The 56,415-nt window shown below is 74.6% G+C and carries 49 protein-coding genes and 6 pseudogenes (2 of these 55 running past the window's edge); 17 read left to right on the top strand and 38 right to left on the bottom strand.

What is annotated here, in order from left to right; translation table 11 throughout:
• The 5 genes from GEV43_RS36565 to GEV43_RS36545 form a co-directional block, all read right to left on the bottom strand.
• Positions 1-88 carry the start of an LLM class flavin-dependent oxidoreductase gene (locus GEV43_RS36565; RefSeq protein WP_160825317.1) on the bottom strand. The gene continues 1,058 nt to the left of window position 1, outside the view, so 88 of the gene's 1,146 nt are visible here — the first part of the coding sequence; its start codon is at positions 86-88; its stop codon lies off the left edge, out of view.
• The gene (locus GEV43_RS36560; RefSeq protein ID WP_160825316.1) at positions 85-1,098 is read right to left on the bottom strand and encodes an ABC transporter substrate-binding protein; all 1,014 of its coding nucleotides are present in this window, start codon (positions 1,096-1,098) and stop codon (positions 85-87) included. Before GEV43_RS36560 ends, GEV43_RS36565 begins: the two co-directional genes overlap by 4 nt.
• Positions 1,095-1,955: an ABC transporter ATP-binding protein gene (locus GEV43_RS36555; RefSeq protein ID WP_160825315.1), complete on the bottom strand. Its 861-nt coding sequence runs from the start codon at positions 1,953-1,955 to the stop codon at positions 1,095-1,097. Before GEV43_RS36555 ends, GEV43_RS36560 begins: the two co-directional genes overlap by 4 nt.
• Complete coding sequence (locus GEV43_RS36550; RefSeq protein ID WP_160825314.1) at positions 1,931-2,761, bottom strand: ABC transporter permease; 831 nt, start codon at positions 2,759-2,761, stop codon at positions 1,931-1,933. The genes GEV43_RS36555 and GEV43_RS36550 overlap by 25 nt, the downstream gene beginning before the upstream one ends.
• Before the next feature lie 97 nt (positions 2,762-2,858).
• On the bottom strand, positions 2,859-3,509 hold the full coding sequence (locus tag GEV43_RS36545) for a cysteine dioxygenase family protein (protein ID WP_160825313.1): 651 nt from the start codon (positions 3,507-3,509) through the stop codon (positions 2,859-2,861).
• 306 nt (positions 3,510-3,815) lie between these two features.
• Between GEV43_RS36545 and GEV43_RS36540 the strand changes: the two genes are divergently transcribed.
• Positions 3,816-5,087: a sensor histidine kinase gene (locus GEV43_RS36540; RefSeq protein WP_175250976.1), complete on the top strand. Its 1,272-nt coding sequence runs from the start codon at positions 3,816-3,818 to the stop codon at positions 5,085-5,087.
• A gap of 34 nt (positions 5,088-5,121) precedes the next feature.
• Complete coding sequence (locus tag GEV43_RS36535; protein WP_160825312.1) at positions 5,122-5,808, top strand: response regulator transcription factor; 687 nt, start codon at positions 5,122-5,124, stop codon at positions 5,806-5,808.
• Positions 5,809-5,862: 54 nt separating this feature from the next.
• Here GEV43_RS36535 and GEV43_RS36530 read toward each other — a convergent pair whose 3' ends face one another.
• The gene (locus GEV43_RS36530; RefSeq protein ID WP_160825311.1) at positions 5,863-6,819 is read right to left on the bottom strand and encodes an NADPH:quinone oxidoreductase family protein; all 957 of its coding nucleotides are present in this window, start codon (positions 6,817-6,819) and stop codon (positions 5,863-5,865) included.
• Positions 6,820-6,845: 26 nt separating this feature from the next.
• On the bottom strand, positions 6,846-7,592 hold the full coding sequence (locus GEV43_RS36525) for an SDR family oxidoreductase (RefSeq protein WP_160825310.1): 747 nt from the start codon (positions 7,590-7,592) through the stop codon (positions 6,846-6,848).
• A gap of 56 nt (positions 7,593-7,648) precedes the next feature.
• On the opposite strand from GEV43_RS36525, the gene GEV43_RS36520 reads away from it, so the two are divergent.
• From GEV43_RS36520 to GEV43_RS36505, 4 genes are all read left to right on the top strand, one after another.
• Positions 7,649-8,872, top strand: coding sequence for an acyl-CoA dehydrogenase family protein (locus tag GEV43_RS36520; RefSeq protein ID WP_160825309.1), 1,224 nt, complete (start codon positions 7,649-7,651; stop codon positions 8,870-8,872).
• Positions 8,869-9,621: a TetR/AcrR family transcriptional regulator gene (locus GEV43_RS36515; protein WP_160825308.1), complete on the top strand. Its 753-nt coding sequence runs from the start codon at positions 8,869-8,871 to the stop codon at positions 9,619-9,621. Before GEV43_RS36520 ends, GEV43_RS36515 begins: the two co-directional genes overlap by 4 nt.
• 106 nt (positions 9,622-9,727) lie before the next feature.
• Positions 9,728-11,125 carry a threonine/serine exporter family protein gene (locus GEV43_RS36510; protein WP_309240126.1) on the top strand — a complete coding sequence of 466 codons (1,398 nt, stop codon included), beginning with the start codon at positions 9,728-9,730 and terminating at the stop codon, positions 11,123-11,125.
• A gap of 80 nt (positions 11,126-11,205) precedes the next feature.
• Positions 11,206-11,625 (top strand): luciferase family protein, encoded by a 420-nt coding sequence (locus tag GEV43_RS36505; protein ID WP_160825307.1) that lies wholly within the window; start codon positions 11,206-11,208, stop codon positions 11,623-11,625.
• 548 nt (positions 11,626-12,173) lie between these two features.
• On the opposite strand, the gene GEV43_RS36500 is transcribed toward GEV43_RS36505, so the two are convergent.
• From GEV43_RS36500 to GEV43_RS36455, 10 genes are all read right to left on the bottom strand, one after another.
• Positions 12,174-12,377, bottom strand: a complete 204-nt coding sequence (locus tag GEV43_RS36500; protein WP_131889351.1) for a cold-shock protein — start codon at positions 12,375-12,377, stop codon at positions 12,174-12,176.
• 232 nt (positions 12,378-12,609) lie between these two features.
• Positions 12,610-13,941 (bottom strand): kynureninase, encoded by a 1,332-nt coding sequence (gene kynU, locus GEV43_RS36495; RefSeq protein WP_160825306.1) that lies wholly within the window; start codon positions 13,939-13,941, stop codon positions 12,610-12,612.
• Entirely contained in the window at positions 13,938-14,972 is a 1,035-nt protein-coding gene (dmpG, locus tag GEV43_RS36490) for a 4-hydroxy-2-oxovalerate aldolase (protein WP_160825305.1), read from the bottom strand. The genes kynU and dmpG overlap by 4 nt, the downstream gene beginning before the upstream one ends.
• Positions 14,969-15,883 carry an acetaldehyde dehydrogenase (acetylating) gene (locus GEV43_RS36485; protein WP_160825304.1) on the bottom strand — a complete coding sequence of 305 codons (915 nt, stop codon included), beginning with the start codon at positions 15,881-15,883 and terminating at the stop codon, positions 14,969-14,971. Before GEV43_RS36485 ends, dmpG begins: the two co-directional genes overlap by 4 nt.
• 40 nt (positions 15,884-15,923) lie before the next feature.
• Positions 15,924-16,988, bottom strand: coding sequence for an amidohydrolase family protein (locus GEV43_RS36480; RefSeq protein ID WP_160825303.1), 1,065 nt, complete (start codon positions 16,986-16,988; stop codon positions 15,924-15,926).
• Between the two features lie 153 nt (positions 16,989-17,141).
• Positions 17,142-17,717 (bottom strand): 3-hydroxyanthranilate 3,4-dioxygenase, encoded by a 576-nt coding sequence (locus GEV43_RS36475; protein ID WP_160825302.1) that lies wholly within the window; start codon positions 17,715-17,717, stop codon positions 17,142-17,144.
• Positions 17,714-18,157 carry a RidA family protein gene (locus GEV43_RS36470; RefSeq protein WP_160825301.1) on the bottom strand — a complete coding sequence of 148 codons (444 nt, stop codon included), beginning with the start codon at positions 18,155-18,157 and terminating at the stop codon, positions 17,714-17,716. Before GEV43_RS36470 ends, GEV43_RS36475 begins: the two co-directional genes overlap by 4 nt.
• The gene (locus GEV43_RS36465; RefSeq protein WP_160825300.1) at positions 18,154-18,900 is read right to left on the bottom strand and encodes a 2-keto-4-pentenoate hydratase; all 747 of its coding nucleotides are present in this window, start codon (positions 18,898-18,900) and stop codon (positions 18,154-18,156) included. Before GEV43_RS36465 ends, GEV43_RS36470 begins: the two co-directional genes overlap by 4 nt.
• Positions 18,900-19,697: a fumarylacetoacetate hydrolase family protein gene (locus GEV43_RS36460; RefSeq protein WP_309240125.1), complete on the bottom strand. Its 798-nt coding sequence runs from the start codon at positions 19,695-19,697 to the stop codon at positions 18,900-18,902. Before GEV43_RS36460 ends, GEV43_RS36465 begins: the two co-directional genes overlap by 1 nt.
• Positions 19,698-19,706: 9 nt before the next feature.
• Positions 19,707-21,143, bottom strand: coding sequence for a 2-hydroxymuconic semialdehyde dehydrogenase (locus GEV43_RS36455; RefSeq protein ID WP_160825299.1), 1,437 nt, complete (start codon positions 21,141-21,143; stop codon positions 19,707-19,709).
• Between the two features lie 186 nt (positions 21,144-21,329).
• On the opposite strand from GEV43_RS36455, the gene GEV43_RS36450 reads away from it, so the two are divergent.
• Positions 21,330-22,280, top strand: a complete 951-nt coding sequence (locus tag GEV43_RS36450) for a LysR substrate-binding domain-containing protein (RefSeq protein WP_160825298.1) — start codon at positions 21,330-21,332, stop codon at positions 22,278-22,280.
• A 67-nt stretch (positions 22,281-22,347) separates the two neighbouring features.
• Here GEV43_RS36450 and GEV43_RS36445 read toward each other — a convergent pair whose 3' ends face one another.
• The gene (locus GEV43_RS36445; RefSeq protein WP_206681560.1) at positions 22,348-23,016 is read right to left on the bottom strand and encodes an alpha/beta hydrolase; all 669 of its coding nucleotides are present in this window, start codon (positions 23,014-23,016) and stop codon (positions 22,348-22,350) included.
• Between the two features lie 238 nt (positions 23,017-23,254).
• Complete coding sequence (locus tag GEV43_RS36440) at positions 23,255-24,067, bottom strand: alpha/beta fold hydrolase (protein WP_160825297.1); 813 nt, start codon at positions 24,065-24,067, stop codon at positions 23,255-23,257.
• Here GEV43_RS36440 and GEV43_RS36435 point away from each other — a divergent pair.
• Positions 24,036-25,745 (top strand): amidohydrolase family protein, encoded by a 1,710-nt coding sequence (locus GEV43_RS36435; protein ID WP_309240124.1) that lies wholly within the window; start codon positions 24,036-24,038, stop codon positions 25,743-25,745. The two genes, GEV43_RS36440 and GEV43_RS36435, sit on opposite strands and share 32 nt — an antisense overlap.
• A gap of 11 nt (positions 25,746-25,756) precedes the next feature.
• Here GEV43_RS36435 and GEV43_RS36430 read toward each other — a convergent pair.
• Positions 25,757-27,347, bottom strand: a pseudogene (locus GEV43_RS36430) (ABC-F family ATP-binding cassette domain-containing protein).
• Here GEV43_RS36430 and GEV43_RS55465 point away from each other — a divergent pair.
• A pseudogene (locus tag GEV43_RS55465) lies at positions 27,339-27,566 on the top strand (hypothetical protein); the annotation flags it as partial. The pseudogenes GEV43_RS36430 and GEV43_RS55465 sit on opposite strands and share 9 nt — an antisense overlap.
• A 23-nt stretch (positions 27,567-27,589) precedes the next feature.
• Here the strand turns inward: GEV43_RS55465 and GEV43_RS55460 are convergent.
• The gene (locus tag GEV43_RS55460; protein WP_309240123.1) at positions 27,590-27,793 is read right to left on the bottom strand and encodes a hypothetical protein; all 204 of its coding nucleotides are present in this window, start codon (positions 27,791-27,793) and stop codon (positions 27,590-27,592) included.
• Between GEV43_RS55460 and GEV43_RS55455 the strand changes: the two are divergent.
• A pseudogene (locus tag GEV43_RS55455) lies at positions 27,723-28,007 on the top strand (TetR/AcrR family transcriptional regulator C-terminal domain-containing protein); the annotation flags it as partial. The gene GEV43_RS55460 and the pseudogene GEV43_RS55455 overlap by 71 nt on opposite strands.
• A 156-nt stretch (positions 28,008-28,163) precedes the next feature.
• Here GEV43_RS55455 and GEV43_RS36420 read toward each other — a convergent pair.
• Both GEV43_RS36420 and GEV43_RS36415 read right to left on the bottom strand, forming a co-directional pair.
• Positions 28,164-28,801 (bottom strand): annotated as a pseudogene (locus GEV43_RS36420) (LuxR C-terminal-related transcriptional regulator).
• Positions 28,789-30,021 carry a sensor histidine kinase gene (locus GEV43_RS36415; RefSeq protein WP_160825295.1) on the bottom strand — a complete coding sequence of 411 codons (1,233 nt, stop codon included), beginning with the start codon at positions 30,019-30,021 and terminating at the stop codon, positions 28,789-28,791. The pseudogene GEV43_RS36420 and the gene GEV43_RS36415 overlap by 13 nt, the downstream one beginning before the upstream one ends.
• Positions 30,022-30,188: 167 nt before the next feature.
• On the opposite strand from GEV43_RS36415, the gene GEV43_RS36410 reads away from it, so the two are divergent.
• From GEV43_RS36410 to GEV43_RS55450, 3 genes and pseudogenes are all read left to right on the top strand, one after another.
• Positions 30,189-30,920 carry an ABC transporter ATP-binding protein gene (locus GEV43_RS36410; protein ID WP_206681559.1) on the top strand — a complete coding sequence of 244 codons (732 nt, stop codon included), beginning with the start codon at positions 30,189-30,191 and terminating at the stop codon, positions 30,918-30,920.
• Positions 30,917-33,490: an ABC transporter permease gene (locus tag GEV43_RS36405; RefSeq protein WP_160825294.1), complete on the top strand. Its 2,574-nt coding sequence runs from the start codon at positions 30,917-30,919 to the stop codon at positions 33,488-33,490. The genes GEV43_RS36410 and GEV43_RS36405 overlap by 4 nt, the downstream gene beginning before the upstream one ends.
• Before the next feature lie 217 nt (positions 33,491-33,707).
• Positions 33,708-34,537, top strand: a pseudogene (locus tag GEV43_RS55450) (DUF4253 domain-containing protein).
• 40 nt (positions 34,538-34,577) lie between these two features.
• Here GEV43_RS55450 and GEV43_RS36395 read toward each other — a convergent pair.
• On the bottom strand, positions 34,578-35,192 hold the full coding sequence (locus tag GEV43_RS36395; RefSeq protein WP_309240233.1) for a TetR/AcrR family transcriptional regulator: 615 nt from the start codon (positions 35,190-35,192) through the stop codon (positions 34,578-34,580).
• Positions 35,193-35,258: 66 nt separating this feature from the next.
• Between GEV43_RS36395 and GEV43_RS36390 the strand changes: the two genes are divergently transcribed.
• Both GEV43_RS36390 and GEV43_RS36385 read left to right on the top strand, forming a co-directional pair.
• Positions 35,259-36,404, top strand: coding sequence for an acyl-CoA dehydrogenase family protein (locus tag GEV43_RS36390; RefSeq protein ID WP_160826037.1), 1,146 nt, complete (start codon positions 35,259-35,261; stop codon positions 36,402-36,404).
• A gap of 131 nt (positions 36,405-36,535) precedes the next feature.
• Entirely contained in the window at positions 36,536-37,750 is a 1,215-nt protein-coding gene (locus tag GEV43_RS36385) for a hypothetical protein (RefSeq protein ID WP_309240122.1), read from the top strand.
• Positions 37,751-37,762: 12 nt separating this feature from the next.
• Here the strand turns inward: GEV43_RS36385 and GEV43_RS52065 are convergent, their stop codons facing one another.
• The 8 genes and pseudogenes from GEV43_RS52065 to GEV43_RS36345 form a co-directional block, all read right to left on the bottom strand.
• A complete protein-coding gene (locus tag GEV43_RS52065) occupies positions 37,763-38,074 on the bottom strand; it encodes a metalloregulator ArsR/SmtB family transcription factor (RefSeq protein ID WP_309240232.1) in 312 nt (103 codons plus the stop codon).
• Positions 38,075-38,110: 36 nt separating this feature from the next.
• Positions 38,111-38,847 (bottom strand): annotated as a pseudogene (locus tag GEV43_RS36375) (DUF5937 family protein); the annotation flags it as partial.
• 9 nt (positions 38,848-38,856) lie between these two features.
• Positions 38,857-40,854, bottom strand: a complete 1,998-nt coding sequence (locus GEV43_RS36370; RefSeq protein ID WP_206681558.1) for a CocE/NonD family hydrolase — start codon at positions 40,852-40,854, stop codon at positions 38,857-38,859.
• Between the two features lie 9 nt (positions 40,855-40,863).
• Positions 40,864-41,703, bottom strand: coding sequence for an ABC transporter substrate-binding protein (locus GEV43_RS36365; protein ID WP_160825291.1), 840 nt, complete (start codon positions 41,701-41,703; stop codon positions 40,864-40,866).
• A 61-nt stretch (positions 41,704-41,764) separates the two neighbouring features.
• Positions 41,765-42,502 (bottom strand): amino acid ABC transporter ATP-binding protein, encoded by a 738-nt coding sequence (locus GEV43_RS36360; RefSeq protein WP_160825290.1) that lies wholly within the window; start codon positions 42,500-42,502, stop codon positions 41,765-41,767.
• Positions 42,499-43,341, bottom strand: a complete 843-nt coding sequence (locus GEV43_RS36355; protein ID WP_160825289.1) for an amino acid ABC transporter permease — start codon at positions 43,339-43,341, stop codon at positions 42,499-42,501. Before GEV43_RS36355 ends, GEV43_RS36360 begins: the two co-directional genes overlap by 4 nt.
• 266 nt (positions 43,342-43,607) lie before the next feature.
• Positions 43,608-45,662 carry an ATP-binding SpoIIE family protein phosphatase gene (locus tag GEV43_RS36350; protein WP_241684171.1) on the bottom strand — a complete coding sequence of 685 codons (2,055 nt, stop codon included), beginning with the start codon at positions 45,660-45,662 and terminating at the stop codon, positions 43,608-43,610.
• A gap of 91 nt (positions 45,663-45,753) precedes the next feature.
• Positions 45,754-46,620: a spermidine synthase gene (locus GEV43_RS36345; RefSeq protein ID WP_160825288.1), complete on the bottom strand. Its 867-nt coding sequence runs from the start codon at positions 46,618-46,620 to the stop codon at positions 45,754-45,756.
• A gap of 98 nt (positions 46,621-46,718) precedes the next feature.
• Between GEV43_RS36345 and GEV43_RS36340 the strand changes: the two genes are divergently transcribed.
• Complete coding sequence (locus GEV43_RS36340; protein ID WP_160825287.1) at positions 46,719-48,287, top strand: phosphodiester glycosidase family protein; 1,569 nt, start codon at positions 46,719-46,721, stop codon at positions 48,285-48,287.
• A 48-nt stretch (positions 48,288-48,335) separates the two neighbouring features.
• Here GEV43_RS36340 and GEV43_RS36335 read toward each other — a convergent pair whose 3' ends face one another.
• The 5 genes from GEV43_RS36335 to GEV43_RS36315 are packed head-to-tail and all read right to left on the bottom strand — an operon-like array spanning position 48,336 to position 54,077.
• A complete protein-coding gene (locus tag GEV43_RS36335) occupies positions 48,336-49,385 on the bottom strand; it encodes a dipeptide ABC transporter ATP-binding protein (RefSeq protein WP_160826033.1) in 1,050 nt (349 codons plus the stop codon).
• A gap of 28 nt (positions 49,386-49,413) precedes the next feature.
• The gene (locus GEV43_RS36330) at positions 49,414-50,451 is read right to left on the bottom strand and encodes an ABC transporter ATP-binding protein (RefSeq protein ID WP_309240121.1); all 1,038 of its coding nucleotides are present in this window, start codon (positions 50,449-50,451) and stop codon (positions 49,414-49,416) included.
• 9 nt (positions 50,452-50,460) lie between these two features.
• Positions 50,461-51,453: an ABC transporter permease gene (locus GEV43_RS36325; RefSeq protein WP_160825285.1), complete on the bottom strand. Its 993-nt coding sequence runs from the start codon at positions 51,451-51,453 to the stop codon at positions 50,461-50,463.
• Complete coding sequence (locus GEV43_RS36320; RefSeq protein WP_160825284.1) at positions 51,453-52,379, bottom strand: ABC transporter permease; 927 nt, start codon at positions 52,377-52,379, stop codon at positions 51,453-51,455. Before GEV43_RS36320 ends, GEV43_RS36325 begins: the two co-directional genes overlap by 1 nt.
• 6 nt (positions 52,380-52,385) lie before the next feature.
• The gene (locus tag GEV43_RS36315; RefSeq protein WP_241684170.1) at positions 52,386-54,077 is read right to left on the bottom strand and encodes an ABC transporter substrate-binding protein; all 1,692 of its coding nucleotides are present in this window, start codon (positions 54,075-54,077) and stop codon (positions 52,386-52,388) included.
• 105 nt (positions 54,078-54,182) lie between these two features.
• On the opposite strand from GEV43_RS36315, the gene GEV43_RS36310 reads away from it, so the two are divergent.
• On the top strand, positions 54,183-55,511 hold the full coding sequence (locus tag GEV43_RS36310; RefSeq protein ID WP_309240120.1) for a M20/M25/M40 family metallo-hydrolase: 1,329 nt from the start codon (positions 54,183-54,185) through the stop codon (positions 55,509-55,511).
• Positions 55,512-55,637: 126 nt separating this feature from the next.
• Here the strand turns inward: GEV43_RS36310 and GEV43_RS47710 are convergent, their stop codons facing one another.
• Positions 55,638-56,415: the 3' portion of a DUF5988 family protein gene (locus GEV43_RS47710; RefSeq protein WP_160825281.1), read on the bottom strand. It continues 203 nt past the right edge of the window; 778 of the gene's 981 nt are visible here — the last part of the coding sequence; its start codon lies beyond the right edge, outside the window; its stop codon occupies positions 55,638-55,640.

Below are 56,415 nucleotides of genomic sequence, written 5' to 3'. Positions count from 1 at the left end.
CGACCCCGGCGGGGACGCTGTGGCCGCCGCCGATCAGGGCGCGGCTGTCGCCGGTGGTGGGCAGGAACCAGTGGAAGCGCAGGGTCATGCGGGGTCCTCGATGTCGTTGAACCGGCGGTCGGTGAACGCGGCCATGTCGACCTTGCCGGGGATCAGCCGCTGCTCCCGGAACGCGTCGGCGACGAGCTGCTCGTTCCGCACGAGCGTGTCGTCGATCTTGATGAGGGCGGCCGTGCGGCGGCGCGCGGCCAGCTCGGCGACCTCCGGCGGGAGGCCGGTGTCCTTCGCCCAGACCTCGGCCCAGCGCCCGCTGTGGCGGGCCGACCAGACGAGCGCGCGGCGCTGCCGGGTGACGAAGTCGCGCAGCGCGGTCTCCCGCGCCCGGTCCTTGAGCGTCTTCCCGGACGCGACGATCAGGTTGTAGCCGGTGGTGTAGCCGGTGCCGTTCACCAGGGCGCGGCCTCCGGCCTGCCGCTCGCCCTGCGCGGTGTACGGGTCCCAGATCGCCCAGGCGTCGAGCTTGCCGGAGCTGAACGCGGCGAGGGCGTCGGGCGGCGCGAGGTACTGCGGGCTGATGTCCTCGAACGCCAGCCCGGCCCTCTTCAGGACGGTCAGCAGGTGGTAGTGCGCGGAGCTGCCCTTGGCCACGCCGATCCGCTTGCCCTTCAGGTCGGCGGGCGCGCGGATCGCGGAGTCCTTCGGGACGAGGACGGCCTGGCCGGTGAGGCCGAGGTCGGCCCCCGCGACGATCTTGATCTTGGATCCGGCGGCGGCGGCGAAGACCGGCGGGGTGTTGCCGACCGCGCCGAAGTCCACGGCGCCCGCGTTCACCGCCTCCAGCAGCGGCGGCCCGGAGGTGAACTGCTTCCACTCGATCCGGTACGCGGCGCCGGCGAGGTCGCCCGACGCGCCGAGCAGCGCGCGCAGGCCGCCCTTCTGGTCGCCGACGCGCAGGGTGACCTTGGCGAGGTCGACCTTGCCGTCCGGGCCGATCGCGGCGTTCGCCCCGCCGTCGCCGCCGCCGCAGGCCGCCGCGCCCGCCGCCGCGAGGCCGAGGGCGAGCACGGCCGCGGCGAGCGTCCGTTTCGTTCGTGTCATGGCGTTTCTCCTGGGACGTCGGCGCGCGGGCCGCCCGGAACGTCCTGCGGGGCGTCCTGCGGGGCGTCTTCGGGGGTGACGCCGAGGCGGGCGAGCAGGGTCGCGCGCAGGCCGGACAGGTCGGGGTGGTCGCGCGGGCGCGGGCGGGGCAGCCGGACGCGGGTCTCGTGCGCGATGCGGCCCCCGTCCAGGACGAGCACGCGGTCGGCGAGCAGCAGCGCCTCGTCCACGTCGTGGGTGACGAGCAGGACGCCGGGGCGGTGCCGTTCCCACAGGTCCAGCACCAGCCGGTGCATGGTGATGCGGGTGAGGGCGTCGAGCGCGCTGAACGGCTCGTCCAGCAGGAGCAGCCCGGGCTCGCGCACGAGGGCGCGGGCGAGCGAGGCGCGCTGGGCCTCGCCGCCGGACAGGGTGAGCGGCCAGGCGTCGCCGCGTTCGGCGAGCCCGACCTCGGCGAGGGCCTTGTCTGCGGCGGCGCGCGGGCCGCCGCCGCTCGTGCCGCTCGCGCCTCCGCCGCTCGTGCGCAGTCCGAGCGCGACGTTCGCGCGGACCTTCTTCCACGGGACGAGGCGCGGCTCCTGGAACGCGACCGCGACCGTCCCGTCCACGGCGAGGTCGCCGCCGGTCTCGCGGTCGAGCCCCGCGAGCGCGCGCAGCAGCGTGGACTTGCCCGAGCCGCTGCGGCCGAGCAGCGCGACGAACTCGCCGCGCTCGATGGTGAGGTCCGCGCCGTCCAGGACGGTCCGTTCGCCGAAACGCCGGGTCAGCCCGCGCACGCGCGCGACGGCGCGGGACTCCGCCCGGTCGTCGGCTCCGGCGGCGCGTTCGCCGGTCAGGCCAGGAAACCCTTGCGCCATGCGAGGGCCCTCCTCTCCAGCAGCCGGACGAGCGCGTCGGTCAGCAGGCCGAGCGCCGCGTACACCGCGAGGCCGAGCACGACCACGTCGGTGCGCAGGAACTCGCGGGCGTTGTTGATCATGAAGCCGAGCCCGGCGTCGGTGTTGACCTGCTCGGCCACGATCAGCGCGAGCCAGGCGACGCCGAGGCTCTGCCGCAGCCCGACCAGGGCCTGCGGCAGCGCGCCGGGCAGCACGATGTGCCGCAGCAGCCCGAGCCGGCTCAGGTCCAGCACCCGGGCGACCTCGGCGAGGCGGCCGTCCACCCCGCGGATGCCCGCGAACGTGTTGAGGTAGAGCGGGAACGCGACGCCGAGCGCGACCAGCGCGACCTTCGGCGTCTCGCCGATGCCGAACCACAGGATGAACAGCGGGATCAGCCCGAACAGCGGCAGCGCCCGCAGCATCTGCATCAGCGGATCGACGGCGTGCTCGCCGATCCGGCTGAGCCCGGCGACGACCGCGAGGCCGATCCCGGCGGCCGCTCCGGCGAGGAAGCCGAGGGCCGCCCGCCGCACGGACGTGGCGACCGCGTCGGTCAGCGTGCCGTCCCGCAGCAGGTCGAGCCCGGTGGACGCGACCGTGGACGGGGCGGAGAGGAGTCGTTCGGGCAGCAGGCCGGTGCCGGACGCGAGCTGCCACAGCGCCAGCGCGACGAGCGGGCTGACCAGCCGGGCGAGCGTGGCGGGCGACGGGCGCGCGCGGGCGGCGGCCCGGGGCTCGGCGCGGGTCTGCGGACGGGCGAGGTCCAGGGACGAGGTCGACACTGGGGACGTCCTTCGGGGGGTCGGTACGACGGCCCGGTGCGGGCGGGCCGGGCGGAGGTGCGGGCGGGCCGGGCGGCAGGGGGGTCGGCGGGGCCGGTCACCAGTCGTCGGTGGACTCGGCGGCGAGCTCGACCAGCTCGCCCTGCGCGTCCACGTCGTACCGCCGCATCGAGCTCAGCGGCGGCGCGTAGACGTGCACGCTCACCGCCGGGGCGGCGGAGGTGTTGCGCACGTCGTGCACGTAGTCGGGCCCGAACGAGCGGGACTGCCCCGCGCCGAGGCCGCGCCCCGCGTGCACGCGGTGCTCCTCCAGCGCGCCGAGCGCGACGGCGAACGCGCCGGACGAGCCGCCGTGGTCGTGGAAGCCGGTCGACTGGCCGGGCAGCCAGCTGATGACCCAGACCTCGTGGTCGGCGTCCTGGTGGAGCCGCTCGTACCAGCGGCCGTCCGGGCTCAGCCGGACCCGGTGCAGCCAGTCCTCGGGACGCGCGGCGAGGGCGCGGGCCCGTTCCTCCAGGCGGGGCGGCGCGAACGCGCGGTCGCCGGCGGAACGTCCGCGCGACCGAGTGCGGGAGCGGGAGCGGGTGCGGGTGCTCGCGCCGGACCGCGGGCCGGAACGGGCGCCGGCGGCGTCAGGGCCTTCCGTGCCGTCGGGGCGGTTCGCGTCGTCAGGACGGTTCGGACCGTGCGGGCTGTTCGGGCCGTTCGGGTCGGGCGCGGGCAGGGTGGAGCCGGTGGTGACGGGCATCGCGGGCGTGCTCTCCTCGTGGTCGTTCGTTCCGGTCGGCGTCGGGCGGGCGCCGGGCGCGCGGGCGGCGCGGGGCCGCCGGCGTCCGGCTCAGCGGGACCGGGGACGACACAGGGCGCTCGCCTGCCGTCGCAGATCGACGTGGAGGCGCTCGTGAAGGGTGCTGCGGGACGTCACCCGTCCAGGCTGGACCATAATCCCTATTAAGTCAATCGGAAATACAGAGAAGATACCCAGGGAGCGGTCGCGATCTCCCTCTGCCGGGGCAGGCGGCCCAGGTCCCGGGCACCTTAGGCTCGGAGCCAAATGAACGACGCAGACCCATCCCACCGCGACCGCGCCGACCGGCACCGCCATCCGCGGCTGCTGCGCGGCGTGCGCGCGGCGCTCGTGCCCGGCCCCGGCGAGCCGTCGGGCACCCACCTGCCCGCGGCGCTGTGGCTGCGGATCCCGATCATGATCGTGCTGCTGGCGCTCACGGTCGGGTTCACCGCGGGCGCGATCGCGATCCCGCTGAACCTGTTCCGCCCGCCGCCCGGCACGGCGCTCGCGTGGCCCATCGGGGTGCTCCAGGCGCTGCCGCTGCTGTTCGCGCCGCGCTGGCCGCTGCGCGCCTGGCGGGTGAGCGCGGCCGGGTTCCTCGTGGGGGCGCTGCTGCTGTCGGGCCGCTACTTCTGGCCCTGGCCGGTCACCGCGTGGCTCGCGTTCATGATCATCCTGTTCTTCGTCGCGATGGCGTGCGAGCGCGAGACCACCATCGGCGTCGGCGCGGTCAGCATCGCGGGCCTGATCGCGCCCGCCGTGCTGTTCGGGATGGCGGGCTGGTTCGGCACGATCCTCGCCGGCATCGTGATCGTGGTGCTGGCGTTCGGCGACGCGGTCGGCGGGCGGCGCACCGTGGAGGCGATCCTGCGCGAGCAGGAGGAGCTGCGCCGCCAGGACCTCGCCAAGCAGGCGGTGCTGGAGGAGCGCGCCCGGATCGCCCGCGAGCTGCACGACGTGGTCGCGCACCACATGTCGGTGATCGCGATGCAGGCCGAGGCCGCCCCGTACAAGATCCCCGACCTGCCGGACGCGGCGAAGCAGACGTTCGGGGTCGTCCGGGACGCGGCGCGCGAGGCGCTGACCGAGACCCGCCGCGTCGTCGGCCTGCTCCGCTCCGACGACGAGGGCGCCGAGCGCGCGCCGCAGCCGGGCCTGGACCGGCTCGACGACCTGGTCGGCACCGCCCGCAAGTACGGGCTGAAGGTGTCCGTCACCGTCGTCGGGCTGCCGCGCCCGCTGGACGCCGGCGTGGACCTGTCGGCGTTCCGGATCGTCCAGGAGTCGCTCAGCAACGCCGCCCGGTACGCGCCGGGCGCGGACGTCCGGATCGAGATCCGCTACGCCGCGCCGGGCCTCACCGTGTCGGTCGTGGACGACGGCGCCCGCAGCACGCCCGAGGAGTCGCACGGCGGCGGGCACGGCCTGGTCGGGATGCGCGAGCGCGTCACGATGCTCGGCGGCGCCCTCACCGCGGGCCCGCGCGAGCGGGGCGGCTGGTCGGTGGTCGCCGAGCTGCCGTACGACGCGCCGTGACGCCGCCCGGCGGCGCTGCCCGTAAGGTTCTCTCGTGACGATTCGGGTGCTGATCGCTGACGACCAGGTGATGATCCGCGACGGGCTCGCGGCGCTGCTGTCCTCCGACCCCGAGATCGAGGTGGTCGGGCAGGCGGGCAACGGGCGCGAGGCCGTGGACCTGGCCCGCGCCCTCGACCCGGACGTGATCGTGATGGACATCCGGATGCCCGAGATGGACGGCCTCGCCGCGACCGCCGAGCTGGTCGGCGAGCCCGCGGGCGACCCCGCCGCGAGCCCCGACCCCGCCGGGCAGCGCCCGAAGGTGCTGGTGCTGACGACGTTCGACCTCGACGAGTACGTGTACGAGGCGCTCGGCGCCGGCGCGTCCGGCTTCCTGCTGAAGGACGCCTCGGCCGCCGACCTGGTGAGCGGCGTGCGCGTCGTCGCGGGCGGCGACGCGCTGCTCGCGCCGTCCATCACCCGCCGGCTGATCGGCGACTTCGCGCGCCGGCGCCGCCACCAGCGCCCGAGCCCCGGCGCGACCGCGGGCCTCACCCCGCGCGAGCTGGACGTCCTGCGCCTCATCGCCCGCGGCCTGTCCAACGCCGAGATCGCCGCCGAGCTCGTCCTCGCCGAGCAGACGGTCAAGACCCACGTCGGCCACGTCCTGACCAAGCTCGCGCTCCGCGACCGCACCCAGGCCGTCGTCTACGCCTACGAGAACGGCCTCGTCGGCTGAACGCGCCCCGGCCCGCCCGCCCGCGGGCCGGGGCAGGGCAGGCCGGGGCGGGGCTCAGCGCGCGGGGTCGAGGACCAGCTTGCCGGTCGTCCGGCGCGAGCGCAGCGCCTCGTGGGCCTCGCGGACCCCGGTCAGGCCGTACTCGCCGCCCGCGACGACGCGCAGTCGGCCGTCGGCGGCCAGCGCGAACAGCTCGCCGAGCGCCGTGCGCATCACGTCGCCGGGAAGCTGGAAGACGTGCGCGAGCCACATGCCCGCGATCGTCGTGGAGTGCGCCATCAGCGCGGCGGGCTGCACGGGCGTCGGCGGCTTGCGCGAGGCCATCCCGTAGAACGCCAGGCGGCCGAACGGCGCGAGCGCCCGCAGGCTCTGGTCGGTGACCTCGCCGCCCGTCATCTCCAGCACGACGTCCACGCGCTTCCCGCCGTTGGCGTCGATGAGCGCGGCCTTCATGTCGGGCTCGTTGGCGTCCACGGCCACGTCGGCGCCGAGGTCGAGGGCGAGGGCGCGCTTGTCCTCGGACGAGGCGGTCGCGATGACCCGCCCCGCGCCCCACGCCTTGGCGAGCTGCACGGCGAGGGTGCCGACGCCTCCGGCCGCCGCGTGCACCACGACGGACTCGCCCTCGGCCAGGTGCACGCTGCGGCGCAGCAGCAGCCACGCCGACGCCCCCTGGACGACCATGCCGAGCGCGGTGACGTCGTCCACCGCGTCCGGGACGTCCCAGGCCATCTCCTCGGGCGCGACGGCCTTCTCGGCGTAGCCGCCGGTGCCGAGCAGCGCGACGACGCGGCGGCCGTCCGGCGTGGTGCCGACGGCCTCGCCGCCGGGGACGAGCGGCAGCGACGCCTTCGACAGGTAGCTGTTCTCGGCCTGGTGGGTGTCGGCGTAGTTGATCCCGGCCCGCGACACGTTGATGAGGACCCGCCCCGGCCCGGCCTCGGGCTCGGGCAGCTCGGTGACGTTCAGGACCTCGGGGCCGCCGAACTCGGTGATCTGCACAGCGCGCATCCGCGCTCCTTCCATCGGATTCCGGATCAGCGGGGACCGGGCACGCCGCGGAACGCGAACGGCGCGGACTCCCGGCCGGGCACGACGAACCACGCCTCGCCCGTCCCCTCCCCGTCCAGGATCGCCATGAACGCCTCGACCACGTCGGCGACGTCCAGGATCGGGAACCCCGTCTCCTGGAGATGCCCCTTCAGGGGGACGATGATGTCGGTGTCGGCGAACGACGGGCACAGCGCGTTCACCCGGACGCCCTCCGCCGCGTGCGCGGGGCCGAGGGCGCGGACGAGCCCGACGACGGCGGCCTTGTTGGCGCCGTAGATCGGGTCGAACGGGGTGGCGGTCAGCGCGGCCATGCTCGCGGTCGCGACGATGTCGCCGCCGCCCCGGGCGCGCAGGGCGGGCAGGGCCGCGTGCGCGCCGTACACGACGCCGTCCACGTTGATGGCCATCGCGCGCCGGTACACCTCGGGGTCGAAGTCGCCGTCCACGCCGCAGCCGCTCGACACGCCCGCGTTGAGGAACGCCACGTCCAGCCCGCCGAACCGGTCGAGTGCCGCCGCCACCGCGGCCTCGCTGTCGGCGGGGTCGCGCACGTCGCAGCGCACGAACGCGCCGTCCAGCTCGCGGGCGAGGGCGCGGCCCGCGTCCTCGTCCACGTCGGCGAGGACGAGCCGGGCGCCGCGCCCGGCCAGCTCCCGGGCCACGGCGGCGCCGATGCCGTTCGACCCGCCCGTGATCAGGGCGACCTTGCCGCTTGCCTCGAAGGCCGTCATCCGGCTCCCTCCGGTTCCCCTCCGCAAGTAACTGACTCGTCAGTTACCATACCGGAATGGACTTCGGTTTGAGCGAGCGGGCCCGGGACCACCTCGGCCGCCTCCAGGACTTCATGGACGCCCACGTCTACCCCGCCGAGCCCGTCTACGCGGCGCAGCGCGCGGAGCTGCGCGCGGCGGGCCGCGAGCACCACGTCCCGCCCGTCGTGGAGGAGCTGAAGGCCGAGGCGCGCCGGCGCGGCCTGTGGAACCTGTTCCTGCCCGGCAGCGAGGACCCGGCGCACGGCCTGTCGGTCACCGACTACGCGTCCCTCGCCGAGATCACCGGCCGCTCCCCCGAGCTGGCGCCGGAGGCCACCAACTGCGCCGCGCCCGACACCGGCAACATGGAGGTGCTGCACCTGTTCGGGACGCCGGAGCAGAAGGACCGCTGGCTGAAGCCGCTGCTGAACGGCGAGATCCGGTCGGCGTTCGCGATGACCGAGCCGGAGGTGGCCTCGTCCGACGCGACCAACATCGCCACCTCGATCGTCCGGAACGGCGACCACTACGTGGTCAACGGGCGCAAGTGGTGGATCACCGGCACCGCCGACCCGCGCTGCGAGATCATGATCGTGATGGGCAAGACCGACCCGGACGGGCACCCGTACCGGCAGCAGTCGATGGTGCTGGTCCCGCTGGACGCGCCCGGCGTCGAGGTCGTCCGGCCGCTGCCCGTCTTCGGCTACCAGGACCAGCACGGGCACTGCGAGATCACGTTCACCGACGTGCGGGTGCCGGTCGGGAACCTCGTGGGCGAGGAGGGCGGCGGGTTCGCCATCGCCCAGGCCCGGCTCGGGCCCGGCCGCATCCACCACTGCATGCGCGCCATCGGCATGGCCGAGCGGGCGCTGGAGCTGATGTGCGAACGGGCCGTGTCGCGCGTCGCGTTCGGCGGGCCGCTCGCCAAGCAGGGAGTCGTCCGGCAGCAGATCGCCGAGTCGCGGATGGCGATCGAGCAGGCCCGGCTGCTGACCCTCAAGACCGCCTGGCTGATCGACAAGCAGGGCGTGCAGGCGGCCCGGTCCGAGGTCGCCGCGATCAAGGTGATCGCGCCGCGCGTCGCGCTGGAGGTCGTCGACCGCGCCATCCAGGTGCACGGCGGCGCGGGCGTCTCCGACGACACCCCGCTCGCCGCGATGTGGGCCGGGCTGCGCACGCTGCGCCTCGCCGACGGCCCGGACGAGGTCCACGTCCGCAGCGTGGCGCGCGCGGAGCTGGGCAGGTACCTCGGCAAATGACGGGGCTGACGGGGGACTCGACACCGGCCGCGGACGCCGCCGCGCCGGACGAAGCGGGAGCGGCGGGCCCGGGCCCGGCCGGCGCGGGGGCGGGGGACGCGGGGCCGGGCGCGCGGCGGCGGATGCCGTACGCCCGGCGCCGCGAGCAGCTCCTCCAGGTGGCGCTGGAGGAGTTCGGGCGGCGCGGCTACCACCTGACGCAGATGGAGCACGTCGCGGCGGCGGCGAGCGTGTCCAAGGCGCTGCTCTACCAGCACTTCGCCTCCAAGGAGGAGCTGTTCGCCGAGGTCACCGAGGCGATCGTCGGCGAGCTGACGGCCCGGCTGAACGAGGCCGTCCTCGCCGAGCAGGACTCCATCGAGGGCGTCCGCGCGATGATCCGGGTGCTGTTCGACTACGCCACCGCGGAGCCGGACGCCTGGGCGCTGGTCATCCGGCACCTCGACAAGGCCGAGGTCGGGCCCGAGCTGCGGGAGCTGCGCGAACGGCTCGGCACCGCGTTCGCCGACCTGCTGCTGCGCCGCCGCCGCGCCGACCCGGCCCTGTCCCCCGCCGCCCTCGCGGTCAACGAGAGCCGCGCGCGACTGCTCGTCCCGCTGATGTACGGGTCGATGCTGTCGATGGTGTCGTGGTGGCTGGAGCATCCCGACACCCCGCGCGAGCGCGCGGAGGGGATGGCGATCGAGTTCATCTGGCTCGGCCTGGACCGGCTGCGGACGGGCGAGCGCCTGGACCGCCCCCGCCACTGACCCGCGGGACGACGGACGGCCGGCGGCCCGGCGGCTTCGCAAAGAATCGGCCAGGGCCGCCCGGGGGCGCGGGCGGGCGGCGGCGCGGCGGTTAGGGTCGGGCGGCGTGACGTCGGAGTCGTGGGAGCCCGCGTCGGAGCCGTGGCGGCCTCCGGAGAGCGGCGACGACGCCGGGGCCAACGAGTACGCGGCGATGGAGTTCGCGCTGCGCGGCGGGTACGCGCCCGGGGTCGGCGACGACGCGTACGCGACGATCGACCTGGCGCTGCGGGTGGGCGAGCTGATGCTCGCGGGCGGGGAGACCGCCGAGGCCGTCGACCTCGCGATCGGCCGGATGACCCGGGCGTACGGGCTGCCGCACAGCGAGGTGGACGTGACGCTCGCGGCGGTCGGCCTGTCGTACCTGCCGCGCGGCGCGGGCCGGCCGCCGGTGACGGCCGAGCGGCGGGTCCGCAGGCGGCTGCCGAACTACACGCGCCTCGCCGCCGTGCACGACCTCGTCGGGGACGCGTCGGCCGGGCGGCTCACGCTCCAGCAGGCCAGGTTCCGGCTCAGCGACATCATCGGCCGCCGCACGGCGTACCCGGGCTGGGCGGTGGCGGGCTCGCTGTCGCTGCTCGGCGCGGCGGGCGCGGTGCTGGTCGGGGGCGGCCGGCTCGCGGCGGCGTCGGCGTTCGCCGCGATCGTCCTCGGCGACCGGACCGGCGCGTGGCTCGGCCGGCGCGGCATCGCCGACTTCTTCCAGATGGCGCTCGCGGCGGCGATCGGGTCGCTGGTGACGGTCCTGCTGGTGTGGACGGACGCGCCCGTCGCGTCCGGCGCGGTCATCGTCGGCGTGGTGATCGCGCTGATCCCGGGCCGGGCGCTGGTGGTCTCGATGCAGGACGGCATCGCGGGCGACCTGGTCACCGGGACGACGCGGCTGGTGGAGGTGCTGTTCGTGATCGCCGCGATCCTGAGCGGGATCGGCGCGGTGATCTACCTCGCGGCGCGGCTCGGCCTGCCGATCTCGCTGGGCGACCTGCCGCAGGCGCCGTCGCGGCTCGCCGTGCCGCAGAGCATCGGCGCGGCGGCCATCGCGGCGGCGTTCGCCGTGTTCCACCTCGTGCCGCGCGCCTACCTCGCGCCGATCGCGGTCGGCGGGGCGGTGAGCTGGACGGTGTTCGTGGAGATGCGGCAGCTCGACCTGCCGTCCGCGCCGGCCACGGCGATCGCCGCGACCGCCGTCGGCGCGGCCGGGACGGCGTTCGCGCGGTGGCGCGGCGTGCCCGCGCTGATCTGCGTCACCCCGTGCATCGCGCCGCTGATGCCGGGGACGCTCATGTACCGGGGGATGGTGGAGCTGACCGGCGGCGACACCGGCCGCGGGGCGCTGGTGCTCGTGGAGGCGCTCGCGACGGCGCTGGCGATCGGCGCGGGCGTCTACATCGGCGCCGAGCTGCTGCGCGTCGTCCGGCCGGCCCGCCGCGTCCTGCGCCCCGCCGCGCGCCGCGTGCGGTCGTGACCGCCGCGGCGGACGCCCGCCCGTAACGATTTCGACTCGGGCGGTTCCGCCGGACGCCGCTTCGGCGCAACGATGGCGGTGTGGCAGCCAGCGGGAGTGGCGCGACGACCAATGCCGGGCGGCTCGCCGCCCGGATCGAAGCCTGGCCGGGGGTCTCCGCCGTCCGGGCCGACTGCGGCGTGGGGATCGCCCTCGCGGCGGGCGGCGGCCAGATCATGCACCTGCACACCGGCGACGAGGCCGAGCTCCGGCTGACCCGCCCGGTGGTCGAACGGCTCGGCGCCGCGCTCGCCGAGTCGGGGCGGGTGGCGATCAGGCCGGGCGGCGACTGGATCGCGGTGCGGCTCGACACCGACTCGGACCTGTCGCTGGTGATGTCGCTCGCCAGCGTCGCGATCAAGGCCAACAGCGATCCCCTGCGGGGCTCGGCGGCGCCGTCCCCCTGCGGGATGGCCGTGGCCAACGGCCGCCGCCCACCCCGAAAACCCGTGCGCTCCTGAACCCTTCGGCGGCATGGACGGCGTCGCCCGCCCAGCGCCTCGACGCGCCCGGAGAGATCGCGTGCTAGAAGAGGCCGACCTGCGGCGAGAGCCCCGGCGTACCTGGAAAGCGGGACCGACAAGCCCGCGCCCTGACATGCCGGCGGGCTTGAAAGCCGGCAGGCCGGAGGAAGACGGGACGCCGAGAAGCCGGCGGCCAGCGGGAAGCAGGCGGGCCGGGGACAGCCGGCGCGGCCTGACAAACCGGCGGGCTTGAAAAGCCTGCAGGCCGGAGGAAGACGGGGGCCGAGAAGCTGGCGCGCCGGGGAAAAGCGGGGGCCGAGAAGCCAGCAGGCAGCGGGAAGCAGGGCGGTTCGGGGAAAGCCGGCGCCGCCTGACGAACCGGCGGGCTTGAGACGCCGACAGGCCGGGGGGCTGCGGAGGCGGGTGGGGCTTGGAAGTCGGACGGGCCGCGGGCGGCGGTCGCGGCCGGGTCCTGGGGGATCCGGTGCGGCGCCGCTCGCGGCCCGTACGGACTGCGTGCGTGCCCCTGGAGGGGCGCGCGGGCCTTAGAGCGGGTAGACGCCCTCGGCCTGCGGGCCCTTCTGGCCCTGGGTGATCTCGAAGCCGACGCGCTGGTTCTCGTCGAGGCTCCGGTAGCCGCTGGAGGTGATCGCCGAGTAGTGGACGAACACGTCAGGGCCGCCACCGTCCGGCGCGATGAACCCGAAGCCCTTTTCGGCGTTGAACCACTTCACGGTGCCTTCGGCCATGCCTGTGTCTCTCCTTCGGTGAAGCTCACCGGCCGCCACCTCGGCGGCTCGGGGCTGCTTGCGGACCTTGTCTCGCGTTCACCGGATCTGCCGGAGAAGCAAAAAACGCCCGCTGTCTTTAATTCCGCGGGCGCTTCGCTGAGCAAACGTTCGAGGAAACTACGACTGCAACGCCTTCATCGTAGCCGATAACCCCCCGTATGAGTCCAGGGTTCTGGGCATCGACACGCCGCTACGCCGAACCGGTGATCGCGGCGAGCGCCTCGGCCGCGCGGTGGCAGTCGTGGAACGTGCAGTACAGGGGCACGGGGGCGAGCCGGACGACGTCGGGCTCGCGCGCGTCGGCGATCACGCCGGCCTCCGCGGCGAGCCGTTCGACCAGCGCGCCCGCGTCCAGGCCGCCCGTTCCCGGGACGCGGACGGAGAGCTGGGAGCCGCGCGCGGCCGGGTCGGACGGGGTGATCACGCTGATCCCGGGGATCGGCGCGAGCCGGTCGGCGAGGTAGCCGGTGAGGCGCCCGCTGCGGGCGCGCAGGGCGTCCATCCCGGCCCGGTCGAAGATCTCCAGGGACGCGAGGACGGGCGCGAGGGCGAGGACCGGCGGGTTGGAGACCTGCCAGGCGTCGGCGGACGCGGGCGGGCGGATCTCGGGCGCCATCTCGAACCGCGTCGCCCGCTCCGTCCCCCACCAGCCCGACAGCTTCGGCACCGAGGCGTCGCGGACGTGCCGTTCGTGGACGAAGCAGCCCGCGACCGCGCCGGGCCCGGAGTTGAGGTACTTGTAGGTGCACCAGGCGGCGAAGTCGACGTCCCAGTCGTGCAGGCGGAGGGGGACGTTCCCGGCGGCGTGGGCGAGGTCCCAGCCGACGACCGCGCCGGCGGCGCGGCCCGCCCGGGTGATCGCCGCCATGTCCATGAGCTGCCCGGTCAGGTAGTTGACGCCGCCGAGCAGGAGCAGCGCGACGCGGGCGCCGTCGCGTTCGAGGTAGGCGACGACGTCCTCGGTGCGCAGGTGCTCCTCGCCGTCGCGGGGCCGCAGCCGCACAACGGCGTCGGCGGGGTCCAGGCCGTGGTGGACGGCCTGGCTCGCGACCGCGTACGAGTCGGACGGGAACGCGGTGTCCTCGATGACGATCCGGGTCCGCTCCCCGGACGGCCGGTAGAAGCTGGCCATCATCAGGTGCAGGTTGACCGTCAGCGTGTTCATCGCGACGACCTCGTGCGGCAGCGCGCCGACGAGACGGGCGGCGGGCTCGCGGAGCAGCTCGTGGTAGTCCACCCAGGGCCGGCGGCCCCGGGTGTGGCCCTCCACGCCGAGCCGCGCCCAGTCGTCCAGCTCCTCGCGGAGCAGCCCGGCGACCGTCCTCGGCTGGAGGCCGAGGGAGTTGCCGGCGAAGTAGGCCGCCTCCGGGTACGCCCCGCCCGGCGCGGGCGGGACGTGGAACTCGGCGCGCAGCGAGGGCACGGGGTCGGACGCGTCGAGCCGCCGCGCCTCCGCCTCGGCGGCCGGGCCCGTGCCGCCGCCCCTTCCGGCCGCCGCCGCGGCCCGCCGCCCGGCGGTCACCGGGCGGAGGCCCCGTCGGCTCGGTTCCGTTCGAGCAGGTCCAGCGCGATGTCCACGATCATGTCCTCCTGGCCGCCGACCATACCCCGGCGCCCGACCTCCACGAGGATGTCGCGGGTGTCCAGGCCGTAGCGGCGGGCCGCGTCCTCGGCGTGCCGCAGGAAGCTGGAGTAGACGCCCGCGTAGCCGAGGGTGAGGGTCTCGCGGTCCACCTGGACGGGGCGGTCCTGGAGGGGCCTGACGATGTCGTCGGCGGCGTCCATCAGCTTGAACACGTCGGAGCCGTGCTTCCAGCCCATGAGGTCGGCGACGGCGACGAACGCCTCCAGCGGGCAGTTCCCGGCGCCCGCGCCCATCCCGGCGAGCGAGGCGTCCACGCGGCGCACGCCGTTCTCGACGGCGACGACGGAGTTGGCGACGCCGAGGCCGAGGTTGTGGTGGGCGTGGATGCCGATCTCGGTCCCGGCGTCCAGGACGTCCCGGTACGCGCGGACGCGGTCGCGGACGCCGTCCATCGTCAGCCGTCCGCCGGAGTCGGTGACGTAGACGCAGTGCGCGCCGTACGACTCCATCAGCCCGGCCTGCTCGGCGAGCTTCTCGGGCGGGGCCATGTGCGACATCATCAGGAACCCGGCGACGTCCATGCCGAGCTCGCGGGCCGTCGCGATGTGCTGGGCGGAGATGTCGGCCTCGGTGCAGTGCGTCGCGACGCGCACCGAGCGGACGCCCAGCTCGTACGCCCGCTTCAGCTCGGCGATCGTGCCGATGCCGGGCAGCAGGAGCGTGGTGAGCGTGGCGCGCTCCATCACCTCGGCGGCGGCGGCGATCCACTCCTCGTCCAGGTGCGCGCCGGGGCCGTAGTTGACCGACGACCCGGCGAGGCCGTCGCCGTGCGCGACCTCGACGGCGTCCACGCCCGCCGCGTCGAGCGCGGCGGCGATCTCGCGGACCTGGTCGACGGTGTAGCGGTGCCGGACGGCGTGCATCCCGTCCCGCAGGGTCACGTCCTGGACGTACAGTTCGTTGCTCACAGCGCGGCCATCCTTTCCGCGACGCGCAGCGCGGCCGAGGTCATGATGTCGAGGTTCCCGGCGTACGCGGGCAGGTAGTGGGCGGCGCCCTCCACCTCCAGGAACACCGACACGAGCTGTCCCTCCCCGCCGGCGAGCGGGGCGAGCGGGTCGTCCCCGGCGACCGGGCGGATCTGCACCCGCTGCTTGAGCCGGTAGCCCGGGACGTACGCGGCGACGTCGGCGATCATCTTGTCGATCGACGCGCGGACCTCGCCGTGGTCGCAGTCGCCGACCACGCAGTACACGGTGTCGCGCATGATCAGCGGGGGCTCGGCCGGGTTCAGCACGATGATGGCCTTGCCCTTCGCCGCGCCGCCGACCTCCTCCAGCGCCCGCGAGGTCGTCTCGGTGAACTCGTCGATGTTGGCGCGGGTGCCCGGCCCGGCGGACCTGGACGCGATCGAGGCGACGATCTCGGCGTACCGGACGGGCGCCACCCGGGAGACGGCCGCGACGACGGGCACCGTGGCCTGGCCGCCGCAGGTGACCATGTTGACGTTCGGGGCGGCGAGGTGCTCGTCGATGTTGACGGCGGGCACCACGTACGGGCCGATCGCTGCCGGCGTGAGGTCGACCAGCTTCTTGCCGTACGGCTCCAGCACCTTCGCGTTGTGCCGGTGCGCTCCCGCCGAGGTCGCGTCGAGCACCACCCGCACGTCGGCGAACTCGGGCATGGCGACCAGGCCCTCGACGCCCTCGTGGGTGGTGGCCACGCCCATCCGGCGGGCCCGCGCGAGGCCGTCGGACTCCGGGTCGATCCCGGCCATCGCCGCGACCGCCAGGTCCTTCGAGGTACGGATCACCTTGATCATCAGGTCGGTGCCGATGTTGCCGGACCCGATGATGGCGACGCGCCGCTCGTCCGTCATGGCCGTGCCTGCCTTCCTTCGTTGGGGGTCGTCCGAACGTTCACGGCGCGCTCCCGGCGACCGGCGCGGCGACCGCGGTGGGCGCGGCGGCGGGCGCGGGCTCGGGCGCGGGGGCGGTCTCGAAGAACGCCCGCGCGTTGCCGCTGAGCAGCAGCTCGCGCTCGGCGTCGTCCAGCCCGGGGCACTCGCGGATCACCGAGCCGGGCTCCTGCTCGCCCAGCGGGAACGGGTAGTCGGTGCCGAGCATCACCCGGTCGGTGCCCATCACGTCCACCAGCAGCCGCAGCGCCCTCGGGTCGAACACCGCCGAGTCGACGTGGAACCGGCGGGTGTACTCCGACGGGGGGCGCGGCGAGTCGGCGCGCACGATGTCGCGGTTGCGCCAGGCGTTGTCGGCCCGGCCGAGCAGGAACGCGAAGCTGCCGCCGCCGTGGCAGAAGCACAGCCGCAGCGTCTCGGGGATGCGCTCGAACGCGCCGGACAGCATCAGGCCGAGGATGCTGAGCTGCGTCTCGGCGGGCATGCCCGACAGCCACGGCAGCATGTGGCCGCGCATCCGGTCGGCGCCGAGCATGTCCCACGGGTGGGCGAGGACGGGCAGGCCGATCCGGGCGCAGTGCGCGAGGAACTCGGTGATGCCCGGGTCGTCCAGGTTGCGGTCGCCGACGTGGTTGCCGATGTGGACGCCGCGGTGCCCGGCCGCCGCGGCGCGGTCGGCGACCTCGCAGGCCCGCGCGGTGTCCTGGAGCGGCACCTGGCACAGCGGCAGCAGCCGGTCGGGGGCGGGCGCGCAGTACTCCAGGATCCGCTCGTTGACCAGGTCGCACCAGTCGGCGGCGCGGGACGGGTCCGCGGAGTATCCGAACATCAGCGGCGTGGACGAGACGGCCTGGACGTCGACGCCCGCGGCGTCCATGTCCGCGAGGCGGGCGGCGGGCTCCCAGAGCCCTTCGACGACCGGCCGGTACTCGTCGTCGCCGCTCATCATCATCCCGGTGCCGTCGCCGTGGACGCGCAGCCACGGCTCCCCGGTGTCGGCGAGCACGCGGCCCTCGTCCCGGGCGAGCCGGGGAAAGACGTGGGCGTGGACGTCGAAGACTGTCACGGATCCTCCGTTGTCGAGCCCGCTCCGCGCCCGCGCGGCGCGGTGGGGCGGGCCGCGGGAGAGGCGGAGCGGGGCGGGGAAGGCGGTCGCGGCGAGGCGAGGCGGCCTCCCCCGCGATTCGGGGTCTGGGGGGCGGTCCCCCAGGCGAACGGGTCAGGCGCCGCGGGGCGCGGTCTTGGGGACCATGTCGTCGGGCCAGTTCTTGCCCGGGTGCACGGCCCCGCAGTTCGGGCAGGTGCGGTCGCCGTCGTAGAACTTCTGGAACGCGGGCGGCAGGTCGTCCACGATCGAGCGGACCTGGAGCTGCGTGCGGTGCACGAGGTGGTGGCACTTCACGCAGTACCACTCGAACGCCTCCTGCACGCCCTCCGGACGGGGCACCTCGACGACCAGGCCGATGGAGCCGGGCACCGGCCGCTGCGGGGAGTGCCGCACGTGCGGGGGCAGCAGGAACACGTCGCCCTCGTTGATCTGCACGTCGACCGGCGGCCTGCCCTCCTCCTCCATGACGCGCAGCACCATGTCGCCCTTGACCTGGTAGAAGAACTCCTCGGTCGGGTCGTCGTGGAAGTCGGTGCGCTGGTTCGGGCCGCCGATCACCATGACGATCAGCCCCGCCTCGTTCCAGACCTGCACGTTGCCGACCGGCGGCTTGAGCAGGTGGCGGTGCTCGTCGATCCACGCCTCGAAGTTGAACGGCTGTCCGAACGACAGTTTCGGCAGGGTCATGGCCGGGCCTCCTCGGATGGGGCGGTGCTCTGCGGGATATGGGCCACGCACGAGATCTCGATGAGCAGATGCGGGTGCGGGAGCTGGTGGACGGCCACGGTGGTGCGGGCCGGGCCGGTCTCGTCGAAGTACTCGCCGTAGACCTCGTTGTAGCCGCCGAAGTCGTTCATGTTGACCAGGTAGGCGGTCACGTTGACGACGTCGGACAGGTCTCCGCCGGCGGCGCGCAGCAGGTCGCGGATGTTCTCGACCACCGCGCGGGTCTGCTCGCGGATGTCGAGGTCGGTGACGCCCATCGGGTCGGCCGAGGCGCCGGCGAACGAGCCGTCCGGCCGCCGCGAGCTCGTCCCGGACACGAACACCAGGTCGCCCGCCCGCTTGAGGTGCGGGAACCGGCCGCGCGGCTTCGCCTTGCCCTGGACCAGGATCGCGTCGCTCATCGCGTCGTCACCTCCACGCTGCCGAGGCCCGCGCCGGTGACGCGGACGTGCGCGCCCGCGGGCAGCGGGACCGCGGCGGTCGCGGCGCCCGCGAGGACGACGTGGCCGGGCTCCAGCGCGATGCCCGCCTCCTGCGCCAGCCGCGCGGCGGCGCGCAGCGAGCGCCACGGGTCGCCGAGGATCGCGGCGGACGAGCCGGTCTGCGCGACGCGGCCGTCGATCTCCATGATCAGCCCGACGTTGGCGAGGTCGCGGGGCGGGTGCCAGGAGCCGAACCCGAACCCGGCGGCGGACGCGTTGTCGGCGATCACGTCGGGCAGCGTGAACTTGAAGTCCTCGTACCGCGAGTCGAGCACCTCGAACCCGACCGCGACGCCGGCGACGGCCGCGCCCGCGTCGGCGGGCGAGCGGACCTCGCGGCCGATCAGGAACGCGATCTCCGGCTCGATCCGGGGGTGGATCAGGGCCGAGGCGTCCACGGTGGACTCGACCACCATCGCGTCGGTGAGCAGGCCCCAGATGACGTCGTCCACGCCCATCTGGACCATCTTGGCGCGGCTGGTGAAGCCCATCTTGACGCCCGCGAGCCGTTCGCCCCGGGCCTTGCGGCGGTCGATGACCTCGCGCTGCACCAGGTAGGCGGTCGCCACGTCGAACGGGTCGCGCTCGGTCAGCTTCGGGATCGCGCGGGCGTCCCGGACGGCCGCGTCGAGCGCGTCGGCCAGCTTCGCGATGTCGGCCATCACTCCTCCTCCGCGGCGAAGGCGACGCGGACGTCGCCGAGGCCGTCCACGCGGGCCTCCAGGACGTCGCCGGGGACGGCGGCGACCATGGGGCCGAGCGCGCCGGTGAGGACGGTGTCGCCCGCGCGGAGCGGGCGGCCGAGGCGGGCGAGGGTGTCGGCGAGCCACAGCGCCGCGTTCAGCGGGTGGCCGAGGCAGGCGGCGCCGGTGCCGGTCGAGACCTGCTCGCCGCGGCGCTCCACGACCATGCCGCACAGGCGCAGGTCCACGTCGGCGAGCGCGACCGGGCGGTTGCCGAGCACGTACATCCCGCACGAGGCGTTGTCGGCGACGGTGTCGGCGAGGGTGATGTCCCAGTCGCGGATGCGGGACCCGACGACCTCGATCGCCGGGAGGGCGAACGCGGTGGCGCGGATCAGGTCGGCGACCGTGTGCCGCTCGTGGACGAGGTCGTGCTCCAGGACGAGCGCGACCTCGGCCTCGGCCTTGGCCTGCATGACGGCCCCGGCGGGGATCTCCGCGCCGTCCGGGACGGCCATGTCGGCGAACAGCATCCCGAAGTCGGGGCTGTCCACGCCGAGCTGGCTCTGGACGGCCTTCGAGGTCAGGCCGATCTTGCGGCCGGCCAGCCTGCGCCCGTCCGCGAGCCACCTCTCGGTCAGGCGCTCCTGGACGGCGTACGCCTCGTCCGCCGTGGTGATCAGATCGCGGACGGGGGCGCACGGGACGCCCGACGCGTACGCGCCGAGGATGCGCTCGGCCGCCGCGTCGATCGTTGAAATCGCTGTTTCGGTCACTGCTCGCTCTCAGATCTGGATGCAGACGTTGACGGGCTCGGAGAAGAAGTCCAGGGAGTACTCTCCGCCTTCGCGGCCGATGCCGGAAGCCTTGACGCCGCCGAACGGCGTGCGCAGGTCGCGCAGGTTCCAGCAGTTCACCCAGACGATCCCGGTCTCGATCCGCGGCGCGACGCGGTGCGCGCGGGACAGGTCGCGGGTCCAGACGGTGGAGGCGAGGCCGTACGGGCTGTCGTTGGCGAGCCGCAGCGCCTCGTCCTCGGTGTCGAACGGCGCGACGTGGCAGATCGGGCCGAACACCTCCTCGCGGACGGTGCGGGCGGTCTCGGGCAGCCCGGTGATGACGGTCGGCTCGACGTGGAAGCCGCCGTCGCGCTCGTCTCCGAACGACGGCGCGCCGCCCCCGGCGACGAACGTGGCGCCCTCCTCGCGGGCCAGCCGGTAGTACGAGAGCACCTTGTCGCGGTGCTGCGCGGAGATCATCGGCCCGTACCCGTCGAGCGCGCGGGCCCGTTCTCCGAGGCGGGACACGAACTCCTCGAACACCGGGCGCTCGACGTAGACGCGCTCGGTGCACAGGCAGATCTGCCCGGAATGGGTGAACGACGACCGGACCGTCCCCTCGACGGCCGCGTCCAGGTCGGCGTCGGCGAAGACGAGCGCGGGGTTCTTGCCGCCCAGCTCGAACGACACGGGCGTGACGTGGTCGGCGGCGTTGCGCATGATCGCCGCGCCGGTGGCGGACTCGCCGGTGAACGCGATGGCGTCCACGCCCGGGTGGCCGGTGAGGAACTCCCCGGCGGCGTCCGCGCCGTGCCCGTGGACGAGGTTGAACGCCCCGGCCGGGAGCCCCGCCGCGTCGATGACCTGGGCGAGGAGCGTCGCGGTGGAGGGGGTCTCCTCGGACGGCTTGGCGACCACCGCGTTCCCGGCGGCGAGGGCCGGGGCGACCTTCCAGGTCAGCAGGAGCAGCGGCAGGTTCCACGGGGAGATGATCGCGACGACGCCGAGCGGGCGGCGGACGGTGTAGTTGAGCGCCTGCCCGGTGCCGGTGCTCCAGCCCGGGATCTGCGTGGTGTAGGCCCGTTCGGGGCGGGCGTAGAGCAGGTCGGCGTACGCGCGGAAGTTGCCGATCGCGCGCGGGATGTCGACGGTGGCCGCCAGCTCGCGGGGCTTGCCGGTGTCGGCGGCCTCGGCGTCCACGAACTCCTCGAACCGCTCCTGGATCCCGTCGGCGATCCGCCGGAGGGCGGCGGCGCGCTCCTCGGCGGGCGTCGCGCCCCAGGGCCCGGCGAGCGCGGCCCGCGCGGCGGCCACCGCGTCGTCCACGACCTCGCGGGTGGCCTCGGGGACGGACCCCGCCTCCGCGCCGTCGACGGGCGTGATCAGCGGGAACGTGGGGCCGTCCGCCCGGAAGACCCCGCCGACGTAGTGCTCCGCCTTCATCCCGTTGCCTCCATCGCCTGCTCGGTTCGGACACTGAGATCATCCGCCCGCACAGCTATGCCTGACAAATACCCTTTGCCACGTCTGACATCACCGTTCGGTGATAGCGGGAGGGCCGCACCCTGGCATGACCGTTCGGTACGTCCGGCGGCGCGAGCTATGACGGGACTGTGATACTAAGGCGGTATGCGCGCGATCGACCTGCTCAACGGGCGGCTCAAGCTGCGGCACCTGGTCCTGGTGGTGGCCATCGCCGACCACGGGAGCGTGCTGCGCGCCGCCGAGCACCTGCACCTCGCCCAGCCCGCCGTGACCCGCAGCCTGCGCGAGGTCGAGCACATCCTCGGCGTGGAGCTGTTCACCCGCGGGCCGCGCGGGGTGACGCCCACGCTGTTCGGCGACGCGTTCGTCGAGCACGCGCGGGCCGTCCTCGCCGAGCTGCGCCGCGCGGGCGAGCGGATCACCGGCCTCGCGGACGGCGACGTCGGCACGGTCACGATCGGCACGCTGCTCGCCGGGTCCAACGTCCTGCTGCCGCGCGCGATCGCCACGCTCAAGCGGAGCCGGCCGGGCATCACCGTGGTCGTCCAGGAGGCCACGTTCGACGCGCAGGTCCCGCGCCTGCTCGACGGCGAGATCGACCTGATCCTCGGCCGCCTCAACCCGATCGAGGACGTGCGCGGGCTGCGCCAGATCACCCTCTACAGCGAGCCCGTACGGCTCGTCGCGCGGCTCGGGCACCCGGCCCGGTCCCGCGCGGGCCTGACGCTGGAGGACCTGCTCGACTACCCGTGGGTGCTGCCGCTGGAGCAGACGGCCCTGCGGCGCGAGCTGGAGCAGATGTTCACCGGCGCGGGCCTCGTCCCCCCGGCGAACCTGGTCGAGTGCACCTCGGTGCTCACGGTCCGCACGCTCGTGCGCGACACCGACATGATCGCGGCGCTGCCGGAGCTGGTCGCCCGGACCGACGCGGAGATCGCGCCGCTGCCGGTCGGGCTGGAGGCCGTCCGGCGGCAGGTCGGCGTGACGCTCCCGGCCCAGCGCTCGCTCACCCCGTCCGCCCGGCTCATGCTCGACCACCTGCGCCAGCGCGCCGCCGAGATCTACGACCTGGTGGACGACCCCGCCGGCGCATGACCGCGCCGCGCCCCCTGCGCTCGCGGGGGCGCGGGCGGGCGCGGGCGCTCGCCTCAGAGGGCGCGGATCAGAGGGCGCGGATCAGGGCCAGCAGGGCGCGGCTCGCCGAGGTGTCCGGGTCGCCGAGGTCGAGAACGACGTCGAAGTGGTCGCGGCCCTCGACCGCGAGCAGCTCCCCGTTCCCCCAGTGCGCCTGGAAGCGGCGCGACTGGTCGAGGAACCCGAGGCCGTCGTGCTCGGGGCTGACGAACACGGCGGGGACGCGCCGCGAGGCGGGCAGCAGCGCCGGGCTGAGCGCGGCGGCGCGCGGCACGTCCAGGTGGACGTACTGGTTGACGTACACGCGGGTCAGCGGGCGCAGGTCGAACAGCCCGCTCATCGGCAGCGCGGCCTTCACCACGTCGGCGGGCAGCCCGAGGCCGGCCTGCCACCCGTCCACCATGGTCATGCCGGTGAGGTGGCCGCCGGCCGAGCTGCCGCCGACCACGATGCGGTCGGGGTCGAGGCCGTGCTCGCGGCCGTGCCGGTACACCCACGCGACCGACGCGCGCACCTGGCGGACGATCTCCTCCAGCGTCGCCTCCGGCGCGAGCGTGTAGTCGGGGACGACGGTCGCGACGCCCTCGGCGTGCAGCATCCGCGCCATGTTCGCCGAGTCGTGCCGCGACAGCGCCATCCAGTAGCCGCCGTGGATCCAGACGAACGCGGGCCGCGGGCCGGAGCCGTCCGCCCCCACACGTCGAGGCGCTCGCCGCTCGCCTCGTCGTAGACGACGCCGGGACGGCCGGGCAGCCCGTCGACCGCCGCGTCCGACTCGGCGCGGTAGCGCTCCATGTGCCGCGCGAACAGGTCGGGCCCGGCCTTGCGCCGCACGTTGTAGGCGACGTCGAGCTCCTCGTCCGACAGCTCCCGGCCCGGCCAGTCGTCCAGGCCCGCCGGGACGCCGGGCGCTCCGCCGGGCCCGCCGCCCGGGGTCACCGGTCGGCCTTCGCGGCGAACTCCGTGATCAGGTCGGCGACCGCGCGCGGGGACTCCAGGGTCGGGAAGTGCGTCTCCCCGTCGATCCAGTGCGGCTCGAACCACGGGTGCTCGGCGGCGAAGTCGCGCTGCGCGGCGCGGTAGGACTCCACCAGCGGCTGGGAGAACAGGTGCGCGATCGGCCGCGGCTCCTTGATCTCGGCCATCCGCTCCAGCGGCGAGCCGTGCGTGGCGTACGCGTCCTCGATCACCCGGCACGACAGCCGCCACAGCTCCGGGTCGAACTTCGCCATCTCCTCTTCGAGGTGGTGCTTGACGGGCGGGCAGTCGGCCATCGCGAGCCAGATGTCGAACAGCCCCTGCCGCCCCTCGCGCCACCGCTCCGGGTCGTACCCGAGGCGCAGCCCGGCGAGGAACGCCGGCTCGGCCCGCAGCACCAGCCAGTCGATCACCGCGGTGCGCGGGACCCGGGCGGCGCCGAGCCGGTCGGTGATCTCCAGGTTGGCCCAGCCGCCGTGCGAGGTCGAGACCGGGACGACCCGCTCCACGCCGAGGTGGTCGAGCAGGGCGATCGTGTCGTCGGCCATCTCCCGGACGCCGAACTCGCCGTCCAGCGTCCGGTCGGAGCCGTGCGAGCGCCAGTCGGCGCGGATCACCCGGTGGTGCTCGGCCAGCAGCGGCAGCACCGGGTCGAACAGCCGGTGGTCCTGGCACCAGCCGCTCAGCAGCAGCAGGTCCGGGGCGCCGGCGGGCCCGGAGCCCGTGATGTCGTAGTCGATGTTGCGGCCGTCGATCACTGCGGTCTTCATGTGTGCGTACCCTCCTGGTCCCGGTCAGCCTCCCGCCGCGAGGGCATACCGATCAAATACCGAACCGGCGGCGTGGCATCACGAGCGCGCTATAGCGGAGGCGCGCGGAGCGGGAGCGCTATACCCGTTCCGCTATCCCCCGGCGGAGAAGCGGCATTACCGCGCCGTCCCCGCGAGCCCCACGATATGCCGGACACGGACCCGTACCCCGAGGAGGCATCCCCATGAGCGTCGCCCGCACCGTCGTGACCGGCGGCCACGTGATCAGCATGGACGGCGCGCTGGGCGATCTGCCCGGGGCGCGGTGCTGATCGAGGACGACCGGATCGCGGCCGTGGCCCGGGACGCCGAGGAGTTCGCGGGCGTGGACGCCGAACGGATCGACGCGGCCGGCGGGTTCGTGCTGCCCGGCATGGTGGACAGCCACCGGCACACCTGGATGGCGCTGCTGCGCGCGGTGTCGGCCGACATGTCGCTGCCGCAGTTCCTCGCGTCCACCTTCTACGGGACGGGCTCGGTCCTCCAGGCCGCCGACCTCGGCACCGCCTCCCTCGTCGGGGCGCTGGAGGCGCTCGACGCCGGGGTCACGACGATCATGGACTGCTGCGACTGCGTCAACACGCCCGCGCACGCGGACGCCGCCGTGGAGGCGCTCGCGGAGGCCGGGATCCGCGCCGTCTACGCGTACGGGATGCAGAAGTACGACTTCAGCCCGCCCGGCTTCGCCGCGCACGCCGACCGGATCGCGGACGCCCGGCGGCTGCGCGCGGGGGCGCTGTCGTCCGACGGCGGGCTGGTCCGGATGGGGATGCTGCTCAGCGACTTCGGCACGGTGCCGTTCGCCGACACCGCCGCCGAGGTCCGCGCCGCCCGCGACCTCGGCGTCCTGGTCGCCTCGCACACGGCCGCCGCCACGACCTCGATCCTGCTCAAGGGCCTGCGCGAGATGGACGACCACGGGCTGCTGCTGCCCGGCCACGTCCACATCCACTGCCCCGCGCTGGACGGCCAGGAGTGGCGGATGCTCGCCGACACCGGCGCCAAGGTCACCATCGCGCCGGAGACCGAGATGCAGATGGGCATGGGGCATCCGCCGTTCCGCGCCGCGATCGACGCGGGGATCGCGCCGGGCGTCAGCACCGACATCGTCTGCGTCGGGTCCGGCGACCTGTTCTCGCAGATGCGGCTCGGGCTCCAGACGCAGCGGATGCTCGACAACGACCGCGTGCACGCGACCGGGACCATGCCCTGGACGATCGGCCTCAGCACCCGCGACGCGCTCGCCTGGGGCACCGTGAACGGCGCGGACGTCCTCGGCCTCGGCGACCGGATCGGCTCGCTGACCCCCGGCAAAAAGGCGGACGTGATCGTGGTGCGCCCGCGGCTCGGGCTCGTCCCGTCCAGCCACCCGGTCGGCTCGGTGGTGCTCCAGTCCACGGCCGCCGACGTGGACACGGTCCTGGTGGACGGCGTGGTCCGCAAGCGCGACGGGCGCCTCGTCGGCGTCGACCTCGCCGCGGTCCGCGACCGCGCCCACGCGTCCCTCGCCCGCATCCAGGAGGCCACCGCCGCGCTCCCCCGGCACGAGCCGGAGGAGATCGCCGCCTGGTTCGGCCAGGCGGAGCGCATGGCCACCCGCAACTTCGGCGCCGCCTACGCCGACGGCCTCCCCGGCTGACCCTGGGCCCGTCAGCGGGGCGCTCGGGGCTCGTTCCAGAGCGGGGTGCCCGTCTCGTGGACGCCGCCGTCCGCGCCGAAGACCAGGTAGCGGTCGAAGGCCGCGGCGAACCAGCGGTCGTGCGTGACCGCGAGCACCGTGCCCTCGTACGACTCCAGGCCCTGCTGGAGGGCCTCGGCGCTGGCGAGGTCGAGGTTGTCGGTCGGCTCGTCCAGCAGGAGCAGGGTCGCGCCCGACAGCTCCAGCAGCAGGATCTGCAACCGCGCCTGCTGCCCGCCCGACAGCGTCTCGAACGGGCGGGAGCCGGCGGGCGCGAGCTCGTAGCGCGCCAGCGCCGCCATCGCGTCGTTGCGCGTGAGGGCGTGCTCCGCCATGACGATCTCGGCCGGGGCGCGCCCGTGCAGGTCGGGCCGCGTGTGCGTCTGGACGAAGTGCCCGGGACGACCCGCGCGCCCAGCCGGAACGTCCCCGCGTACGGGACGTCCGCGCCCGCGAGCAGCCGCAGGAACGTCGACTTGCCCGACCCGTTCGCCCCGAGCACCGCGACGCGCTCGCCGTACAGGACCTCCGTGCCGAACGGCCGCGTCAGGCCGGTCAGCTCCAGGTCCTCGCACCTGAGCGCCCGCTTACCGGTCCGGCCGCCGGTGAGCCGCATCCGGACGTTCTGCTCCTTCGGGCGGCGCGCGGCGGGCCCGCCTCCTCGAACCGCGCGAGCCGCGTCCGCGCCGCCTGGTAGGACGAGGCGACCGCGTCGTTGCCCGCGGCCCGCCGCCGCAGGGTGTCGGCGACCCGCCGCAGCCGCGCGTGCTCCTCGTCCCACCGCCGCTTGCGCTCGCGGAGCCGGTCGGTGCGCTCACGCCGCGCCCGCGCGTACCCGGCGAACCCTCCCCGTGCACCCACACGTCGCGGGACTCGACGGTCACGATCCGGTCGGCGACGTCCGCGACGAGCCTGCGGTCGTGCGAGACGAGCAGGACGGTCTTGGCCGCGGCGGTCAGCCGTTCGGCGAGCCACTCCTTGCCCGGAACGTCCAGGTAGTTGTCGGGCTCGTCCAGGAGCCGGACCTCGTCGGGGCCCCTCAGCAGCGCCTCCAGGACGACGCGCTTCTGCTCGCCGCCCGACAGCGTCCCCACGCCGCGCGCCGCGGCCGTGTCGAACGGCAGGCCGAGCGCCGCCGTCGTGCAGGTGTCCCAGACGACCTCCATCTCGTAGCCGCCCGCGTCGCCGTAGTCGGCGATGGCCTGCGCGTACGCGAGCTGGCTGCGCTCCCCGTCGTCCAGCGCCGCCTCGGCGCGCGCCAGTTCGGCCGCGGCCTCGCGCACGCGCGCGGGGGCGACCGACAGCAGCAGGTCGTGGACGGTCCGCCCGTCCCGCACGCCGCCGATGAACTGCCGCATGAAGCCGAGCCCGCCGCCGCTCACCACGGTCCCCGGGCGGGCGCGAGATCGCCCGCGACGAGCCTGAGCAGCGTGGTCTTCCCCGCCCCGTTCGGGCCGACGAGGGCCCCTTGGCGCCCTCCCCGATGCGGAACGAGACGTCGTCCAGCAGGGGCCGCCCGTCGGGCAGCGCATAGGTCAGCCGGCTGACCTCGACATGTCCCACCAACGCTCCTCGTACGGTGTTCGAGTTACTGGACCGACGATCCGGTACACGCCCAACGTACTAGACTCCGGCGGCATGACCGAGAGCGTCTGGCTGCGAACGGCCCGCCCGCGCCGCGAGGGCCCGCCGATGAGCCGCGAGCGGATCGCCGCGGAGGCGGTGGCGCTGCTGGACGAGGAGGGCGCCGCCCGCCTCACGATGCGGCGCCTCGCCGAACGGCTCGGCACGGGCTCCACCACGCTCTACTGGCACGTCAGGACCAAGGACGACGTGCTCGACCTGGCCCTCGACACGATCTTCGGCGAGGTCGAGTTGCCCGAGGCCGCGGACTGGCGGGCGGACGTGACGGCCCTGATCGGCGGCTGGCGGGCGGCGATGCTGCGCCATCCGTGGTCGGCGTCCGTGCTCGGGCGTCCCCTGCTCGGGCCGAACGTGCTGGCGCGCACGGAGTTCCTGCACGCCGCGCTGGTCTCCGCCGGGTTCGCCGGACAGCCCCTCGTGACGGCGGCGTACGCGCTGGCCAACTACGTGATCGGGTCGGCGCTGATGCAGGTCAGCTCCGCCGGGGAGGACGAGGCGGCCGTCCGCGAGGCGGCCGACGCGCACCTGGCCGCCCACCGCGACCGCTACCCGAGCCTCGCCGCCCACGGCCACGTCAGCGGCAACGACTGGGACGCCGCGTTCGCGCAGGGCCTCGCCTGCCTGCTGGACGGCCTCGCGCCGCTCGCGGGCCCTCCCGGGACGGCGGGCGCGGCGGGCGCGGCGGGGCGGCGGGCGCGGCGGGGCCTCCGGGCCCTCCCGGGGCGGCGGGGACGGTCAGGAGTTGAGGTAGGCGAGCACGGCGAGGACGCGGCGGTGGCCGCTGTCGCTCGGGGCAGGCCGAGCTTCAGGAAGACGCTGCCGATGTGCTTGCTGACCGACCGCTCGGTGATCACCAGCGTGGAGGCGATCGTCGCGTTGTCGAGGCCCTGGGCCATCAGCGCCAGCACCTCCCGCTCGCGCGGGGTGAGGGCCTGGAGGGGGTCGCGGCGGGCCGTCATGAGCTGCGCGACGACCTCGGGGTCCAGGGCGGTGCCGCCCGCGGCGACGCGCTCCAGGGCGTCGAGGAACTCGCCGACCCGGCTGACCCGGTCCTTGAGCAGGTAGCCGACGCCCTCCGCGCCGCCCGCGAGCAGCTCGGCGGCGTAGGTCTCCTCGACGTACTGCGACAGCACGAGGACGGGCAGGCCGGGCAGCGCCTTGCGGGCCCCGATCGCCGCGCGCAGCCCCTCGTCGCGGAAGCCGGGCGGGAGCCGGACGTCGAGGACGGCCACGTCGGGCCGGTGCTCCAGCAGCGCCGGGAGCACCTCGGGGCCGGTGCCCGCGACGGCGACGACCTCGTGGCCGTCGGTGCTGAGCAGCAGCACCAGGCCCTCGCGGAGCAGGACGTTGTCCTCGGCGATCACGATCCGCATGGCAGTTCCACGTCGAGGGCCGTGCCTTTCCCGTCGGGGCTGTCGATCCGGGTGACGCCGTCGAGCGCGGCGACGCGGCGGCGGATGCCCGCCAGGCCGCTGCCGCGCGCCGGGTCGGCGCCGCCCTTCCCATCGTCCCGCACGGTGATCTCCAGGCGCGAATCGCCTCGGCGGACGCGGACCAGGGCGTGCCGCGCGCCGCTGTGCTTGGCGACGTTCGTCAGCGCCTCGGCCACCACGAAGTAGGCGGCGGCCTCGACGGCGGCGGGGACGTCGCGGGTGTCCTCGGCGACGTCCAGGTCGATCGGGATCGGCTGGCCCGAGGACAGGGCGCGCAGCGCGCCCGGCAGCCCCCGGTCGGACAGGATCGGCGGGTAGATGCCGCGGATCACCGTCCGGAGCTGGGTCAGGGCCTCCTCGACGCCGTCGCGGGCGTCCAGGAACAGCGCCCGCGCCGCGTCCGGGTCGGCGTCGAACCTGCGGTCGGCGAGGCCGAGCCGCAGCGCGACGGCCACGAGCTGGGCCTGCGTGCCGTCGTGCAGGTCGCGCTCGATGCGGCGCAGTTCGGCGCCGTGCGCCTCCAGCGCCCCGGCCCGGGTCTCGGCGAGCTGCTCGACCCGTTCGGTCAGGCTGCTGCGGCGGGTCGGGCGCAGCAGGACCTCCGCGAGGCGCCGCTGCCCGCGCGCGAACGCCGGGACCGCCCACCAGAGCAGGGCCGCCTCCAGGGCCGCCTGGACGAACGGCAGCGTCAGCGCCTTCGGCCAGCTGTCGAGCACGACGAACGCCGACTGCGAGCCGTCCGGCGCGGCCCACCACCACAGCGGCAGCGACAGCGAGAACGCCAGCGCGGGCCACAGCGCGACGGCCATCACCGCCGCGATCAGGCCCGTGAGGCCGTGCACGGTCATCCAGGCGGCGTCCCGGAAGGTGGACATCGACCTCAGCAGCCGCATCGACTGCTCGACCGCGGTCCCGCGCGGGGGCTCGTACGGCCGGGGGATCTCCCGCCCGAGCGCCGCTCCCGCGCGCCGCCGCTCGCTGTTGGCGAGCGCCCGCAGCGGCCGGACGATCTCCGGCAGCCACGGGAGCGTGACCAGCAGGAGCGCGGCGAGGACGGCGAGGGGCAGCAGGCAGAGCCCGGCCAGTGCGGGCAGCGCCGTGCGCAGGCCGCCGACCAGGTAGCGCGTGGCGTCCCTGCTGCGTTCCAGTCCGTGTCTCATATCTCCTCGCGCTCACCGTATGCGAGCGCCCGGATCCCGCACCGGGGCGGGCCCCCGGGCCCGTGGTGTAGCGGGCTACACCCCCGATTCGGGAGGGCGCGCCCATGTGCCGGGACCCGCCCGAAACCTAGGTTCGTCCAGGTGAACGGGCTTTCCACGGAGGGGACATGACGATGCTGACGGCCGAGGCGACCACGTACGCGGTGCGCCTGGAGTCGGTCACGAAGACGTACGGGCCGGTGACGGCGCTCGACGGGGTCACCTGGCCGTTCCCGCGCGGCGGGTTCACCGCCGTGATGGGGCCGTCGGGGTCGGGCAAGAGCACGTTCCTGCACTGCGCGTCCGGGCTCGACCGGCCGACCTCCGGGACGGTGCGGATCGGGGAGACCGACATCGGGCGGCTGTCGGAGGCCAAGCGGACGCGCCTGCGGCGGGAGCGCATCGGGTTCGTGTTCCAGTCGTTCAACCTGGTCCCCTCCATGGACGTCGAGCAGAACATCACGCTGCCGCTCCAGCTCGGCGGGACGCGGGCGGACCCGGCCTGGCTGGACGAGGTGGTGCGGCGGGTCGGGCTCGGCGACCGGCTCGGGCACCGCCCGTCGGAGCTGTCGGGCGGGCAGCAGCAGCGCGCGGCCCTCGCCCGCGCGCTGGTGACGCGGCCCGAGGTCGTCTTCGCGGACGAGCCGACGGGCGCCCTGGACCCGCGGACGGCGCGCGAGGTGCTGCGCCTGCTCCGCGAGACGGTCGACGAGACGGGGCAGACCGTGGTCCTGGTGACGCACGACCCGGCCGCCGCCGCGTGGGCCGACTCGGTGCTGTTCCTGGACCGGGGCCGGATCGTGGAAGAGCTGGCGTCCCCGTCCGCCGCGTCCGTCGCGGCCCGCTGGGAGTCCCTGTGAAGCGCGCGGAGAAGCGCGCGGAGAAGCGCGCCGCGAAGGCCGCCGCGAAGGCGGAGAAGCGTGCGGAGAAGAGCGCCGTGAAGGCGGGGAAGGCGGGAAAGGCCGGGAAGAGGTCGGTGCGGGGCCCGCTCGGAGCGGGGAAGGGCGCGTACGTCGGAGCGTTCGTGGCGCTGGTGTTCGCGACCGTCCTCGTGGGCGCGTGCGGGGTGCTCGTGGAGTCCGCGCTGCGGGCGCACGCCCCGGTCGAGCGGTACGGCGCGGCCAAGGCGGTCGTGACGGGGCCGCAGAAGATCGAGCGCGTGATGAAGCGTCCCGGGTCGGACCCGGAGAAGCAGAGCAGGCCGCTGACCGAGCCCGCGCGCCTGCCGGTGTCGGCGGCGGAGCGGCTGCGGGCCGTGCCCGGCGTGCGCGCGGTCGTCCCGGACGTGTCGTTCCCCGTGGTGGCCGGCGCCGGGCGGGTGCTGGACGGGCACGGCTGGGACTCCGCGGCCCTCCGCCCGTCCAGGCTGAGCGCGGGACGGGCCCCGCAGGCGCCCGGCGAGGTCGCGCTCGACGCGCGCGCGGGGGTGGAGGCCGGGGCGGTCGTCCGCCTCCAGATCGGGGACGTCCCGCGCCCGTACCGGGTGACGGGCCTGGTCGCGCCCGGCGGGCCTCCGGCGGCGTACTTCGCGCCGCAGGCCGCCGCCGCGCTCAGCGGCCACCCGGGGCAGGCCGACGCGCTCGCCGTCCTCGCGGACGGGAAGGTCGACACCGGGGCGCTGCGGAAGGCCGCGCCCGCCGGGGCGACGGTCGCGACCGGGGACGCGCGGGGCGACGTCGAGGACCGTTCGGTGGCGGCGGCCCGCCCGGACCTCCTGGACGTGGGGGCGGCGTTCGCCGCGATCTCCGTGCTGGTGATGCTCGTGGTGGTCAGCGGGCTGATCGCCCTGTCGGTGCGGGAGCGGGCGCGCGTGTTCGCGCTGCTGCGGGCGGTGGGCGCGACGCCGGGGCAGGTGCGCCGGACGGTCGTCCGCGAGACGTTCCGGATCGCGCTGCCCGCCGCGCTGCTCGGCGCGCCGCTGTCGCTCGCCGCCGGCGCGCTGATGTACGGGCTGATGCGGCACGAGGGCGCGGTACCGGACGGGTTCGGGCTCGCGCTCAGCCCGCTGCCCGCCCTCGCCGGGTTCGCCGCGACGCTCCTCGCCGGGACGGCGAGCGCGTTCCTCGCCTCGCTCCGCCTCACCCGGATCAGGCCCGTCGAGGCGCTCGGCGAGGCGGCCGCCGAGCCGGCCGCGCTGCCCCGCTGGCGGACGATCACGGGCGCGGTGTTCCTCGTCCTCGGGCTGAACGCGCTCGGGTTCTCCACGACCGCCACCGGACCCGCGGCGACGACCTCGGTCGGCGGCCTGGTGATCGCGCTGATCGTGGCGACGGCGCTGCTCGGCCCGCTGATCGCCCGGTTCGGGACGCGGGTCCTCGGCGGCGCGGCGCGCCGGGTGTCGCCGGTGGCGGGACGGCTCGCGGTGCACGGCGCGGCGGCCGCCGCGCTGCGGGCCGGGTCGATCATCACGCCGGTCGCGCTCGCCGTGGCGTTCGCCGGGACGCAGCTCTTCGCGCAGTCCACGGTCGTCCACACGACGAAGGCCCAGGCGGCGGACGGGAACCGCGCCGACCGGGTGCTGGTCTCGGCCGGGCCCGGCGTCCCGGCGGGGGCGGCGGACGCGGCGCGGGCCCTGCCCGGCGTGACCGCCGCGACGGCCGTCAAGAACACGACGGTCGTGATGACCGTGAAGGAGCTGGGCGACAGGAACCTGCGGTCCCTGACCGCCCGGGGCGTGTCGCCCGACGCCGAACGGACCATGGACCCGAAGGTGTCGTCCGGGCGCCTCGCAGACCTGCGCGGCCGGGCCGTCGCGCTCAGCCGGGACGTCGCGAGCGGTCTGCACGTCGGGTCCGTCAAGACGATGTGGCTCGGCGACGGGACCCGGATCGAGCCCCGCGTGGTCGCGATCTACGACCGGGGCCTCGGGTTCGGCGACCTGCTGCTGCCGCACGACCTGGTGGCCGCGCACGCGGCGTCGCCGCTGGACGACCACGTGCTCGTCCGGGGCAGGGCGGACCTGTCGCCGGTCGCGGCGCGCTACGCGGGCGTGCGGGCGGCGGGCCCGGACGAGCTCGGCGCGCGGCTGTCCGAGCAGCTCCGCCTCCAGGGCGTGGTGAACTACGTGGTCGTCGCGGCGATCGCCGGGTTCGTCCTCATCGGCGTCGTCACCACCCTGGCCCTCGCGACGGCCGCGCGGCGGCGCGAGTTCGCGCTGCTGCGCCTGGTCGGGGCGACGCGGCGGCAGGTGATGCGGATGCTGCGGCTGGAGGCCGCGATCGTCCTCGGGACGGGCATCGCGACCGGCGTCCTCATCGCGGCCGTCACCCTCCTGGCGCTCGCGACGGCCGTGAGCGGGCTGCCGCTGCCGACCGTTCCGCCGCTCATGTGCGCTGCCCTGCTGCTCGTGGTGGCCGCGTCCGGCGCGGCGGCCGTCCTCGTGCCGGCGCGGTCCCTGCTGCGCGGCGCCGCGAACGCGGACGGCCAGTGAACGCCCGCCGCTGACCGCCCGCCGCCGAGCACCCGCCGCCGAACGCCCGCCGCGCCGAGTGCGCTGGTCGGCGGCGGGCGCCGGGGCGTCCGGACCGCTCGCGCCCGCCCGGACCGGCGACCGAACCTGGCGGCCGGTCCCCCAGGCGCCCCCGACGCCGTTACCATCTCGGAGTGCCAAGATCCCGTTGGCACGATCTGTACCGGAACGGCGTGAAATGGATGACCTGGACCTCCGGCGGCACCTGCCGGGCGACCTCTCCCAGCTGTTCGCCGACGACGCCGTCGGGCGGGCGCTGTCGGTGACGCTGCCCGCCGGGGACGTCGTGTGGCCCGACCCCGGCTACCCGCAGCGGCAGCTCCTCATGCGGCCGGCGTTCTGGGTGAGCGACGAGCCCGTCACCGCCGACCTGTGGCCCCGCGTGCGCGCCGAGCACGAGGCGTCGGGCCTGTGGCCGCTGCTCCTGGACGACTCCGACCAGCCCTGGGCCGCCGGGCAGGTCGCGCCCGAGCCGGTCGCCGACGTCGACAACTACGCGCCCGCCGCGTTCATGTACGAGGTGTGGGCCGACTGGGCCGACCAGGCCGACGAGGAGGAGCACGAGGACCTCGCCCCGTACGGGCGGCACTGCCCCGGCCCCGCCGCCCCCGGCGTGCCGGTGGACGACCCCGGGGCCATGGCCGACCGGCACGCCCGGCACCTCGCCTCCCGCGGCCTGTCCCTCGGCCTGTCGGCCGTGGACCGCGGCGCCGACGCCCTCGCCGCCGTCGGCTGGCAGGGCGCCCTCAACCACAACGAGTGGACCGCTCCCCTCGCGGCGGTCGTCCGGAGCTGGGAGGACCGCTTCGGCGCCCGCGTCGTCGGCCTCGGCTTCAACACCCTCGACCTGAGCGTCGCCGCCCCGCCGGTCACGACCCGCCACGCCGTCCACGTCGCCGCGGAGCACTGGGCGTTCTGCCCGACATCCTCTTCCAGGGCCCCGGCACCCTCGCCGGCTACGCCGAGGAGATCCGCGGCAAAACCTCCTGGTCGTTCTGGTGGGACTGACCGTCCCGCCGGGCCCCGCCCGCCGCGCCTGACCGCGCGCTCAGGCCGCGCCGTCCTCGCAGCGCAGGATCCGGGCCGCCAGATGGGCGGTGAGCGCCCCGATCTCCTCGGGCGAGCTCGGCCCCTCCGGGCGGTACCAGCGGCACACGTCGATGGCGAGGGAGGCGAGCGCGCGGCTCGTCCCCGCGACGTCGGCCACGTCGAACGCCCCGGCGGCGACGCCCGCCTGCACCTCGTCGTGGAGCAGGGCGCGGACGCGGCGGCGCAGGGCCGCGATCCGGCGGGCGTGCTCGTCCTCCAGCGCGCCGAGCTCGTTCTGGATGACGCGGGCGGCGCGGTGGTGGCGGGCGTGCCAGCGGGCGAACGCGTACATCAGGGCCCGGACGCGCCGCGCGTGCCCCGGCACGCCCTCGACCGACCCGCGCAGCGCCTCCAGCACCGACTCGTGCACGAGCAGCGCGATGCGGAACAGCAGGTCGGCCTTGGTGCGGTAGTGCACGTACAGCGCGCCGGCGCTCATCCCCGCGCCCGCCGCGATGTGCCGGGTGGAGGTGCCGTGGTAGCCGAGCTCGGCGAACGACTCGACGGCGGCGGCCAGCAGCCGCCGGGACGCCTCGGGCGTCACCGCGGACCAGATCTCGTCGCTGGGGCTCACCCGACGATGGTAAGCGATCGCTCAGTAGACTGGCCGCCGAATCGCCCGAACCAGGAGGAGTCCACCATGCGCCGTACCGTCTTCGAACCCGACCACGAGCTGTTCAGGGAGTCCGTACGGCAGTTCGTGCAGCGCACCCTGGTCCCGCTCGACGAGGACATCCGCGCTGAGCGAATGCTCAGGCGCGAGGTGTGGCTGGAGGCGGGCCGCCAGGGCCTGCTCGGCATGCAGGTGCCAGAGGAGCACGGCGGGCAGGGCGCGGGCGACTTCCGGTTCAACGCGGTGATCGGCGAGGAGTTGGCGCGGGTCGCGGCGGCGTACAACTCGATCGTCAGCATCCACATCGATATCTGCGCCCCGTACCTGCTGGAGCTGGCCACCGAGGAGGCCGGGAAGCGGTGGCTGCCGGGCTTCTGCACGGGCGAGCTGGTCACCGCGATCGGCATGACCGAGCCGTCCGGCGGCTCGGACCTCGCGGCGCTGAGGACCACCGCCGTCCGCGACGGCGACTCCTGGGTGATCAACGGCTCGAAGACGTTCATCACCAACGGCGGCCACGCCGACCTGGTCATCGTGGCCGCCAAGACCGACCCCGAGCGCGGCGCGAAGGGCATCTCGCTGTTCGGCGTCGAGGCCGGGACGCCCGGGTTCACCCGCGGCGCCAAGCTCGACAAGGTCGGCCAGCCCGAGGCCGACACCTCCGAGCTGTTCTTCGAGAACGTCCGCGTCCCCGCCTCCCACCTGATCGGCGAACTGGACCGGGGCTTCGTCCACATGATGGAGCGGCTCCCCCAGGAGCGGCTGTCGTGCGCGATCGCCAACGTGGCGCACGCGCGCGGCGTCCTGGAGGAGACGGTCGACTACGTCAAGGAGCGCACGGCGTTCGGGCGGCCGATCGGCGCGTTCCAGCACAACAAGTTCCTGGTCGCCGAGCTGATCACCAAGCTGGACGTGGCGCAGGCGTTCGTCGACCAGTGCCTGGCCGCGCACGTCGCGGGCGAGCTGACCGCGGTGGACGCCTCCAAGGCCAAGTGGTGGTCCTCCGACGTCCAGAACGAGGTCATCGACGGCTGCGTGCAGCTGTTCGGCGGCTACGGCTACATGCGCGAGTACCGCGTCGCCCGCGCCTGGATGGACGCCCGCGTCACCAGGATCTGGGCCGGCTCCAACGAGATCATGAAGGAGATCATCGGCCGCGACGCCGGGCTCTGACCCGCCGGGCCGCACTTCCCGGATGCGCGGCGGGCTGTCTACGATGCGACGCAGGACACGTGATCGGTGGCGAGCCCCTCCTCGCCGCGGCCCGGCATTGTGACCGGCACGGCGAAAGGACCGGAGGCCAGGTGCGAAAGCGTGGGTCGGCGACGGCGGGGGCGGCGCGCGGCGCGGGGCGGGCACGGCGGGTGAGCGGGACGCTGCCGGTCGTGGTCGGGGCGGCGGTCGCCCTCACCCTGGCCGCCGACGTGGCACTGCTCGTCAGCGGCCGGGTCGGCGGCGACGGCGGCGAACGGCACGGCACGGGCGACCTGGTCTCGGTCGCCGGCGGGGCCGCGCCGGGGCCGCCGCCCGTGGCGCCGCTGACCAGGCGCCTCACCCCCGACCTGCTGATCGCCGGGACGGGCACGCTGCCGCCGGAGGCGGTGGCGAAGGCCCGGCGGCTGAAGGGCGTCACCGGCGTGGCGGTCGTGGACGCCGCCCGCGCGCAGGTCGCGGGCCGCCGGGTCGGGCTGCTCGGCGTGGACCCCTCCACGTTCCGGGCGTTCGCGCCGCGGCAGACCGCCGAGTCCGACCAGCTCTGGCAGACGGTCGCGACGGGCGGCCTCGCCGTGTCGTTCGGGCTGAGCCAGGACGGGTCGCTGCCGCTCGGGCAGGTCGTCCCGGCGGGCAGCACCGCGAAGCCCGGCCAGGTCAGGGTCGGCGCGTACGCCTCGATGGGCATCGGCGACGTCGACGCGGTCGTGTCGCGGGCGCAGGCCCGCACGCTCGGGATGCCGGACGGCAACGGCCTGGTGCTGAGCGCGCCGAAGGCCGACGCCAAGAAGCTCGCCAAGCGGCTCAAGGGCATCCTGCCGCGCGGGACGAAGGTCGCCCGGCTCGGCGGCGCGTCGTCCGGCACGCCCTCGAAGGCGAAGGCGCCGAAGCAGCCGCCGCGGGTGACCGGGCGTCCGGACGGCGTCGGCGGGGCCCGCTCCCCGATCACCGGCAACATGATGACGCCGACCATGCGGAACGTGGTGATGGCGGTCGACGGGATGTTCGGGCCGTTCCCGGCCATCGGCTGCTACCGCGGCAGCGGCGACCCGCAGGACCACGGCGACGGCCGGGCCTGCGACTTCATGGAGAGCACCGGCGGGGCGATGCCGAGCGCGAGCGCGCGGCGGCACGGCGACCAGGTCGCGCAGTACGCCATCAGCAACGCGCGGCGCCTCGGCATCTCGTACGTGATCTGGCGCCAGCACATCTGGAACATCCGCTTCCCCGGCTGGCGGCCGATGGAGGACCGGGGCAGCATCACCCAGAACCACTACGACCACGTGCACATCTCCGTGCTGCGCTGACCCGCGCCCGCCTCAGCGCATGATCGCGGTGAGGACGTCCGACCCCAGCGACAGCACCAGCTGCGGGTGCAGGCGGTGGTAGATCATGCGGCCCTCCCGGCGGGAGGTGACCAGGCCGACCTGGCGCAGGCGCTTCAGATGGCGGGAGACCTGCGGTTCGGAGACCCCCATCCGCTTCGCCAGCTCGGACGTGGTGATCGGCTCGCCGAGCAGGTGCCGGCACATCTCGAACCGGCCGGGCTCGGCGATCGCCGCCAGCCGGTCGCGGATCAGGGACTGGGGGACGCCGGGGCGCTGCTCCCAGTCCCCCGCGATGAAGTGCACGACGAGCGGCAGATCGGTCTCGTCCAGCTTGAGGATGAGGTGGGGCCAGCCGTGCAGGGTGGGGATGAGGAAGCAGCCCCGGTCGCTGACCTTCCCGACGCCCGACTGGAGCTTGTCGTAGTGGACGCGCGCGGGCCGCTCGGTGCCGGTGGCCGTGGGGGTGACCGAGGTCAGCACGGTGCTCGGCGGCTCCCTGCGGAGCTGGGCGCCGACCTTCGCGGCGGTGTCCTTCAGGCCGGGCCCGATGCGGCGCCACTCGGCGTCGAAGAACGCCGCCGCGCACCGTTCGACCGTCTCGACGAGCCCGTCGCGGAACCGCTCGGGGTCGTCCACCAGGGCGCGGGCCAGCTCCCCCGCGAGAACGAGTGCCGCTCGCTGGCCCGGATGAACGACCGCTGCGCCGCCCCGCCGGCGATCTCGCCCGCGCCCGCGAAGGTCATCCCGCGGATCGCGTACGCCGCGAGCTGCGCGAACGTCCGCGGGTCGAGCCGGCGCAGCGCGTCCAGCTCGGCGGGCAGCGACCGGTCCAGCGGCGGCTGGACCGGGTAGAACAGCCGGCACCGGTACCGGGCCCAGAGCGGGGCGTGGTAGTTCAGCGCCTGGACGAGCGTGCCGGGCAGGCCGTCGCGGACCCGCGCCAGCCACTCGCGGGACTCCGGGTGGTGCTCGGGCTCGGCCAGCGTGTGCAGGCAGGCCATCAGCTCCGCGAGCGGTGAGGTCCCGGCGACGAAGTGCGACGCCCGCGCCCCTTCGACATCGAGCGTTACGACCACGGCTGGAGTCTAGCCACCGGACGTCCCGGACTCGGCGGACGTCCCGGGCTCGGCGGACGTCCCGGGCTCGGCGGGCAGCTTGGACACCGCCAGCCAGGACGGGTGCTCCGGCGAGAGCCAGATCCGGTTGACGGCGACGACGCGCCGCCGGGAGTCGGCCTCCGAGCCCCCCGTGTTGGGGTTGACGTCGAAGCGCGGGAAGTTGCTGGACGACACGTCCAACCGGATCCGGTGCCCCTTGGCGAAGAGGTTCGCGGTGTCGGGAACGGTGACCGTGATCGCGTACACCTCGCCGGGGACCATGGGCTCGGGCCGCTCGTAGGAGTTCCGGTACCGGCAGCGCAGGATGCCGTCGGTGAGGTTCATGGCGTAGCCGTTCGGATAGTCCTCGTTCGGCGGGTGCACGTCGATGAGGCGGGCGGTGAAGTCGGTGTCCGGCGCGCTCGACGACACCGACAGCCGCACCTCGACCGGACCGGCGATCGCGACGTCCTCCTCCAGCGGCCCGGTCTGGAAGACCAGCACGTCGGGACGGCTCGACAGCGGCAGGAAGGGCGGCTCGCAGCCGAACGTGTCCTCGGTCGGGCACTGGTCGAACGCCCCGCCGACCATGACCGGCTCCCCCGAGGTGATCTGCCCGCCGATGGTGGGCACCGGGTCCGCCGGATCGAAGTCGTACTCCAGGTGGTCGTCCGCGCCGGGGTCCGGAGGCGCCTCGGTGAGCGTTCCGGCGCGCCGCAGGTACAGGCGCAGCGGGGACGACTCGGGCGGGGGCCACGCGGCCGCGGTGCGCCAGTGGCCGCCGTGCTCCAGGCGTCCGTCGCCGTTGCGGCGACCGCTGCCTCCGCCCATGAGGAAGTAGCGGACGCGCGGGAAGCCGTCCGAAGCGTCGAAGCCGGACGGGGCAGACGGGTCGGACGGGCCGTCCGGCGTGTCGGCGGTGCCGGGCTCGGTGCCGAGGTGCCGCGCGAACCAGCGGGCGCGGAACTCCCAGTAGTCGGGGGCGAGGTTGCCGTCCAGGGTGGCCCGTTCGCCGAAGTCGACGTCGCCGGAGAACGGGACGCTGCGCGCGCCGTGCGTCCACGGGCCCACCACCAGGTAGGCCGGGCTCGTCTTGCAGGCGCTCAGCTCCTGGAAGTTCTCCACGGCGGTACGGATGTACGGGTCGTACCAGCTCACCATGTGCAGGCTCGGCACGTCGGGGAACCGGTCGTAGTAGCCGCGCCCGAACAGGCCGAGCTGCCGCCAGAACGCGCCGAACGCGCCGCGCTCCCACTGCTGGAGCAGGTACTCCTCGTACTCCGGCGTCGCGTGCAGCGGCGACGCGCCCCGCCGCCACGGCATCGCGTGGAACCAGGCCCGCAGGTCCTGCGACTGGAGCGAGGCGCGCACGACCGGGTCGCGCTGCGCCGCGAGGCTGTTCAGCGCGTGCCGGTACGCCCAGGTGGCCTGCTTCAGCTCGAACGCGCCGCCCATGCGTATCCCGGCCTCGTAGGCGCTGGCGAACCCGCCCGAGTCCACGAACATCGCCGCGAGGTGGTCCGGTGCCAGGGCCGCGAGGGCCGTCTGGGCGTGCGCCGAATACGAGACGCCGGTGGTGGCGACCCGGCCGTCGCACCACGGCCGCGCCGCGATCCACTCCACGGTGTCGTAGCCGTCCTCGGCCTCACCGAGGTACTTGACGAACCGTCCGCCGGAGTCGCCGCGCCCCCGGCAGTCCTGGCGCACCACGTTGAACCCCTGCCGGGCGAAGAACGCCGCGGACCGCTCGGGCGGCACCGGGCGGCCGTCGCGGTCCAGGCCGTCCGACTCCCGCCGGGCCCTGCGCCCGTACGGGGTGCGCTCCAGCAGCACCGGGCGCGGCGCCGGTTCCCGGTCCCGCGTGTAGAGGTCGGCCACCAGCTCGACGCCGTCGCGCACCGGGGTGCGCACCGTCCGCCGCCACACCGAGCCGCCGCCCGGCAGCCCGATCTCCTCGGCGGCGGCCCCCATGTCCATCACCGTCATCGCGAGGGATCAGCCCTTCCCCTGCGAGCCGTTCAGCCCCGGCCAGATCTTCACCAGCTCCGGCTGCGGCGGCTCGGTGAACCAGGTCCGGTAGATCCTGATGTACGTGCCGTCCTGCACCATCGCCGCGAGCTGGTCGTCCACGGCCTTCAGGAACTTGGTGTTCTTCTTCTGGACGGCCATCGCGGTCGGGTGGTCCACCGGAGCGGAGACGGCGACCTTGAGCTTGTCGTAGCGCTTCATGTACGCCTGGGCGTCGGGCCCGCCGACCACGAACGCGTCGATGTTGCCCGACAGGAGCTGGGACACCGCCGCGTTCTGGTCGCGGAACTGGGTCTGCTTCGCCCCGGGCATCTTGTTCTTGACGAACGCCTGCTGCACGGCGCCGGTGACCACGCCGGTCCTCTTGCCGGAGAAGTCGGTGACCTTGGACGCCGGGTTGCTCTTCAGCGTGAGCACCTCGGTGGTGCTCCAGTACAGGCCCTTGGTGAACGCGACCTGCTTCTGCCGCTCCGCGGTCACGCCGAGGCCGCTGGCGCCGAGGTCGTACTGCCCGGTCGTCAGGCCCTGCATCGCGGCCGGGACCGTGCTGGACTTGTAGCTCACCTTGAGCTTCAGCCGCTTCGCGACCTCGTCGGTGAGGTCGACGATGAAGCCCTCGGGCCTGCCGCCCTTGGCGGCCTTGGCGAACGGGGGCTGGTCGGTGGAGACCGCGGCCGTGATGGTGCCGGGCACCTCCAGGCCGTACGGGTCGTCCTTGCCCGAGTCCCCGCCGCAGGCGGCCAGGGACAGGCCGAGGACGGCGGTGACGCCGGCCGCGACGGCCGGGGCCAGAGGGGTCTTCCGCATGGAGCGTTCCTTTCCACCGCGGGGCGCGATCGGGCCCCGCGGACGAGCTACAGGGGGTCGGTCAGAGGACCTGGGACAGGAACTCGCGGAGCCGCGGGCTCGACGGGTCCCCCAGGACCTCGCGCGCGCCGCCGTCCTCGGCGATCAGTCCGCCGTCCATGAAGATGACCCGGTCGGCCACCTCCTGGGCGAAGCCCATCTCGTGCGTGACGACGACCATGGTCATCCCGGTGCCGGCCAGCTCGCGCATCACGGCGAGCACGTCCTTGACCAGCTCGGGGTCCAGCGCGGAGGTCGCCTCGTCGAACAGCATGACCTCGGGGCTCATCGCCAGGCTGCGGGCGATCGCGACGCGCTGCTGCTGGCCGCCCGACAGGTTGGCCGGGCGGTGCCGGGCCAGGTGGGCCAGGCCGAGCCGGGCGAGCTGCGCGTGCGCGATCTCCTCCGCCTCGGCGCGGCCGAGCTTGCGCACGTGGCGCAGCGCGAGCGTGACGTTGCTCAGCACGTCCAGATGGCCGAACAGGTTGAAGTGCTGGAACACCATGCCGATCTTCGTGCGGGCGGCGTCCACGTCCGCCTTCGGATCGGTCAGCGTGACGCCCGCGACGACCACGCTGCCGCCGGTCGGCCGCTCCAGCAGGTTGAGGCACTTGAGCATGGTCGACTTGCCCGAGCCGGACGGCCCGATCACGCACAGCACCTCGTTCGGGGCGACGTCGAAGCTCACCCCGCGCAGGACCTCGTTCGGGCCGTACGCCTTGCGCAGGTCCCGCACGCTGATCGCCGCCGTCGCGGTCATGCCCGCCCCTCTCCGCCGTCGCGCGCCGTCAGGAGCGCGCCCTCCGCCTTGCCGTCCACGCCCGCGCCGACCGCGCCGCCGGCGCCCGCCCCGGCGCCGTCGGGCGGCGCCCCGGGGTCGGCGGCCCCGCCCGCCGTCCGGGCCGGCCTGCCCTCCCGCATCCGCCGGTCCAGCCAGTTGACGAGGTAGGTCAGCGGGATCGTGATCACCAGGTAGCACAGGCCCGCGGCGACCAGCGCCGAGGCGTTGTAGCTGGCGGCCTGCTGCTCCTGGGCGATGAAGTACAGCTCGCGCTGCCCGGCGCCGAGGCCGAGCAGGTAGACCAGCGAGCTCTCCTTGACGTCCACGATGAACTGCCCGGTCAGCGCCGGGAGCACGTTGCGGACGCCCTGCGGGACGATCACGAGCCGCATCGTGGTCAGGTACGACATGCCGAGGCTGCGGCCCGCCTGCATCTGCCCGGGCGGCACCGACTGGATGCCCGACCGGAAGATCTCCGCGCAGTACGCCGCCGAGATCAGCCCGACGGCGATCACCGCGTACCCGAGCGGGCTGCGGCCGAACGGGCGGACGCCCGCGGCCGGGAGGCCGAGGCCGATCAGGCTGACCGTCACGATCGCCGGCAGGCCGCGGAAGACGTCCACGTAGATCCGGGCGGGCAGCCGGACCAGGCGCCGCCGCGACAGCAGCAGCATGGCCAGCAGCACGCCGACGGCCAGTCCGAACAGGATCGCCAGCACGGCGATCAGCAGCGTGTTGCGCAGCCCCTCGGTGAGCAGCGAGGGCAGGATGCCGGTGATCTCCGACCAGTCGAAGAACGTGTGGAGAAAGTCGTTCACGGCGGCTCCGATCGGCGAATCGCGGCATCAGGGGGTGGGTCGTCCGAGTCCGGGCGCGCTTACCCGGCCCCGGCGCAGTATAGGAACACCTACAGCCCTCTGACCGCGATCATTGCGCCAAGCTGTTAACTATGGGAACGCCCCTGAGACGCCCGCGGGACGCCCCGGGGACGCCTTCCGGACACGCGCACGGCCCCTGCCGCCGGAGCGGAAGGGGCCGTGCGAGGCGTCCGCCGAGGGGCGGGCCGGGGGCCGGGATCGTGGTCTCAGGGGAGGGACTGCTCGCACCAGACGGCCTTGCCGCCCGCGGTGCGGCGGACGCCCCAGCGTTCGGAGAGGCGGCCGACGACGTGCAGGCCGCGTCCCGTCTCGGCCATGCCGGCGGCGCCGCGGTCCGCGCCGTCCGGGTCCGCGCCGTCCGCGCCGGCCGCGCCTTCGAGGGCCGCGCCGTGCTGGCGGACGCGGGGACGCCCGTCGGACGAGTCGAACACCTCGCACACGAGGCCGCCCTCGCGGACGAGCCGCAGCGTGATCCGGCCGCCCGCGTGCCGGATCGCGTTGGTGACCAGCTCGGACGCCAGCAGCACGGTCGAGTCGACCATCTCCTCCAGGCCCCACCCGGCGAGCCGGTCGCGGATCAGGCCGCGCGCCCGGCGGACGGCGGCGGGGTCGCCGGGCAGCTCCCACGAGGCGTGGTCGCCGGCCGGGATGCGGTGCAGGCGGGCGACGAGCATGGCGATGTCGTCGCGGTGCTGGTCGTCGTACACGCCGTCCAGCGCCTCCTGGCACAGCTCCTCCAGCGGGCGCTCGGTCGCGCCCGCCGCGAACGTGCGGCGCAGCCGGGCGAGGCCGTCGTCGATGTCGCGGGCGCGGTTCTCGACCAGGCCGTCGGTGTAGAGGAACAGCAGCGTGCCGTCCTCGACGGTGAACGCGCGGCTGACGATCGGGCCGTCGCCGACGCCGAGCGGCGGCGCGGGCGGCACGGCGAGGTACTCGGCGTCGGCGCCGGGCGGGGCGAGCAGCGGCGGCAGGTGCCCGGCGGACGCGACCTCGCAGCGGCCGGTGACCGCGTCGTACTCGACGTAGGCGCAGGTCGCGAAGTGCGGCTCGCGCTCGCCGAGCGTGACCATCAGGGAGTCGAGCCGTTCCAGGGCCTCGGCGGGCGGCAGCTCCAGCCCGGCGAGGGTGTGGATCGCGGTGCGCAGCCGTCCCATCGTGACGGCCGCGCGGACGCCGTGCCCGGCGACGTCGCCGACGACGAGCGCGACGCGGGCGCCGGGCAGCGCGATCGACTCGTACCAGTCGCCGCCGACCTCGATCAGCCGGCTGCCGGGCAGGTAGCGGTGGTGCACCTCGACCGTGGCGGGCGCCGACAGGCCGGTCGGCAGCAGGCTGCGCTGGAGGGTGAGGGCGGTGGCGCGCTCGCGCCCGTACCGCCGCGCGGACTCGATGAAGATCGACGCGCGGGACGCGAACTCCATCCCGATCTCCACGTCGTACGCGTCGAACGGGCGGTGCGCGGTGTTGCGGGTGCAGACGAAGAAACCGGGCACCGCGCCGTCGGCGACGATCGGCAGCAGCAGCATCGAGGCGCCCTTGAGCAGGTCGGCGACCGGCGGGCGCCGCCACACCGCCGCGATCTCGGTGGCGCGCTCGTCGCCGAGCGCGAGCAGCACCGGCTCGCCGGTCGCGACGCACCGCGCGTACGGCGTGCCCGCCGGGTAGGTGAGCGTCTCGCCGGTGGGGAACGTGGCGTCCCACGCCGGGTCGGCGTCGTCGAACCCGATCGCCATCCGCCGCATGAGCTGGTCGCCGCCCGGGGCGGACGGCTCGTCGGCGTCCACCATGCTCTCCAGCAGCAGCAGCGCGCCCGCGTTGCAGAAGTGCGGGACCAGCACGTCCATCAGCCCGCGCGACAGCAGGTCCAGGTCGAGGGTGGAGCCGATGCGGGGCAGGGAGTCGTCGAGCAGGGCGCGGCGGATGACGGCGGGGTCGAGGAACCGGTCGGCGAGCGGGACGGGCACGCGGATGAGGGCGAGCGCGGCGAGGCCGGGCAGGCCGCCGCGGACCGGGTGGACGGTGACGACCGCGTCGAGGGTCGCGCCCGTGCGGGCCGACACCGCGAGCATGGCGGTGCGTTCGCGCCCGGCCCGCACCGCCTCCAGCAGCGGCTCCAGCGCGCCCTCGATCACCTCGTCCAGGCGGGCGCCCAGCAGCTCGTCGGCGTCCGCGGCCAGGACGGCCGCGGCGTTGCGGTCGAACTGGAGCACGGTCCCCGACGCGTCCATGCCGAGAATGAGAATTCGGGTGGACGACTCCATCGCTCGATTATGGGACATCGGGCGGTCCGATGAGACCGATACTCCTACGGACGCGGGGCTTTCGGCGCTTCGCCCCCGTTCGCCGAACGCGTCACGAGCGGCCGAACACCTGGGGCGGCGGAACCGGCGCGACGATGTCCTCCTCGTCGTAGAGCGGCAGGGCGCCCGCGCAGAACGCGGTGAGGTCGGCGCCCTCGACGAGGCGGGCCCGCGCGATGCCGCCCGCCGCCCGCCGCCGCAGCTCGTCCGACGGCAGCGGCTCGCGGGACGCGGCGAGGATCAGGTTGCCGAACCGGCGGCCCCGCAGCACGCCGGGGTCGCCGAGCAGCAGCGCGTGCCGGAACACCGAGCGGACCGTCGCCGCGACCCGCCGCGCGAACGGCAGCCGGAACCCGTCGGCCACGTTGACCAGGTAGACGCCGCCGGGCCGCAGCACCCGCGCGGCGTCCAGCGCGAACTCGCGGGTGGCGAGCTCGACCGCCATCGACGCCTCGGTGAACGCGTCGAGCACCACCAGGTCGTCGGCCTCGTCGCCGACCGCCGCGAGGCCGCTGCGCCCGTCGGTGACGCGGATCTTCAGGCCGGGCACGTTCCTGACCGGCAGCAGCTCGCGGACGGCGCGGACGAGCTCGCCGTCCGGCTCCAGGACGATCTGCCGGGACCCGGGCCGCGTCGCGGCGATGTAGCGCGGCAGCGTGCAGCCCGCGCCGCCGACGTGCACGGCGTCGAACGCCTCGCCCGCCGGGCCGAGGCAGTCGACCACGTCGCCCATCAGCCGCATGTACTCGAAGTCGAGGTAGGTGGGGTCGGCGAGGTCGACGTACGACTGGGGCACGCCGCCGACGCACAGCACCCAGCCGCCGTCGCGGTCGGCGTCGCGCAGCAGCTCGGCCTCGCCGCCCGCGACCCGGAACCGGTCCGGCCTCGGCCCCGCCGGTCCCCTGCCCTTGCGTCCCATCCCCCCACCCTACGGACCGGCCGGGAGTCCCCGTAACGATCACCGGCCGCTCCCCCGCGCCTCACCCGCCCGTCACCGCGGCGCGCGACCATCCGCGCATGCGAAGAACCCTCCTGGCCGCGGCCCTGACCGTCACCGCCGCCGCGTCCCTCACCGCCCCCGCCGCCGCGGCGCGGGGCTTCGACCCGCTCCCGCTCGGGCCGTCCGGCCTGCACGAGGAGCGTTCCACCGAACGCCTCGCCCGGGGCGTCACCCTGACCACCATCGTGCGGGGCGCGAAGTCCGAAGCGGACGCCTGGACGCTGCACCTGCGCCTCCCGGTCCCCGGCAACTCCGGCGCGGTCATCGCGCCGAAGGCGACCGCCGAGGACGTCGCGCGCCGCCTCGCCGCCGCGGGCTTCCAGCCGCGGGTGGAGCCGGTGAACGGCCCGCGCTTCGCCGACGTCCGGCCCGGCGTGGTCGGCTACACGGTCCGCGTCGGCCGCTACGCGACGGAGGACGGCGCGAAGAAGGACCTGGCCGCCCTGACCGCCAAGGGCTTCAAGGCCGGAACGTCCTACACCGCCCAGGACGGCGGGACGACGACGGGCCCGTGGCGCCTGCACGTGCTGACCGTGGACCCGCGCGCCTACCGGGGCGAGGTCGTGTCGTCCACCGGCGGCCCGCTCAGCACCGTGGACAAGGTGTCGGACATGGTCCGTTCGAGCGGCGCGGTGGCCGGGGTGAACGGCACGTACTTCACCTCTGCCGGGAGGGGCGGCTCGGCGGGCCTGCACGTGGTGGACGGGAAGCTGCTGAGCGAGGCCAACAACGGCCGCACGGCGCTGGTCCTGCCGCGCGACGGGCGGCGCGCCCGCGTCGCCGAGCTCTCCACCGACCTGCGGATCCGCGCCGGGGACGGCGCGAGCCGCGAGCTCGACGGCGTCAACCGCGTGCCCGGCCAGGTCGACAACTGCGGCGGCGTCGGCGGCGACCTGCCGACCGGGCGTCCGCAGCACGACGTGGTCTGCGCCGACCCGGACGAGCTGGTCGCGTTCACGCCGGAGTACGGGCCGTCCACCCCGGCGGGCGAGGGCGCCGAGGCGGTCCTGGACCGGCGCGGCCGCGTCACCGAGGTGCGCGCGGCGCGGGGCGGCCCGGTCCCGGCCGGGGGCCGGACCGTCCAGGCCATCGGCACGGCGGCGGAGTGGCTGCGCGCCCACGCGGGGCCCGGCACGCGTCCCGCGTTCTCCGAACGGGTCCTGGACCGGGGCCGCCGCGTCCGCCTGGACCGGCGCACGTCGATCCTCGGCGCGGGCCCCCGGCTCGTCCGCGACGGGCGGGTCGGCGTGAACGCCTACGGCGACGGCCTCGTGCACACCGGCGAGGACCGGTCGTTCTACTACAACTGGGTGCTGCGCCGGAACCCGCGCACGATGGCGGGGGTGGACGCGCGCGGACGCCTGCTGTTCGCCGTCGCGGACGGCCGCGCGGCGGGCTACAGCGAGGGGCTGTCCATCGAGGAGGCCGGGAAGGTGATGCGGTCGCTCGGCGCCGTCCAGGCGATGAACTTCGACGGCGGCGGCTCGTCCACCATGGCGACGGCCCGCTCCGGCCTGGTCAACCGGCCGAGCGACGCCACGGGAGAACGCCTCGTCGGCGACGCCGTCCTCCTCACGCCCCGCTGAGCCCGCCGCCGCCTGCCGCCCGCCTCCGAACGCGCTGACCGCCGCCGGTCAGCGCTGGACGGCGGGCAGCGGAGCGGCGAAGTGGCAGGCGCTCGGGTGGTCGGAGTGCTCGCGCTCCTCCAGGGCCGGCTCGTCCCGCGCGCAGACGTCCTCCGCCTTCCAGCACCGCGTGCGGAACCGGCAGCCGGAGGGCGGGTCGAGCGGCGACGGCGGCTCGCCCTCCAGGACGATCTCGTCCGCCCCGCCCCGCGCCTCGGGGTCGGGCACGGGGACGGCCGACAGCAGGGCCTGGGTGTACGGGTGGGTCGGCCGCTCGTAGATCCGGGCCTCGTCGCCCGTCTCCACGACCTTCCCGAGGTACATCACCGCGATCCGGTCGGAGATGTGCCGGACGGCGGCCAGGTCGTGCGCGATGAACACGTACGCGAGGCCGAGCTCGCGCTGGAGCCGGGCGAGCAGGTTCATCACCTGGGCCTGCACCGACACGTCCAGCGCCGAGACCGGCTCGTCGCAGACGATGACGTCGGGGCGCAGCGCGAGCGCGCGGGCGATGCCGACGCGCTGCCGCTGGCCGCCGGAGAACTGGTGCGGGTAGCGGCTGACGTGGTCGGGGTCGAGGCCGACGAGCTCCAGCAGCTCCTGGACCCGTCCGCGGCGCTCGCCCTTGGGCGCGACCTCGGGGTGGACGGCGAACGGCTCGCCGACGATGTCGCCGACCGTCATCCGGGGGTTGAGCGAGGAGTACGGGTCCTGGAGCACCATCTGGATCCGGCGGCGCAGCGCCCGCAGCTCGCCCTTCGGCAGCGTGAAGATGTCGCGGCCCTCGAACCGGACCGTTCCGGCGGTGGGCCGTTCGGCGGCGAGCAGCAGCTTGGCCAGCGTGGACTTCCCGCAGCCCGACTCGCCGACGACGCCGAGCGTCTCGCCGCGCCGCAGTTCGAGGTCGACGCCGTCCACGGCCTTGACCCGGCCGACCTCGCGCTTGAAGACCACCCCGCGCGTCACCGGGTAGTGCTTGACCAGCCCCTCGACCTGGAGGATCGGCGCCCCGCCGGCGGGCGCGTCAGCGGCGGGCGCGTCGGCGGACGCGGCGTCCACGGGGCGGTCGTCGGCGGGCTGGGCGTCGTCATCCGGCGGCTGCGGCACCGTGGACCTCCTCGGCGAAGTGGCAGGCGGCGGCGTGGCCGGGCGCGACCGGGGTGAGCGGCGGGCGCTCCACCGCGCAGACCGCCTCGGCGCGCGGGCAGCGCGGGTGGAACGGGCAGCCGGGCGGCAGCGCGGCCGGGTTGGGCGGCGCGCCCTTGATGGGGACGAGGTCCGCGCCGCGCCGGTCGAGGCGCGGGACCGAGGCGAGCAGCCCCTTGGTGTACGGGTGCGCGGGCCGGGCGTACAGCTCGCGGGCGGGCGCGTGCTCGGCGACGGACCCGGCGTACATGACCACGATCCGGTCCGCGACGCCCGCGACGACGCCGAGGTCGTGGGTGATCAGGATCAGGCCCGTCCGCAGCTCGTCGCGCATGTCCGCGAGCAGCCGCATGATCTGCGCCTGCACGGTGACGTCGAGCGCGGTGGTGGGCTCGTCGGCGATCAGCACGTCGGGCTCCAGCGCCACGGCCATCGCGATCATGATGCGCTGCCGCATCCCGCCGGAGAACTGGTGCGGGTGGTCGCCGAGCCGCTGCTCCGGGGACGGGATCCTGACCCGCTCCATCAGCTCCACGGCCTTGGCGCGGGCGGCCTTGCGCCGCATCCCCCGGTGCACCTGGAACATCTCGCCGAGCTGGTCCCCGACCGTGAAGACGGGGTTCAGCGCGGACAGCGCGTCCTGGAAGATCATCGAGATCCGCTCGCCCCGGTACTCGCGGCGCCGCCGCTCGGGCAGCCCGAGCAGCTCCTCGCCGCGCAGCCGCACCGACCCGCCGGTGATCCGGGCGGGCGGGGTGTCGAGGATGCCCATCACGGCCTGCGCGGCGACGCTCTTGCCCGAGCCGGACTCGCCGAGGATCGCGACCGTCTCCCCCTCGGCGAGGGTGTACGACAGGCCGTTCACCGCCCGCACGTCCTGGCCGCGCACGCGGAACTCCACACTCAGGCCGTCCACCGCCAGCAGCGGGGCCTCGTCCTCGCCCGGCGCGCCGTCCGCGCGCGGGGCGTCCTTCGTCACATCCATGCGCTACCGCAGTTTCGGGTCGAGGGCGTCGCGGACGGCGTCGCCGAGCATCAGGAAGCTCAGCACCGTCAGCGACAGGAACACGGCGGGGAAGACCAGCAGGTGCGGGTGGTCCACGAAGTACGACTGCGCGAGGTTGAGCTGGAGGCCCCACGACACCTCCGGGTACTGGAGGCCGACGCCGAGGAAGTCGAGCGTGGCCTCCCCCGCGATCACGTTGCCGATGTTGAGGGTGGCGACCACGACGACCGGCGCGATCGCGTTCGGCAGGATGTGCCGCGCCATGATGCGCAGGTCGGACGCGCCGAGCAGCCGCGCGGCCTGCACGTAGTCGGCGTCCCGCACCGACAGGACCTGGGCCCGGGTGATGCGGATCATCGTGGTCCAGCCGAGCAGCACCAGCACCAGCGTCATCGCGCCGACGCCGTGGCTCGGGAACGCGACGAGGATGACGGTCGCGCCGAGCACGAACGGCAGCCCGAAGAACACATCGGTCAGCCGCGCGACCACCGCGTCCAGCACCCCGCCGTAGTAGCCCGACAGCAGCCCGAACACCACCGCGATCAGGAACGCGAACAGCGTGACCGCGACGCCGATGAGCAGCGTCGGCCGCGCGCCGTGCACGACGTGCGCGTAGTAGTCGCAGCCCGCGAGGTCGGTGCCGAACCAGTGGTCGCCGGACGGCCCGAGCTTGGAGACGTTGGGGTCGCAGCCCTGGTTGACGTCCCGGTCGGTGAACAGCCCCGGGAGCAGCGCCATCACCGCCACGACGGCGAGGACGGCGACCGACCCCCAGAACACCCACCGGCGGCGCAGCTCGCGCCACGCGTCGTTCCACAGCGAGGCGGCGCCGATGACGCCGCCCGCCTCCGCGACGGCCGCGGCCTGCGCTCCCGGCGCGCCCGCGCCCGCCGCGGCGGGCCCGGCGGCGGGGCCGGACGGGTCGAGGGCTTCGAGGCCGCCCGGTTCGGGCGCGCCCGTGTCGTTCGACTTCATCACTCGTACCGGATCCTCGGGTCGAGCCACCCGTACAGCAGGTCCACGACCAGGTTGACCAGCAGGAAGATCAGCACCAGCAGGGTGACCGCGCCGACCACCACCGGGCCCTCCTTGAGCTGGATCGACTGGAACACCTGCTGGCCGATGCCGGGCAGGTTGAAGATCCCCTCGGTGACGATCGCGCCGCCCATCAGCGAGCCGAAGTCGACGCCGAGGTAGGTCACCACGGGGATCAGCGAGTTGCGCAGCGCGTGCCGGCCGACCACCCGCGCCCGGCCGAGGCCCTTGGCGTGCGCGGTGCGGACGTAGTCGGCGCGCAGGTTCTCGGCGAGGCTGGTGCGGGTCAGCCGCGCCACGTACGACAGGCCGAGCGAGCCGAGCACCATGCCGGGCAGCAGGTAGCTCAGCGGCCAGCCGTCGTCGGCGCCCGCGGACGGGAACCACTTCAGGTTCAGCCCGAAGACGATCTGCGCGGTGTAGCCGAGCACGAACACCGGGACGGCGATCAGCAGCGTGGTGCCGCCGAGGACGAGCGTGTCGGCGACCCTGCCGCGCCGCAGCCCGGCCCACACGCCGAGCGCGATGCCGAGGACCAGCTCGAACGCCCAGGCGGTGAGGGCGAGCTGCGCCGTCACGCCCCAGCGCCCGCCGAGCATCTCCGACACCTTCTGCCCGTCGTAGTTCTCGCCGAGGTCGCCCTGGAACAGCCCCCACATGTACTTGCCGTACTGGACGAGCAGCGGGTCGTTGAGGTTGTAGCGGTCGCGCAGCGTGTTCAGGACGTTCTCGGGGACGGGCTTGTCACCGGCGAGCGCCTGGATCGGGTCTCCGGGCAGCGCGAACACCAGCGCGTAGATGAGCAGCGTGGTCCCGATGAAGACCGGGACCGCCTGGAGCAGCCGCCGTAGGACGTAGCGCCACATCGCGGGCTACTTCACCGTCACTTCGTTGGCCAGCAGCCCTGTCGCGTAGGCGGTGATGGTGACGTTGGAGACCCGGTCGGACCGGCCGCCCTGCCCCGCCCACGTCCACAGCGGCGCCATCGGCATCTCGCGGATCGCGACGTCCTCGGCCTGGTTGTAGACCTGGAGCGCCGCCTTCGGGTCGGGCATCCGGTTGGCCCTGGCGATCAGGTCGTCGAACTCCTTGCTCTTCCACCCCATGCGGTTGGCGCCGCTCTCCCAGAGGTTCTCCAGGTAGTTCTGGGCGCTCGGGTAGTCGGCCTCCCAGTTCTGCCGGTACGGGCCCTTCTCCTCGCGCTTGGTGAGCATCGAGAAGTAGTCGGACGCGGGGACCTGCCGGAACTGCACGTCCTTGATGCCGAGGTTCTGCTTCAGCGAGTTCGCGACGATCTGCATCCACGCGTAGTACGTCGGCTGGGCGTTGGAGAAGTACAGCTCCAGCGTCCCCTTGAACCCTCCGGCCTTGTCGTAGAGCTGCTTGGCCTTCGTCGGGTTGAACGTGCACAGCTCGCCGCACGCGTTCGGCCGGTGCCCCTCGATGATCTTCGGGAGGAGGGAGTCGGCCGGGATGTAGTCGCCGTTGTAGACGGCCTTGTTGATGCCCTGCCGGTCGATCGCCATCGAGATCGCCCTGCGCAGGTCGGCGTTCTCGAACCGCTTGTCGAACATCGGGAAGCCGAGGTAGTCCATGGTGCCCATCTCGCGGGGCAGGAACCGGTCGCCGAGCAGCCGCTTCGCCTCGGCCACCTTCGCGGCGGGGATCGTCTGGAGCACGTCGATGCGGCCCGCGCGCAGGTCGGTGTACGCGGTGTCGGCACTGGAGTAGCTCTTCCAGGTGACGCCCTTGTTCTTCGGCTTGCGCGGCCCGGCGTAGCCGGGGAACGCCACCAGCTTGACCTGCTTGTTGCGCTCCCAGTTCCCGCTCATCTGGTACGGGCCGTTGCCGATCGGGTGCTCGTCGAACGCCTTGAGGTCCTTGAACGCGGCCTTCGGCAGCGGCCCGAACGCCGGATAGGTGAGCAGCTGCGGGAACTGGTTGAACGGGTCGTTCAGCGTGACCTTGAGCGTCGTGTCATCGACGACCTCGACGCCGGACAGCTTGTCGGTCTTCGGCTTGGCGTCCTCGTCCTCGGGGTTGAGTTCGTCGTACCCCTTGAAGTGCGAGAAGTAGTCGTTGGCGCCGTAGGCGTTCGGGCCGTACGCGGCGTTGTTCCAGGAGTCGGCGAAGCTCCCGGCCGTGACCGGCTCGCCGTTGTGGAACTTCATGCCCGGCCGCAGCTTGATCGTCCAGACCTTCTGGTCCTTGCTCTCCAGTGACTGCGCGGCGAGCTCGTAGGTCTTGCCGTCCTTGGTGAGGCCCACCAGGTTGTCGTACAGGCCGCTCATCACGTCGAACGAGTAGCTGCTGGTGGACCGCCCCGGCGTCAGGTGCTCGGGTTCGGGATGGCCCGCGGTGAACGTCCCGTCGCCCGACTTCCCGCCGCCTCCGCAGGCGGCGGCGCCGACCGACACCGCGAGCAGGGTCGCGGCGAAGCCCGCGGCCGTCCGGTCGAAACCCCCGCGCCCCCGCGGACCTTCCGGTCCGCGCCCCTGAGCCTGGTCATGCTCCTCCTCGCACTCCGTCCGCGCACATGCCGGGCGCGTCACGGCCCGCCGCATTGCGGTCAGCGTCGTACCGTTAAGGCGTTTTCGGTACGCCGCTTAGCGATTCGTCACCGGATCGAGACCGCTGACTTCGCAGAACCCGACGGAAGGCCAGGTGCCGTGAGCCAGCCCGAAACCCTCCCCAGGACCGCCGCGGACGAGGTGGCCGGCATCTGCGCCGACCTCATCCGCATCGACACCACCAACGAGGGCGAGGGGCGCGGCCGCCCCGAGCGCCCCGCCGCCGAGCACGTCGCCGCGCTGCTGGACGAGGTGGGCGTGCGCGCCGAGATCGTCGAGTCGGCGCCGGGCCGCGCGAGCGTGCTGGCCCGGATCCCGGGCACCGACCCGTCCGCGCCCGCGTTCCTCGTGCACGGGCACCTGGACGTCGTGCCCGCCGACCCGGCCGAGTGGACCGTCCACCCGTTCTCCGGCGAGGTGCGGGACGGCTGCGTGTGGGGCCGGGGCGCGGTCGACATGAAGGGCACCCTCGCGATGACGCTCGCGACGGTGCGGCAGCGGCTGCGCGAGGGCCGCCGGACGCGCGGCGACCTCGTGCTGGCGTTCCTCGCCGACGAGGAGTGCACCGGCGACCTCGGCTCCCGGTACGTCGCGGCGGAGCACCGCGACTGGTTCACCGGCTGCGCGGAGGCGATCAGCGAGTCGGGCGGGTTCAGCACCGACGCGCCGGACGGGTCGGGCCGGCGGATCTACCCGATCGCGACCGGCGAGCGCGGCACCGCCTGGATGCGGCTGACCGTGCGCGGCACGGCCGGGCACGGGTCCAAGCCCGCGCCCGACAACGCGGTCGCCGAACTCGCCCACGCGGTCTCCCGGCTCGCCTCGTACGAGTGGCCGGTCCGGCTGACGCCGGGCGTGCGGGCCCTGCTGGACGGGCTGGCGGACGCGCTCGGCACGACCATCGACCACGACCGCCTCGACGAGGAGGCCCGGCGGCTCGGCGGCGCCGGGCGGCTGTTCGCCGGGACGGTCCGCAACTCGGCCAACCCGACCCGGCTGGACGCCGGCTACAAGGTCAACGTCGTGCCCGGCGCCGCGACCGCGCAGGTCGACGGCCGCTACCTGCCCGGGACGGGCGAGGAGTTCCTCGCCACCGTGGACCGGCTGCTCGGCCCGCGCGTCACCCGCGAGTTCATCAACTTCGAGGAGGCCCCGGCCGCCGACCCGGCGGGCGCGACGTTCGCCGACCTCGCCGCGTCGCTGCGGGCCGAGGACCCGGCCGCGCACCCCGTGCCGTACGTGATGCCGGGCGGGACGGACGCCAAGTCGTTCAACCGGATCGGGATCTCCAGCTTCGGCTTCGCGCCGCTGCTGCTCGGCCCGGACCTCGACTACTTCGGGATGTTCCACGGGGTGGACGAGCGCGTCCCGGTCGAGGGGCTGCGCTTCGGCACCCGCGTGCTCGACCGCTTCCTCGACACGCGCTGAGACCGGGCGCGCGACGCGACCGGGCGGGCGATGGGGCCGGGCGGACGTACGGCCCGGCGTGCGGTACGGCCCGGCGTGCGGCGGGACCCGGCGCGCGGCACGGCCCTCGCCGCGCGCCGGGCGCCGCTACTCGGCGACGGCGGTGCGTCCCGTGTGCCGGTAGACGGGGAGCCGCCCCTCGGCGGTGTCGCGGTGCCGCGACGTCACCTTGAAGTGCTCGTACCCGCCGCGGAAGGGCAGCTTGAGCTCGACTCCGGGCGGCCTGATCCCGACGATCCGCTCGGGGAGGTCGTCGGGTCCGCCTTCCAGGAAGGCCTTCAGCGAGGTGTTCATACCCGGATGGTCACACGTCCGGGCGTCCCGTCCAATCTCCCGAGGGTCGTATCCCTGCGACCGTTTCCCCAAGCGATCACCAGGAGCGGGGCCGGTGCAGGCGGTCGGCGAGGCGGTCCAGGTCGGCGACGACGCCGGCGACGGGGGCGGGGGCGCGCCACGCGGCAGGCGGGAGGCGACCGCGCCGCCGTACCCGGCCATCCGCACGGTGTCCTCGATGAAGCCGTCCAGGTCGTCCGGCCACGGCAGGGACGGCTGGGTGATCAGCAGCGACACGCAGCCGTGCACGGCCGTCCAGAGGCCGAGCGCGAGCGTGCGCGGGTCGCCGCGCAGGAACCCGGCCTCGACGCACGCCGTGACGGTGTCGGTCATGTGCCCGAAGCAGGCGGTGGACGCGATGGCCGCGCCCTCGGGCTCGGCGGGCCGCATCAGCAGCACCCGGTACTGCACCGGGTGGTCCAGGGCGAAGCGCACGTAGGCGTGCCCGCAGGCGCCGAGCGCGCGCAGCGGGTCGGCCTCGCCCGCGCGGGCCCGCTCCATCCGCCGGTCCAGCTCGTCCCACACCCGCAGG

Origin of the sequence: Actinomadura sp. J1-007, from assembly GCF_009793335.1 — a bacterium.
GTDB classification, from domain to species: Bacteria; Actinomycetota; Actinomycetes; order Streptosporangiales; family Streptosporangiaceae; genus Spirillospora; species Spirillospora yumaensis.
Note: the sequence above shows the minus strand (reverse complement) of the source record. Positions and strands in the feature narration are given on the sequence as shown.

Coding starts and splice junctions, on each gene's coding strand:
- GEV43_RS36415 (WP_160825295.1), bottom strand. CDS start 30,021: ATGAGACACGGACTGGAACGCAGCAGGGACGCCACGCGCTACCTGGTC.
- GEV43_RS36465 (WP_160825300.1), bottom strand. CDS start 18,900: ATGGCCGACATCGCGAAGCTGGCCGACGCGCTCGACGCGGCCGTCCGG.
- GEV43_RS36365 (WP_160825291.1), bottom strand. CDS start 41,703: ATGCGGAAGACCCCTCTGGCCCCGGCCGTCGCGGCCGGCGTCACCGCC.
- GEV43_RS36325 (WP_160825285.1), bottom strand. CDS start 51,453: ATGAAGTCGAACGACACGGGCGCGCCCGAACCGGGCGGCCTCGAAGCC.
- GEV43_RS36555 (WP_160825315.1), bottom strand. CDS start 1,955: ATGGCGCAAGGGTTTCCTGGCCTGACCGGCGAACGCGCCGCCGGAGCC.
- GEV43_RS36545 (WP_160825313.1), bottom strand. CDS start 3,509: ATGCCCGTCACCACCGGCTCCACCCTGCCCGCGCCCGACCCGAACGGC.
- GEV43_RS36360 (WP_160825290.1), bottom strand. CDS start 42,502: ATGACCGCGACGGCGGCGATCAGCGTGCGGGACCTGCGCAAGGCGTAC.
- GEV43_RS36525 (WP_160825310.1), bottom strand. CDS start 7,592: ATGACGGCCTTCGAGGCAAGCGGCAAGGTCGCCCTGATCACGGGCGGG.
- GEV43_RS36475 (WP_160825302.1), bottom strand. CDS start 17,717: ATGACCCTGCCGAAACTGTCGTTCGGACAGCCGTTCAACTTCGAGGCG.
- GEV43_RS36340 (WP_160825287.1), top strand. CDS start 46,719: ATGCGAAGAACCCTCCTGGCCGCGGCCCTGACCGTCACCGCCGCCGCG.
- GEV43_RS36370 (WP_206681558.1), bottom strand. CDS start 40,854: ATGACGGTGATGGACATGGGGGCCGCCGCCGAGGAGATCGGGCTGCCG.
- GEV43_RS36455 (WP_160825299.1), bottom strand. CDS start 21,143: ATGAAGGCGGAGCACTACGTCGGCGGGGTCTTCCGGGCGGACGGCCCC.
- GEV43_RS36440 (WP_160825297.1), bottom strand. CDS start 24,067: ATGAAGACCGCAGTGATCGACGGCCGCAACATCGACTACGACATCACG.
- GEV43_RS36560 (WP_160825316.1), bottom strand. CDS start 1,098: ATGACACGAACGAAACGGACGCTCGCCGCGGCCGTGCTCGCCCTCGGC.
- GEV43_RS36345 (WP_160825288.1), bottom strand. CDS start 46,620: ATGGGACGCAAGGGCAGGGGACCGGCGGGGCCGAGGCCGGACCGGTTC.
- GEV43_RS36410 (WP_206681559.1), top strand. CDS start 30,189: ATGACGATGCTGACGGCCGAGGCGACCACGTACGCGGTGCGCCTGGAG.
- GEV43_RS36500 (WP_131889351.1), bottom strand. CDS start 12,377: ATGGCCGAAGGCACCGTGAAGTGGTTCAACGCCGAAAAGGGCTTCGGG.
- GEV43_RS36435 (WP_309240124.1), top strand. CDS start 24,036: ATGTTGCGGCCGTCGATCACTGCGGTCTTCATGTGTGCGTACCCTCCT.
- GEV43_RS36515 (WP_160825308.1), top strand. CDS start 8,869: ATGACGGGGCTGACGGGGGACTCGACACCGGCCGCGGACGCCGCCGCG.
- GEV43_RS36470 (WP_160825301.1), bottom strand. CDS start 18,157: ATGAGCGACGCGATCCTGGTCCAGGGCAAGGCGAAGCCGCGCGGCCGG.
- GEV43_RS36315 (WP_241684170.1), bottom strand. CDS start 54,077: ATGCGGCGGGCCGTGACGCGCCCGGCATGTGCGCGGACGGAGTGCGAG.
- GEV43_RS36530 (WP_160825311.1), bottom strand. CDS start 6,819: ATGCGCGCTGTGCAGATCACCGAGTTCGGCGGCCCCGAGGTCCTGAAC.
- GEV43_RS36540 (WP_175250976.1), top strand. CDS start 3,816: ATGAACGACGCAGACCCATCCCACCGCGACCGCGCCGACCGGCACCGC.
- GEV43_RS36485 (WP_160825304.1), bottom strand. CDS start 15,883: ATGACGGACGAGCGGCGCGTCGCCATCATCGGGTCCGGCAACATCGGC.
- GEV43_RS36350 (WP_241684171.1), bottom strand. CDS start 45,662: ATGGAGTCGTCCACCCGAATTCTCATTCTCGGCATGGACGCGTCGGGG.
- GEV43_RS36320 (WP_160825284.1), bottom strand. CDS start 52,379: ATGTGGCGCTACGTCCTACGGCGGCTGCTCCAGGCGGTCCCGGTCTTC.
- GEV43_RS36450 (WP_160825298.1), top strand. CDS start 21,330: ATGCGCGCGATCGACCTGCTCAACGGGCGGCTCAAGCTGCGGCACCTG.
- GEV43_RS36520 (WP_160825309.1), top strand. CDS start 7,649: ATGGACTTCGGTTTGAGCGAGCGGGCCCGGGACCACCTCGGCCGCCTC.
- GEV43_RS36390 (WP_160826037.1), top strand. CDS start 35,259: ATGCGCCGTACCGTCTTCGAACCCGACCACGAGCTGTTCAGGGAGTCC.